The following is a 56,444-nucleotide window of genomic DNA, read 5'->3' as shown; positions in this document are numbered from 1 at the left end:
AAAACGCTGAGTAACATTTAATGTTCCTTGTGAAGCCTTGCTAAACGTGCAAAGGTGCGATTAAAAGCGGGCTCATTCTACTTTAAAACAAGGCTGATTTTTAGCATAATGGCGCATTATTTTTTGCATAGGTTTAGATTATGTCGGAACAATCTTCAACTTTTCGCGCTGCATTGCTTGCTGTACTGTCCATCGGTATGGTGCTGGCGGTGGATCTTTTTATGTTTTCCTTACAATTACAGCCACAAGCCATTCCACATTTGGCGGTGGGCGTGTTAACGGCGCAATTGCTTTCTTTGTTGGTTTTTTATAAAGGCGAAATTTGTCCGGGGCAATGCGCTCGGTTGGTTAAAGTAAATTTGGTTTTTGCGCTTTACTGGGTGGTTTGGTTGGTGATCAGTTTGTTACCGGCTTACCACTATACGCTGACGAATCTGATGAGTTTATGTGGCTTGTCCGTTGTTTATTTTATTTACAAACAACCGAAAGCGCATAATTTGCGTAACGGCTTTTTACGCATGGCAGCGTTGGTGGCGGGCTTTGGTTTGTTAAGTTATTTGATGTTGTTCGGGATATTGCCGTCGGGTGCCTTCGTCGAATATAACCCGCTTGCACCAATGCTCGCCGGCGTGGTACTGGCGAATTTAACTTTAGTCATTGCGCGTAATCGTTTGCAAGGTTTTATCGCCTTATTGCCGCCTACGATGGTTCTCTTGCTTGCTTTCAATGCGGTGCTAATTTTCATGTTCATACTGCTCGGCGGCGAAAATGAACCGAGCGCTGAAGGTGTTTTTGCGTATGCCATTTATTTTGTCTGCCATTTTGCTATTGCGGCGATTTTAGTAATTCATAGCTTGCAAAAATGGACGTTAAGCACCAACAGCTTGTTTATTTTGCTTTTTATCGCCTCTTGTTTACCGCTTTGGATGTTGTTCGTTTAATGGAAAAACAAAATCATTTTGCCGCTTGTGGATATGGTTTCAATGCGGTGCTATTTTAATAAACCAAAAAGTGCGGGAAAATCCCGCACTTTTTAGTTTCAGATTATTCTTCCGAATCTGCGTCTTCCGATACATCTTCATCTGCATCACAAACGCGTTCAAGGCTGACTACGTGTTCGTCGTCTGCGGTGCGAATCAGGCGCACACCTTGGGTGTTACGGCCTACAATGCCGACTTCGCTCACACGCGTACGAACCAAGGTTCCCGCATCGGTGATCAACATAATTTGGTCGGTTTCTTCCACTTGAGTCGCAGCAACTACTTTACCGTTACGCTCGCTGACTTTGATCGAGATCACCCCTTTAGTGTTGCGAGATTTGGTTGGGTATTCGCTTAATTGAGTACGTTTGCCGTAGCCATTTTGAGTTGCGGTTAAAATTGCGCCGTCATTTTTCGGAATAACCAAAGAAACTACTTTGTCGATATTGAGATCAAGGGTTTCTTCTGCATTATCATCGGACACCTCCTCAATTTCGATTGCGCTTTCGTCATCGGATATTTCATTGGTAAGTGCCAGTTTAATGCCGCGCACACCTGTTGCCAAACGTCCCATCGCACGCACTGCGCTTTCTGCGAAACGCACCACGCGACCTTGCGCAGAGAACAACATAATTTCGTTACTGCCGTCGGTGAGATCCACGCCGATAAGCTCGTCTTCGTCACGTAAGTTAAGGGCAATAATGCCGTTTGAACGCGGGCGGCTGAATTCGGTAAGGGCAATTTTCTTCACAATACCGCCGGCTGTTACCATCACCACGAATTTATCTTCTTCATATGCGGAAACCGGCAGAATTGCGGTAATCCGTTCATTTTCTTGTAACGGCAAAATATTTACAATCGGACGACCGCGTGCGCCACGACTAGCTTGTGGAAGTTGATACACTTTCAACCAGTATAAACGTCCGCGGCTAGAGAAGCAGAGAATCGTATCGTGGGTATTTGCCACAAGCAGTTTTTCGATGAAATCTTCTTCTTTCATCTTCGTTGCGGATTTTCCTTTACCGCCGCGACGTTGTGCCTCGTAGTCAGTTAGTGGTTGATATTTCACGTAACCTTCATGAGAAAGCGTCACTACCACGTCTTCTTGGACGATAAGATCTTCCAAATCAATATCGCCGGAAGCGCTGGTAATTTCGGTACGGCGCTCGTCACCAAATTGACTTTTCACTTCTGTTAATTCTTCGCGAATCACTTCCATTAAGCGTTCCGCGCTGCTTAAAATATGTAGGAGATCGGCAATTTTTACCAATAATTCTTGATACTCTGCAACGACTTCTTCAAAAGCAATGCCGGTTAAACGGTGTAAGCGAAGCTCTAAAATTGCGTTTACTTGAGCCAGCGACAAATAATATTGCTCGCCTTGAATACCGAGATTTTCTTCTAAATCATCCGGTTTTGCGGATATATCTAGTAAATTGATTATGTCGCTGTGCAGCGCCCAGGAGCGTGAACTAATGGCATTTGCCGCTTCTTCACGATTTTTCGAATTACGAATGATAGAAATCATTTCATCGATATTCGAACGCGCCACCGCCAAGCCTTCTAAAATATGGGTACGTTCGCGCGCTTTACGAAGTTCGAAGATCGAACGACGGGTCACCACTTCGCGACGATGCAAGACGAAGGCTTCAATGATTTCTTTTAAGTTGAACAAACGCGGCTGACCGTGATCCAACGCCACCATGTTAATGCCGAACGTAACTTGCATTTGGGTAAGCGAGTAAAGGTGATTTAATACCACTTCGCCGACTGCATCGCGTTTGATATCGATTTCAATGCGGATCCCTTCTTTGTTAGAAAGGTCGGTGATATTGCTGATGCCTTCGATTTTTTTCTCGCGAATTAATTCTGCAATTTTTTCTACTAATTTTGCTTTGTTGACTTGGTACGGCAATTCAGACACGATGATTTGCTCGCGGCCTTTATCATTTGTTTCGACCGCTGCACGTGCACGAACATAAACTTTACCTCGACCGGTACGGTAGGCTTCCTCAATGCCTTTACGACCATTAATTAGCGCGGCGGTTGGAAAGTCCGGACCCGGAATATGTTGCATGAGTTCATCAATCGTGATCTCGTTATTGTCAATATATGCCAAGCAGCCGTTTAATACTTCGTTTAAATTGTGCGGCGGGATATTAGTTGCCATCCCTACGGCAATACCGGAAGAACCGTTTGCCAAAAGCGCCGGAATACGGGTCGGCAATACGTCTGGAATCATCAATTCGCCGTCATAGTTAGGCGAGAAATTTACGGTTTCTTTATCCAAGTCCGTTAATAAGGCTTGCGTGATTTTTTGCATACGCACTTCGGTATAACGCATCGCCGCCGGCGCATCGCCATCGATCGAACCGAAGTTGCCCTGACCATCAACCAACATATAACGAAGAGAGAACGGTTGCGCCATACGCACGATGGTGTCGTACACGGCAGAATCGCCGTGCGGGTGATATTTACCGATTACATCACCCACCACACGAGCCGATTTCACATATTTTTTATTCGCTGTATTGCCTTCGCGATCCATTGAGAACAATACGCGGCGATGAACCGGTTTTAAGCCATCACGCACATCGGGCAAAGCTCGTCCAACAATGACCGACATCGCGTAGTCGAGATAGGAAGATTTGAGTTCTTCTTCAATATTGACAGAGGTAATGGATGATTGGATTGAATCCGTCATTGATATTCCTTTTTCGCTCAAAAAAATTGCGCGAATTATAGCATAGCGGCATGATTTTCCCTAATTCTTCCCGTAAAAAACGGCATTTTAGTTTCATTAAAATGCCGTTTAAAAATAGTTTTAAAATTGACTGAATTTAACTGAATTCAATGCGGTGCTATTTGGCTACCTCATTGAACCAGTAAATAAAAATTACTGTTGCCGCGCAAAATATTTAATGCAACGGCGGACGGTTTATCTTCCAACACTTTACGCAAATCTTGCGTATTTTTCACCGCTTGACGATTTACGCCGATGATAATATCACCCGCTTTCAAACCACGTTGGGCAGCCAAAGAATTCGGTTGTACCTTGCCGATTTCAACGCCTTTCACGCCTTTGCCGTTATAGTCGCTGAGTTCTGCGCCGTCTAAAGCTTGCAATTCGATTTTGCTTGCCCCCGCGATTTTGCCGTCGTCTGCTTGCAATGTAACGTTTACATCTTGCGATCTGCCGTCGCGTAGATAAGTGAGTTCGATTTCTTTGCCCGCGCCGGCAGTCGCGATTTTGGCACGCATTTCTGCAAAGCTGGAAATTTTTTGTCCGTTCATTGCAGTGATGACATCGCCCGCTTTGATGCCGGCTTTTTCCGCTGCTGAACCCGGTAACACTTCGCTGACAAAGGCGCCTTGTTGCGCGTTGACATTGAAGGCTTTAGCGAGGTCCGCATTGAGCTCGCCGCCTTTAATACCAAGCAAGCCACGGCGCACTTCGCCGAATGCTAAAATTTGTTGCACGATGTTATTTGCCTGGTTGCTTGGAATCGCAAAGGCGATGCCTGCATTGCCGCCGCTCGGGGAGATAATTGCAGTATTAATGCCGATCAATTCGCCGTTTAAATTTACTAAGGCGCCACCAGAGTTACCGCGGTTTACCGCCGCATCGGTTTGAATATAGTTTTCGTAGGCACCGCTGTCGGAACCGGTCGAACGTCCCAATGCGGAAATGATTCCCGACGTCACGGTTTGCCCTAAACCAAAGGGATTGCCGATCGCGACGGTAAAATCGCCCACGCGTAATTTATCGGAATCGGCAAATTTTAGGGCGGTTAGATGGGTCGGTTTTTCAATTTGAAGCAGCGCGATGTCCGATTGCTCGTCTTTACCCACTAATTTCGCTTTAAATTCACGTCCGTCTTGTAATGTAACGTTAATTTTATCCGCTTCGTTAATCACGTGATTATTGGTCAATACGTAGCCTTTATCCGCATCAATAATTACACCGGAACCTAAGCCGCGAAAGTTGCGTCCGCCATCACGACGGCTACCGAATTGATCGACAAATTGATCGCCGAAGAAGAATTTAAATTCTTCCGGGATATCGTCCGGTAGAGCAGAGCGTCCGGCATTTTTGACTTTTCCTTCTACGGAAATCGTCACTACCGCCGGTTGTACTTTTTCCAACATTGGCGCCAAGCTGTTTTGTTCGCTGATAAAACTCGGCAAGCTTGCTTGCGTGCTGAAAGAACTGCTTAAAACGCTTAAACCTAACGCGATACCGCTTAATACGAAATGTCTTTTTTTCATAATCTCTCCAAGTAAATATGTGTCAAAAAAGTGTCTCGTCTGACAAAGATATGAGGAAAATGTTCGGCAAAAACAAGGCGTTTGCTAAAAAAAATGCGGTCAATTTGATTTGACCGCACTTTGATCTGCCCCCAAAAAGTTGGACAGGTTAGTTAACTTAAATATTGAGCTCGGTATTGTACCGGGCTCAATCCTTTTAAATCGAGTTTAATTCGTTCTTGATTGTAATACACCAAATATTCTTCAATTTCAGCCTGTAATTCAGCGATTGAATGATAGCTCCGTGAATAAAAACACTCTGATTTTAGTATCGCAAAAAAACTTTCAATCACCGCATTATCGTAGCAATTTCCTCGGCGGCTCATACTTTGAACCGCTTTACCCTCCAACATTTTCTCCCATTCCGCCGTGCCATACAATACACCTTGGTCGCTATGAATAATCGGGCATTCTGTCGGTTTAAGCCGACTAAGCCCTTGTTCTAACATCTTTTTTACCAATGAAAACTTCGGGCGTGTCGCAAAGTTATAGGCAATAATTTCTCGGTTAGCCAAGTCCATCAACGGTGAAAAATAAAGCTTTTCTTGCGTAAAATGGAATGAATACCTAACTCGTTCATCAGCTTTAACACCGTTTTATGATTCAAATTAAAACCCATTTGGCGTAATTTAAACGTCATGGGGCGATAACCATCTCGTTTTCTGTTCTTTTTATACAGCGATAAGATAGCCTCTTTTACCTCGTGATAATTTCGCTTAATCTCTTTATAGTAAAAGCTTGAGCGAGGCATTTTAGCCATATGAAGTAAATCATTTAACGCATGGTCCGGCTTCAATCTTTCAATGATTTTTCTGTCGTTGTTTTTGACGGTCGAGCTTCTCCAACTCCTTTAGGTAAGCAATCTCCGCACGAGCCAAGGCGAGCTCTCGTTGTAACTTTTTAAACGCTTTAGGTGAAAAGTCTGTAGTTTCCGGGATTTCAATGTCTTTCTTTTTCATCTTTGGCTTCGCTATTTTCGGCGTTTGAAGGTTTGTATGAGGTGATTTTACGCCATCAATCCCTCTTTCCCGAAATGCTTTTAGCCAATAAATGACGAGAGCGTGGGAAATTTTATGAAGTTTAGCCACCTCACGGATACCATAATCCTGTTCGGTGACGAGTTTGATAATTTTCAAACGAAATTGATAAGAGTAGGACATAATCTGCACCTCAAAATAGGTGTCCAGATTTTGGGATGCAGATCAAAGTGATTGAAAGTTATTTCAAAATAAACATCGGTGTATTGCTGATAGGATCACGATGAATGATGACATCCAAATCAAAAACATCCTTCAGTAACTCTTCGGTCATCACTTCATCGGGCGTACCTTGTGCCATTACTGCACCTTTTTTCATGACGATTAAGTGATCGCAATAGCGACAGGCTTGGTTGAGATCATGCAACACCGTAATCACGGTTTTACCGTTTTGTTGCATTTGTCTCATCATGCCCATGAGTTCTGCTTGGCGGTTTAAATCCAGATAAGTAGTCGGCTCATCGAGTAGCACTAATTCAGCATCTTGCGCAAGAGTCATGGCTAAAAATACCCGTTGTTGTTGACCACCAGATAAATCAAAAACCAGCTGTTCGGCGAATTCGGTAGTTTGTGTTTGCGCCATCGCCCAAGTGACCAATTCTTCATCTTTTGGGCTGAGTTTGCCCCAAAGATTTAAGTAAGGCGAACGCCCGTAGGCGATCAATTCCCGCACTTTAATCCCTTCAGGTACCAAGTGTTGTTGCGGGAGAAAAGCCAATTCTTGGGCATATTCTTTAGGGCTTTTTTGCCAAATATCTTGACCTTTATGGGTGATTGAACCTTCTTTCGGCTTAAGCAAGCGAGCCACCGCTTTTAATGTGGTGGACTTACAGCAGCCATTTGGGCCGATTAATGCAATCACTTTATTTTTCGGGAATTTTAGCGACAGATTTTTAACCATGAGTTTATCTTGATAACCTAAAGATAAATTATTGATTTCAATGCTCATTATTTAGTTCTCATCAATAAATAGAAGAAATATGGCGCACCGATAATCGCAGTCAGAATACCCGCTGGTAGCTCAGTTGGTGGGTCAATCACCCGCGCCAAAATATCCGAAAGTTGTAATAAGAGGGCGCCAATAATCAAGGCTGCCGGTAATAGGATGCGATGTCTGCCGCCGACTAAACGACGGGCAAGATGCGGAGCAACCAAGCCTAAAAAGGCAATTGGACCACAAATTGCCACGGCTGTAGTGGAAAGAGCTACCGCTAGCACTAAAACGCTAATTTGCACTTTATTTACGGTTACGCCCAAGGTGGAGGCTTTGTTTTCACCTAAACCAAGGGTATCGAGATCGCGACAGAAAATAAATGGTAAGGGCAGCAATACCACTAACCATGGCAATACCACATTCAAATAAGACCAGCTGCGCCCCCATAGACTACCGGTGAGCCATAACATAGCTGTGTTGATCTCGACCGGATTGGTGAGCATCAGATAATGACTAATGGCTGCCCACAATGCGGAAAGTGCGACTCCAATAATTGCCATTTTGATAGGGCGGAAGTTAAAGCCGCATACGATCCATAAAATGACAAAAGAGAGTACGCCGCCTAAAAAGGCAAAAATTGGCATCCAGTAAAATGCCAAGTTTGGCAAGAACATCAATACCGAAACGGCAACCAACCCAGCCGCATTGTTAATCCCTAAAATATCGGGAGAGGCAAGCGGATTGCGCACTACGCTTTGTACTAATACACCAGAAATTGCTAAAGCTCCACCCAATAAAATCGCTAATACTGCACGGGGTAGACGATATTCCATCAAGGTAAAATAGTTTTTATCATCGGGTTGAAAGGCCGCCCAAATTTCCTCAAAGGAAAGCGTGTAAGTGCCAAGGCGAATACTTAATCCAAAGAGTAGTACCATCAAACTAAGCGTAATGACATAAAAGCCGATAGCGCGAAAAGATACATGAGAAGCTCGCATTAGTCTCTTCCTCTGGCAAATAATACAAAGACTGGGGCACCGATTAAGGCAAGTACCGCACCAGCAGGCACTTCACTAGGGAAATTAACCGCACGGGCAATGGTATCTGCAGCCAGCATTAAAATTGCGCCGAGTAACATCGCCATGGGGAGCGATTTTCGCAAGTCATAACCAATCCAATAGCGGGCAAGATGGGGCACGAGTAAGCCAATAAAGGCCACAGGGCCAGCAACACTCACACTAGAACCCACAATCAATAACGCCATGATGTTAGCGTACCAACGTAAACGGAAGAGATTGATGCCTAGTGAACGAGCGGATTCATCGCTTAAATTGAGTAAGTTCAAACGGCTGGCAAAAAATAGGCAAAAAAGTGCGGTCAAAATAAAGAACGGAAATAACGTCAATAATTCATTCCAACGGGCATGTGCAATGCCGCCAGCTAGCCAGCTCATAATACCGAAGGCATGATCTTCCGCGATAATGAGCACCAATTTCGTCAGCGCTGCACAAAGTAGTGATACGGCAATCCCCGCTAAAATCACTCGGCTACGATCTCCACTGTTGTCTTTCCATCCGTTGCTGATCAGCATCACCACAAACCAACTCAGACCGCCACCGATACTGGCCACTAAGGCAATACTATAACCAGAAAGAATCAAGGGGCTAAACGCACTGGCGGTCACCATGGCAAGACTGGCTCCCGAGTTCACGCTGAGTAGCGTAGGCGAGGCTAGTGGATTGCGCGTAATGGTTTGTAACAACGCCCCCGCCACTGCAAGATTGGCACCTAAAATCATGCCAACTAATGCTCGAGGTAGGCGTAAATCGGTTACCGTGATTTTGGCAATTTCATCGCCATCGGGGAGGAACGCTTGTAACGCTGCAAGCGGTCGAATTTCGATGGGATAATACAAAAACAGGCTTCCCCATAATAGGAAAGCCAGAATGATAAGGGGAAGTCCCCAACGGAAAGTGGACTTCATCATTATTTTTGTTTCACGAAACCTTCAATTTGTTTTGCCATAATTTTGCTCGCTTCTAAGCCGCGGCCACGCGCCCACATGTCGGAGTCAACGCTGTAAACATGATTTGCTTTTACGGCAGGAATGGCTTTCCAAAGTGGCTCGGCTTCCCATTTGCGCGCAATACTTTCATCACGGTAATGGGCGATGAACAAGTATTCCGGTTTTTCCATTACTAATTGTTCAAGGTTGATTTCCACGAAAGCCTGATCGCTATTGAGTTTGGTTGGGGCAAAACCTAATGTCGTTAAGAAACTACCCACATAGCCATTGTCATTTTGGATATTAAATTTATCTTCTCGGGAAGTACCAAATGAGGCTTTTTTGCCTTGTACACCTAGATTTTTTGCAATGTTGGCAATGTAATCATTATGTTCATTGATCTTCGCTTTCATTTCAGCGCTTTTACCCACTAAATCACCAATTTTTTGTGCTGTTTCAAGGTTTTCTTGATAGCTTTCATGACGAGAATCGAACATCACCGTTGGTGCGATTTTTTTCAATTCTTCAAACACCGCTGTGTGACGGGAAGGATCGGCAATAATTAAATCAGGTTTGAGAGATGCTATTACTTCAAGGCTTGGCTGAGAACGCGTGCCAACGGATTGCCATGCAGCAATTTTTTCGCGTACTTGCGGCAGAATACGATCGACTTTGTTATCGTCGGCCACACCCACTGGGCTTACACCGACTTGGGCTAAGGCATCCACAAAAGAATATTCCAACGCCACAACACGGCTTGGGGTTTTATCAAGGGTAAATTCGCCTTTTGCATCTTTAATCGTGACGGCACTAGCAAATGCAGATGCCATCAATAATGCGGAAGCTAAAGTGGTTTTTAATAATTTTTTCATGTTGTGTCCTCAATAATAAAAAGCGTTTGGATTATACATTCAAACAATGTTATTGAGAATAGTTATATTTTAGATGTTTGGTCGGATTTCTCTATTTCGCCCGCATTCTAGTAAGCAAACTGACGGCAACAATAATGACTAATGAACCAATCCAGAAATTTAGGCTTGGTACGTTATCCCAGAATAACCAGTCACAGATGCTGGAAAAATGACACCGGTAAAAGCAAAAGGCGTAAAATGACATTCGCTGGCGCGTATTTAAAGGCGCGAGTGAGTAATAATTGGAAAATAAGACCGAATCCGCCCACCAAAAGCAGTAATGCAAATCCATGTAATGTTGGCATTTTCCACTGTGCGATGAAAAAAAGTGGCAATAAAATTGAGCCTAATAAGTGAAAGTAAAACACGATATTTTTAGGTGAATTGTGTTTATTGAGCTCTTGTAAGCTGATAAATGCCATGGCTGCTAATACTGCCGCCCCCAAAGCGTAGCCTACATGGATAGGATTGATATTCATTGAGCCGTTGGTCAGCATAATGATGGATACACCGACAAAACCCATAAAACTGCAAGCTAATACTTTTAATGGTGTTCTGACTTTGAAGAAAAACAGCAGTAAAGGCACAAAAAGTGCGGACGTATTCATCAATAAAATCGTAATGGAAATCGGCAAATATTTAATGGCGTAGAAGGTTAGCAACATACGGGCAATGCCGGCTAGATTGCGCAAAACGAGAAACTTCCATTGGGACATATCGACTTTGAAATCCCCATCTTTAATCAAAAAGGGCAAGAGAAAAACAAAATCAATAAAAAAACGGGAAAATAAAATTTCACTGGACGGTAATTCATCAGAGGCGTATTTTACAAAGACGCCCATTAAGGCAATGCTGATGTAAGCTAACACCATACAAACAACAGCTTTTTGATAATTATTGCGGAGATGTATGTTTTGATCTACCCCCAAAAAGTTGGACAGGTTAGTTAACTTAAATATTGAGCTCGGTATTGCACCGGGCTCAATCCTTTTAAACCAAGTTTAATTCGTTTTTGGTTGTAATACACCAAATATTCTTCAATCTCAGCCTGTAATTCAGCGATTGAATTATAACTCCGAGAGTAAAAACACTCGGATTTTAATATCGCAAAAAAACTTTCAATCACCGCATTATCGTAGCAATTTCCTCGGCGACTCATACTTTGAACCGCTTTACCCTCCAACATCTTTACCCATTCCGCCGAGCCATACAATACGCCTTGGTCGCTATGAATAATCGGGCATTCTGTCGGTTTAATCCTACTAAGCCCTTGTTCTAACATCTTTTTTACCAATGAAAACTTCGGGCGTGTTGCAAAGTTATAGGCAATAATTTCTCGGTTAGCCAAGTCCATCAACGGTGAAAAATAAAGCTTTTCTTGCCCAACCTGAAATTCCGTTACATCCGTTATCCATTTTTGATTGAGTGCCGTTGCTGTAAAATCACGATTCAGTAAATTCGGAGCTATACGCGATGTTTTTCCTCGTTTTCCATGTCTTTTTTTGCGTAAAATGGAATGAATACCTAACTCATTCATTAGTCTTAACACCGTTTTATGATTCAAATGGAAACCCACTTGGCGTAATTTAAACGTCATAGGGCGATAACCATCTCGTTTTCTGTTCTTTTTATACAGCGATAAGATAGCCTCTTTTACCTCGTGATAATTTCACTTAATCTCTTTATAGTAAAAACTTGAGCGAGGCATTTTAGCCACACGAAGTAAATCATTTAACGCGTGGTCTGGCTTCAATCTTTCAATGATTTTTCTTTTTTTCTGTCGTTGTTTTTGACGGTCGAGCTTCTCCAACTCCTTTAGGTAAGCTATCTCCGCACGAGCCAAGGCGAGTTCTCGTTGTAACTTTTTAAACGCTTTAGGTGAAAAGTCTGTGGTTTCCGGGATTTTAATGTCTTTCTTTTTCATCTTTGGCTTCACTATTTTCGGGGGTTGAAGGTTTGTATGAGGCGATTTTACGCCATCAAGCCCTCTTTCCCGAAATGCTTTTAGCCAATAAATGACGAGAGCGTGGGAAATTTTATGAAGTTTAGCCACCTCACGGATACCATAATCCTGTTCGGTGACGAGCTTGATAATTTTCAAACGAAATTGATAAGAGTAGGACATAATCTGCACCTCAAATTAGGTGTCCAGGTTTTGGGGTGCAGATCATTTTTATTACATTAATGTTCTCTTGTTTTAAAGAATGCCACATCAGGATAACGTTCTTGCGCAAGGTTTAGATTTACCATTGTTGGCGCGATGTAAGTAAGATTATCGCCACCGTCTAACGCCAAGTTTTGCTCGTTTTTACGTTTAAACTCTTCAAATTTTTTCGCGTCGCCACATTCCACCCAACGTGCAGTTGCGACGTTAACGGTTTCATAAATGGCTTCGACGTTGTATTCAGATTTCAAACGCGAAACGACCACGTCAAACTGCAACACGCCAACTGCACCAACGATTAAATCGTTGTTCAACAACGGACGGAAAACCTGCACGGCGCCTTCTTCGGAAAGCTGTACCAAGCCTTTTAATAATTGCTTTTGCTTGAGTGGATCTTTCAAACGAATACGGCGGAATAATTCCGGTGCAAAGTTTGGAATGCCCGTGAATTTTAATTCTTCCCCTTGGGTAAAGGTATCGCCGATTTGAATCGTGCCGTGATTATGCAAGCCGATAATGTCGCCTGCATAGGCTTCTTCCGCATGCGCACGGTCGCCCGCCATAAAGGTTAACGCATCGGAAATCACCACCTCTTTGCCGATACGCACATGTTTGAGTTTCATGCCTTTTTCATATTTGCCGGACACGACACGTAAGAAAGCAACACGGTCGCGGTGTTTTGGATCCATATTGGCTTGAATTTTAAACACGAAACCACTGAATTTTTCTTCATCGGCAGACACTTTACGCACATCTGCCTGGCGAGCTTGTGGCGCCGGCGCCCATTCCGTTAAGCCGTCAAGGAAATGATCCACGCCGAAATTCCCCAATGCGGTGCCAAAAAAGACCGGCGTCAGTTCGCCATTTAGAAATAAATCCAAGTCAAATTCATTGCTTGCACCTTTCACCAACTCCAATTCATCACGCAATTGTTGTGCCAAATCGTCACCTACGGCGTTATCCAATTCCGGATTGTTCAAGCCTTTCACAATGCGCACGTCTTGAATGGTGTGCCCTTGCCCGGTTTGGTAAAGATAAGTTTCATCTTTATACAAGTGATACACGCCTTTAAACAATTTGCCGCAGCCGATAGGCCAAGTAATGGGTGCGCAGTGAATTTTTAATATGTTTTCTACTTCATCCAACAATTCCATCGGATCGCGAATATCACGGTCAAGTTTGTTCATAAATGTGATAATTGGCGTGTCGCGCAAACGGGCAACTTCCATCAATTTAATAGTACGATCCTCAACCCCTTTCGCGGAGTCGATCACCATCAAACAGCTGTCCACCGCCGTTAAAGTGCGGTAAGTATCTTCAGAGAAATCCTCATGTCCCGGGGTATCCAGCAGGTTGACCAAACAGTCGTTGTATGGGAATTGCATTACGGAAGTGGTAATGGAAATCCCACGTTGTTTTTCCATTTCCATCCAGTCGGATTTCGCATGCTGAGCGGAGCCTTTGCCCTTCACCGAACCGGCTTTTTGAATGGCGTTACCATAAAGCAAAACCTTTTCGGTAATGGTGGTTTTACCCGCATCGGGGTGAGAAATAATCGCAAAAGTGCGGCGTTTGTTAACTTGTTCTAAAGGGTAAGTCATTTTTTCTTTCTTTGGGCTACTAAAAATGGCGGCTATTTTCTCTGATTTTGAGATTTTGCTCAAACTAAATCGACGAAATTCAGTGAATCGCATGGTTTTTTGAAAAATAGCAAACGTTTGCTTGAAAAGTACGGTACAATACGCGCCAGTTTTTACAACGATAAAAAGGTGCAAACCATGACACAGCAAAATCTAAGTCTTAAAAAAATCTATTCCGGCAAAGTGCGGGATTTATATGAAATCGATGGTAAACGGATGTTGATGGTAGCGACGGATCGGTTGTCGGCATTCGATGTGATTTTAGATGAGCCGATTCCGCGCAAAGGCGAAATCCTGACACAAATTTCTAACTTTTGGTTTAACAAACTGGCGCACATTATGCCAAATCATTTCACCGGCGACAGCGTTTACGATGTGTTACCCAAAGCGGAAGCCGATTTAGTCAAGGATCGTGCGGTGGTTTGTAAACGTTTAACCCCGATTAAAATTGAATCGATCGTGCGCGGGTATTTAACCGGCAGCGGTTTGAAAGATTATAAACATACCGGCACCATTTGTGGTTTAGTTTTGCCAAAAGGGTTGGTGGAAGCCAGCAAATTGCCTGAGCCAATTTTCACGCCGTCCAGCAAAGAAGAAATCGGTAATCACGATATTAATATTAGCTATGCCGAGTGTGAAAACTTAATCGGCAAAGATTTGGCGGCACAGGTGAGAGAAAAAGCCATCGCCCTTTATACGGAAGCAGCAAAATATGCTTTAACCAAAGGCATTATTATTTGCGACACCAAATTTGAATTTGGTTTGGACGAAAACGGTACTTTAACTTTGATGGATGAAGTGTTAACGCCGGATTCCAGCCGTTTTTGGTCGGTGGAAACCTATAAAGAAGGTACCAATCCGCCCTCTTTTGATAAACAGTTCATTCGAGATTGGTTAGAAAACAGTGGTTGGAACAAACAACCGCCAGCGCCGAAAGTTCCGCTAGATGTAATTGAAAAGACCGTGGCGAAATATCAAGAAGCCTTGGATCTTCTAACAAAATAACAATGAAATCTCTATTTATCGCGGGAATTTTTATAAACGAAACTCAAATTCACTGCTTTATAATAAATTCTTAATTGAAGTAGAAAATTGCTAGACAAGCAGGAAAGATACAGTTATATTTTTTGAGTTTTTATTCATTAAAAATGATTAAATATTCAAACTAAGTTAAAAATTAAGGAAGAGAAAATGTCAAATACAATTTTGCAACATTTACCTAAGGGGCAAAAAGTCGGTATCGCTTTTTCAGGTGGTTTGGATACCAGCGCTGCATTGCTTTGGATGCGTCAGAAAGGTGCGGTGCCTTATGCTTACACAGCGAACTTAGGTCAGCCGGATGAAGAGGATTATAATGCGATTCCGCAAAAAGCCATGGCTTACGGTGCGGAAAATGCCCGTTTAATCGACTGTCGCGCGCAATTGGTGCGTGAAGGTATTGCGGCGATTCAATGCGGTGCTTTCCACATTTCAACTGGTGGTATTCCCTATTTTAACACCACGCCGCTTGGCCGCGCGGTAACGGGTACTATGTTGGTTGCAGCGATGAAAGAAGATAACGTTAATATTTGGGGCGATGGCTCAACCTTCAAAGGTAATGATATTGAACGTTTTTATCGCTACGGTTTATTAACTAACCCGCAATTAAAAATTTACAAACCATGGCTTGACGATCAATTTATCCAGGAATTGGGAGGCCGTTTTGAAATGTCGCAATTTTTAATCGAAAACGGCTTTGACTACAAAATGTCCGTGGAAAAGGCCTATTCCACCGATTCCAACATGCTCGGCGCAACTCACGAAGCGAAAGATTTAGAAGAATTAAGCACCAGTATGAAAATCGTAAAACCGATTATGGGCGTGGCGTTCTGGGATGAAAATGTCGAAATAAAACCTGAAACTGTCATCGTAACTTTCGAAGAAGGTGTGCCTGTTGCATTGAACGGTAAACGTTTTGACGATGTGGTTGATATGATGCTAGAAGCCAACCGCATTGGAGGCCGTCACGGATTAGGTATGTCCGACCAAATCGAGAACCGTATTATTGAAGCGAAATCTCGTGGCATTTATGAAGCGCCTGGGATGGCATTATTGCATATTGCGTATGAGCGTTTGGTAACCGGTATTCACAATGAAGACACCATCGAACAATACCGCATCAATGGTTTGCGTTTAGGCCGCTTGTTATACCAAGGTCGTTGGTTCGACCCACAAGCATTAATGTTGCGCGAAACTGCACAACGTTGGGTTGCCAAAGCGATTACCGGCAGCGTAACGCTTGAATTGCGTCGCGGTAATGACTTTACCATTCTTAATACTGAATCGCCGAACTTAACTTATGAGGCGGAACGTTTAAGTATGGAAAAAGTGGAAGATGCGCCGTTCGCTCCAATTGATCGTATTGGTCAATTAACTATGCGCAATCTTGACGTTGCCGACACGCGCGGTAAATTGGGTATCTACGCAGAAACCGGTTTGTTGCTTGCGGGTAAGGATTCCGTGTTACCGCAACTTGGTAAAAAATAGATCAGAATAAAAAAATCCGCATTCAAGCTTAATAATTTGAATGCGGATTTTTTATTTATATATGTTTTATTTACCTACTTCATCTAACATGCTTTCTTTGGCTGCGTTTAGGTATTGAATCATCGACCACACAGTTAAAATTACGGCCACATAAAGTAGAATGATGGCAAGAACTTCCATATAGATGTTATAGCGCCATAATAAACCACCTAAAGCAAGCATTTGTGAAGTCGTTTTAACTTTACCTAGCCAGGATACAGCAACTTTGTTGCGCTCACCTAATTCCGCCATCCATTCACGTAAAGCGGAAATAATAATTTCACGGGAAATCATTATAATCGCAGGAATAGTGATCCAGAAGGTATGCTGATACTCCACGATTAATACAAGAGCGGCGACTACCATTACTTTGTCGGCAACGGGGTCTAAGAATGCACCAAAACGGGTTGTTTGTTTCCATTTGCGGGCAAGATAGCCGTCAAGCCAATCCGTTACGCCGGCGATAAAGAAAATAAACGTAGTAATGAATGGGGCCGATTCGATAGGAAGATAAAAAGCGATCACAAAGAAAGGGATCAAGAACACTCGGAAAATAGTCAGAAAGATAGGAACATTAAATTTCATAAAAGTGACCGCACTGATTATACATGGCTTTATTCTAAAGGATCTTTAGCTATAAAAAAAGCCACACAATGTGGCTTTCCTGTAAAGGTTAGATAAAGATTAAAGTTTATCTGCGTTTTGTTTTAAGTATTTTGCAACGCCTTCAGGACTATCTTTCATTCCTTCTTTACCTTTTTCCCACTGTGCCGGGCAAACTTCGCCGTGTTCTTCATGGAATTGTAAAGCATCAACCATACGTAACATTTCATCAATATTGCGACCTAACGGAAGGTCATTCACAACTTGGTGACGAACCACTCCATTTTTGTCGATCAAGAATGAAGCGCGCAATGCAACGCCTGCTTCAGGGTGTTCGATACCGTATGCTTGAGCAATTTCATGTTTAACGTCAGCTGCTAATGCGTATTTAACTTGGCCAATACCGCCGTTTTCAGTTGGGGTATTACGCCAAGCGTTGTGAGTAAATTGAGAGTCAATAGATACACCGACGACTTCTACGCCACGTTTTTTGAATTCTTCATAACGGTGATCGAATGCGATTAATTCTGATGGACATACGAAAGTGAAGTCTAACGGATAAAAGAAGATTACCGCTGCTTTACCTTCAATGTGTTTTTTAAAATTGAAATTGTCAACGATTTCACCATTGCCTAAAACTGCAGATGAAGTAAAATCCGGGGCTTGACGAGTTACTAATACCATAATCATAATTCCTTATATTAATAAGTTAATAAAAATTTTGCTAACGCAAAATACGCGCGGGATTGTAGAGAAATTAATCGTATTTTTATAGCAGTTTTTATCTATTACATTAATTAATATTATCTAATTAAAGGTGAAATATATGTCAACACAACATTCATTAGCCACAACCTTGGTTCATGCCGGACGGAATAAACGTTTTTCCCAAGGTGCGGTGAATCCGGTGATTCAACGCGCTTCTTCACTCGTTTTCGACAGTATGGCCGATAAAAAATATTGCACACAAAATCGTTATAAAGGTGAATTATTTTATGGGCGTCGCGGTACGCTTACGCATTTTGCTTTACAGGATTTAATGTGTGAAATGGAAGGCGGAGCCGGTTGTTACCTTTATCCTTGCGGTGCGGCGGCGGTGACCAATGCGATTTTATCTTTTGTGAAAAGCGGTGATCACGTTTTAATGAGCGGCGCGGCTTACGAACCGACACAAGATTTCTGCAATATCATATTGAAGAAAATGCAGATTGACACGACTTATTACGACCCGCTTATCGGGTCCGACATCGCAAAATTAGTTCAACCGAATAGCAAAGTGCTTTTTCTTGAAGCGCCAAGTTCTATTACTATGGAAGTACCGGATATTCCGACAATTGTAAAAGCGGTACGCGCGGTCAATCCTGAAATCGTGATTATGATTGATAATACTTGGGGGGCAGGTGTGTTATTCAAAGCGCTTGAACATGATATAGATATTTCCATTCAGGCCGGTACGAAATATCTCGTGGGACATTCCGATGTCATGATCGGCACCGCATTGGCGAATGCCCGCACTTGGGATCAGCTACGCGAACATTCTTATTTAATGGGGCAAATGGTGGATGCAGATTCCGCTTATACCACCGCGCGTGGCATTCGCACATTAAACGTTCGTTTAAAACAACACCACGAAAGCGGCTTAAAAATTGCGCAATGGTTAAGCGCACAGCCGGAAGTGAAAGTGGTTTATCACCCAGCCTTACCAAGTTGTCCGGGGCATGAATTTTTTCTACGTGATTTTAATGGTGCGAGCGGTTTGTTCTCTTTTGAATTAAACCAACGTTTAACTAATGAGCAAACAGCGCAATTTATGGATCACTTTAAACTCTTTACGATGGCCTATTCTTGGGGGGGATTTGAATCCTTGATTTTATGCAACCAACCGGAAGAAGTCGCTAAAATCCGCCCGAATATCGAACGAAAACTAACGGGTTCATTGATTCGTGTGCATATCGGTTTTGAAGATCCGGAAGAATTAATTGCCGATTTAAAAGCCGGTTTTGAACGAATCGCCTAACTTCTTTTCCCATTTCTTCAGGGCTTGCGCAGCAAGCCCTTATTTACTCAACCTATGAGTTGATTTATCATGCCTTTCCTTTTTTCACATAAGAAGAAATCATAATGAAACATATCCATATTTTAGGTATTTGCGGTACTTTTATGGGTGGCATAGCGATGCTTGCCAAACAAATGGGATACTCGGTGACGGGCTCGGATACTAACGTTTATCCACCGATGAGTACGTTTTTACAAGAGCAGGGCATTGATATTATTCCGAATTATGATACGGCACAGCTACAACCGACGCCGGACATAGTGATTATTGGCAATGCGTTAAAACGCGGTAATCCTTGTGTAGAATATATTTTAGAAAATAACTTGCCTTACACTTCTGGTCCCCAATGGTTGCACGACCATTTATTGCGTGATCGTTGGGTATTGGCGGTATCCGGCACGCACGGCAAAACTACCACAACGGGAATGCTGACTTGGATTTTGGAAAAAAACGGCTTAAATCCCGGTTTTTTAATCGGCGGCATTGCCGGCAATTTCGGTGTTTCAGCGCGTTTGGGAGAAAGCCCGTTTTTTGTCATTGAAGCGGATGAATATGATACGGCTTTTTTTGACAAACGTTCCAAATTCGTTCATTACAACCCGAAAACCTTAATTATCAATAACATCAGTTTTGATCACGCGGATATTTTTGATGATTTAAAAGCGATTCAACGCCAATTCCATCACATGATTCGCATCATTCCGGCGAGCGGTCGCATTCTTTCTTCCTCTGATGAACAAAGCGTGAAAGACACGTTAGCGATGGGCTGTTGGTCGGAGCAACAATTCCTCGGTAAAAACGGGGAATGGTACGCCGAACGCATAACAACAGACGCTTCGCATTTTGCCGTGTTTCGACACGGTGAAAAAATCGCCGAAGTAAAATGGAACATTGTCGGCGCGCATAATATGCATAATGCCTTAATGGCGATTGCGGCAGCGCATCATGCCGGTGTTTCTGTCGAAAGCGCTTGTCAGGCACTAGGCACTTTTATTAATGCGAAACGTCGTTTGGAAATCAAAGGCGAAGTAAACGGCATCACGGTTTACGATGATTTTGCCCACCATCCGGAAGCTATCCTCGCTACACTCACTGCATTGCGCGATAAAGTGGGCGGTGGCGTGCGTATTCTTGCTGTCCTAGAACCGCGTTCTAATACGATGAAAATGGGGGTGCAAAAAGATGAAATCGCGCCGGCGTTAGGCCGAGCGGATATGGTTTTTATGTTGCAGCCGGAGAATATTCCTTGGGAAGTGGCGGAAATTGCCACGCAGTGCGTGCAACCGGCGTACTGGAGCGCCAATTTGGATAAATTGGCGGATATGATTGCGGCGGAAGCGCAACCAACCGATCATATTCTCGTTATGTCAAATGGTAGCTTCGGCGATATTCATCAAAAGATTTTGGATAGGCTCAGCTAATTTTCTTCAACCGATGTAATTGGAAACATGAACGTTTTTCGAAATTATACGCCTGAATCAAAATTATGTTCATTGAGCGGTTTCGGAGGCGGTTCTCGAATTTATTGGCGTTAAGTTACGGCCTTTTCGATGAGATCTCAAAACAGTACCGCATTGGAGCTGCTTCCAATGCGGTGCTATTTTGATACTCTAACGCGTCTTCTACAAGCGTTGAAATGACATAACAACCGTTTTACTCATTGAGTTAGGTTGGCGTTTTAATCAATTTTTACTTTTCAAAATAAGGAGAATTTATGGCAGATCCGCATATTCAATCGCCTATGGATTTTTGGGACAATCTGACCGTTATTATTTATCGCATCGGCTTCGTTGTTGCCGCGTTGAGTTTTTTGGCGCTTTCTTGGTATCCGCAGCAGGCCTTGTTAGGAATTCTGATTGCCGCAACCTGTTGTGCGTCTTCATTGCATATTTATCTCAAACATTTTCGTTTAACCTTTCAATTTGCCACTTGGATTGGTTTACTTTGCTATATTTTAGGCGCGCCTGAATTGGCATTCGGTGGTGCATTACTCACCTTAGGTGGGCTTTGTTTTAAAGAATATTTTTGCTTTCGCGTGCCACTATTAAACCTTCAGCCGGTTTTTGTTTTGTTATTGTGGTTTAGTTGGGTGTTTGAAGGAGCAATATTAACGCGCGTTCTATCAATAATTGTCGGTGCGTTGTTGCTTTTATTGGCAATTCAAAAATGGCGCATGCCGTTGCATTTCGATATCGGCGATAAAACGAAATATCAAATTTAGGAACCCGTCGGTAGCCATAATCAGGATGCTTGGCTTTGATGCTATTCACATATACCGTCAAAAATGGGAAATAAGTAGAGTTTGTGTGAGAACGCCAGAAACAGATAACCCCAGTATCTAACTGGGGTCATTGTACTTTTGGAACGATCAGAAACAATCTGAAATCTTTATTTTTATTCCCACTCAATCGTTGCCGGTGGTTTTCCACTTACGTCGTACACCACGCGGGAAATGCCGTTTACTTCATTGATGATTCGGTTGGAGATTTTGCCGAGTAAGTCGTACGGCAGGTGTGCCCAATGTGCGGTCATAAAGTCGATGGTTTCGACGGCACGAAGTGATACTACCCAGTCGTATTTGCGTCCGTCGCCCATTACGCCTACGGATTTCACCGGTAGGAACACGGTGAAGGCTTGGCTGACTTTGTAATACCAATCCGCTTTGTGGAGTTCTTCAATGAAGATCGCATCGGCACGGCGCAATAAATCGCAGTATTCTTTTTTCACTTCGCCTAGCACACGCACACCTAAGCCTGGGCCCGGGAATGGGTGGCGGTTGAGCATTTCAGCCGGTAAGCCTAATGCCAAGCCGATTTTACGCACTTCGTCTTTGAATAATTCGCGGAGCGGTTCTACTAAACCGAGTTTCATATAATCCGGTAAGCCACCGACGTTGTGGTGGGATTTAATCACATGGGCTTTGCCGGTTTTGCTGGCGGCAGATTCAATCACGTCCGGATAGATCGTGCCTTGCGCCAACCATTTCACGTTTGGCAATTTTCTCGATTCATCATCGAACACGTCCACGAACACTTTACCGATGATTTTGCGTTTTGCTTCCGGTTCGTCTACTCCGGCAAGTTCGCTTAAGAAACGATCTTCTGCGTTTACGCGGGTGATGTTCAAGCCGAATTTATTGCCGAACATTTCCATCACTTGGTCGCCTTCGTTTAAGCGGAGCAAGCCGTTGTCCACGAATACGCAGTGTAAGTTTTTGCCGATGGCTTTGTGTAATAACAGTGCGACAACGGATGAATCTACGCCGCCGGATAAGCCTAAAATCACTTCATCATTGCCTACTTGCGCTTTAATACGCGCGACGGCGTCTTCGATAATGTTTTCTGCTGTCCATTTGGTTTCGCAGCCACAAATGTTCACCACGAAGTTGGTTAATAATTCCAAACCGCTTTTCGTGTGGGTGACTTCCGGATGGAACTGCACGCCGTAGAAACGACGGCTTTCGTCCGACATTGCCGCGATAGGGCAGGTTGGGGTTGTGCCTGTTACAACAAAGTTATTCGGCAAGCGGGTCACTTTATCGCCGTGGCTCATCCAAACGTCTAATTTCGGCTGGGAGGCAGTCAAATTATCGTTAAGATTGGCAAAAAGCGCGGTCGAATTTTCAAGAGAAACCGACGCATAGCCGAACTCGCGGTGGTCCGAAGTCTCGGTTAAACCGCCAAGCTGCATCGCCATAGTTTGCATTCCGTAGCAAACGCCTAACACCGGCACGCCTGCGTTAAACACATATTCCGGCGCACGCGGACTGTTGGCTTCCGTGGTGCTTTCAGGACCGCCAGAAAGAATAATCCCCGTTGGGTTAAATTCACGGATTTGTTCTTCCGTTACATCCCACGCCCAAAGTTCGCAGTACACGCCAATTTCACGCACGCGGCGTGCAATGAGTTGTGTATATTGTGAACCAAAGTCGAGGATTAGGATTTTGTGGTGGTGAATATTTGTCATTTTTTACCTTATAGAAAGTAAGATTAATGTGAATGTAATTGTTTAATAATCGCTAAAATTTCCAGCATATTTTTACCGCAATATTCCGCGTGGGATTGGTCGATATGCATACGTTTTTCTTCATAAGCAATCACGGGAATACCGGCTGCTTGAGCGGCTTGAATGCCGAAAAAAGAATCTTCAATGGCAACCGCACTTTGGGCTTCTACGCCGAGTTTTTCCAAGGTGTAGCGATAAATTGTCGGATCCGGTTTGCTGTGTTCAAATTGTTCGCCGCTCACGATAAAATCAAAGTGCTGAATAATATCACATTCCGTCAGAATGTTTTGAATATGTTCCAAGCGAGAAGAGGACGCTACCGCCAGTTCAATGCGGTGCTGTTTGGCGAACTCAATGATTTTCAGAATATCCGCACGGAAAATGGAACGATAATCCACGGTGCTGAAAAGCTGTTTGAAGAAGTCAAAATAGCGTTGTTTGATTTCTTCCAACGGCAGGGATGAACCACTTAATTTTTTCACGATTTCAGGAATTTCGCTCAAGCTTTTGCCGACCACTTCTGCTCGCTCTAAGGGCGTTAAAGTGCGGTTATGTTCTTTAATGGATTTGATGAATTGGGCTTGTAAGTCGTATTCTAAAAATTCTGTATCGACAATCACGCCGTCCATATCGAAGATGATGGCTTTGAGCATTGGGTTTCCTGTTTGTAAGCGGTTGGATTTTGCAAAAGTTTTGCGAAAATTGACCGCTTTTTGATTGTGAGTTAAGGTTTCATTCCAACAGTGATGTCTGTTTCACCATTTTTATCAGCGATCATTTGTACGTTAAATTTTCGAGTTTGATCACATCCTGTAGCAGTCCAAGTTTCATAACTTGCTTTAGGTGTTACTCCATCTGGTTGAAATACTACCTTATCAATTTCGGTATGAATGGAAGATACTCGACATGATGTATCGTAAAAGAATAGTTTGCCTAAAGATTGTTCTACATCTGACTTTAATGTGTTATCGGCGATAGTATTGCCTGAATAAGTCGTTCCCAGAATAGAGCAGGCAGTTAATAAACCTAGAAAGGTAACGATAAGTAATTTCTTCATGTTTTTTTCCTTTAGAGTGAACTTCAAAACTTTTACAAAATCAACCGCACTTTAAATAACAAAAGGTGGGCTAAAGCCCACCCCACGGTTAGCCCATACGATAGTTCGGGGCTTCTTTGGTAATCGTCACGTCGTGAACGTGAGATTCTTTGATGCCTGCGCCGCTGATACGCACAAATTCGGCTTTGGTGCGTAAGGATTCGATAGTCGGGCAACCGGTTAAGCCCATGCACGAACGTAATCCGCCCATTTGTTGGTGGATAATTTCTTTTAAGTAGCCTTTGTATGGAATGCGGCCTTCGATACCTTCTGGTACAAGTTTGTCTGCCGCGTTATCCGATTGGAAGTAACGATCTGAAGAGCCTTTAGCCATGGCACCTAATGAACCCATTCCGCGGTAGGATTTGAAGGCACGGCCTTGGTAAAGTTCGATTTCGCCCGGGGCTTCTTCTGTGCCTGCAAACATTGAACCGACCATTACACAGCTTGCGCCTGCAGCAATCGCTTTGGCGATGTCGCCGGAGAAACGGATACCGCCGTCGGCAATTACCGGAATGCCGCGATCTTTTAATGCCGCAGCCGCGTCTGCGATAGCGGTGATTTGTGGCACGCCCACGCCGGTGACGATACGGGTGGTACAGATTGAACCCGGTCCGATACCCACTTTTACGGCACTTGCGCCGGCGTCAGCAAGGGCGATGGCGCCTTCAGCGGTTGCTACGTTACCTGCCACGATGGGAAGGTTAGGGTATTTTGCGCGGGTTTCACGCACGCGTTGTAACACGCCTTCTGAATGACCGTGAGAAGAGTCGATTAACAACACATCAACACCGGCTTTCACTAATGCATCAATACGTTCTTCGTTACCCGGGCCAGCACCTACTGCAGCACCTACGCGTAAACGACCAAATTCATCTTTACACGCATTTGGTTTTTGTTCTGCTTTTTGGAAGTCTTTTACGGTAATCATCCCTTTGAGCTTGAAGCTGTCGTCCACCACAAGCACTTTTTCCACGCGGTGTTCGTGCATTAAGGCAAGAATTTCATCACGCGCTGCACCTTCTTTCACGGTGACCAAGCGGTCTTTTTTGGTCATTACTTGCGAAACGGTTTTGCTTAAATCTTTCACGAAGCGGGTATCACGACCGGTGATAATCCCGATTAAGTTGTTTTCAGCATCGACTACAGGGTAGCCTGCAAAGCCGTTTTTCTTCACTAATTCGCTAAGTTCGGCAAGGGTTAAATCAGGGGAAACGGTGACAGGCTCAGACACGATACCGCTCTCAAATTTTTTCACTTTACGCACGCGATCCGCTTGGCGTTCGATGCTCATATTTTTATGAATAAAACCGATACCGCCTTCTTGCGCTAAAGAGATGGCTAATTTGGTTTCCGTTACGGTATCCATTGCCGCAGAAAGCATGGGGATATTTAAGCGAATTTCTTTGGTGAGTTGAGTGGAAAGGTCGGCAGCGTTTGGAAGCACGGTAGAGTGCGCAGGGACGAGTAAAACATCGTCAAAAGTTAGGGCTTCTTGTTTGATACGTAAAGACATTGCAATATTCTCGCTAAGTTGAAGTTAAAAAATATTGCGGCGGGATTATACAGATTTCGCGTCATTTTGGAAATGAATTTTTCGTTTTGTGCTATGATTCGCAAACGTTTACGCGGAGGAAAAATATGAATGCGGTGCTCTTGAGCCACCTCGCCGACGGCGAGGAAAAAGTGCGGTCGAATTTGATCGAGTTTTCACAAAATTTAGCCGAGGATTTACAACAATTTCGTGACGCCGGGCTGAATATTATCGAAACGGCACAAGGCTATTGTTTAGTGCCGCAACTTCCCTTATTAAATTCTTTACAAATTTCGACCGCACTTTCGCCTTATCAGGTGCATTACCAGCCCGTCATGAGTTCTACAAATGAATGGATTTTGCAGAATATTCCGAATTTAAATAAAGGCGATCTTTGCCTTGCTGAGTATCAAACGGCAGGCAGAGGGCGACGTGGACGTCAATGGCTTTCCCCTTTTGCCGGGCAGATGATTTTTAGTTTTTATTGGACGTTCGACCCGAGAAAATCTATTGAGGGGTTGAGTTTAGTGATTGGTTTGGCGATTGCCGAAGTGTTGAACGTGCAAGTGAAATGGCCGAATGATATTTTGTTCGACGGACGAAAACTCGGCGGGATTTTGGTGGAAATTGCCAATCATAAAAATGGCCTGTTGAATTTGGTGATTGGCGTAGGGATTAATGTGTCATTGCCGACGCAAACGGAAATTAGTCAGCCTTATGCGCAGTTGAGTGAAATGGATCCCGATATTGATCGTCAAACCTTGTTTCCAACATTGATTCAACATTTATATGCGCGTTTAGAGCGCTTTGAAAAAGAAGGCATTAATGCTGAATTTCAAAAAGCGTGGCAAAATCATAATGCGTTTTTCAACAGTGAAGTGAATGTGATTACGGAACAACGCTTGATTTCCGGTATTGAGCAAGGTATTGATAAGCGTGGTTATTTGCGGGTTCAATGCGGTGCTGAATTGAAGATGTTTAACGGTGGCGAGGTTTCGTTGCGTAGAAAAACTGAATAGCAAACGTTTAACACGAGCTGCGAAGTGTAAGCTTAAGTGTATGCAAACGCTTATTCAAATTTATCAGTAATAGAATAGATTTTAGGCATTTGAATTATTTTTAAGCAGTCGATACTTTTTTGTTGATTTTCGTTTGACAGCATTTCGTAAATCGGTAAAATACGCGCCGTTGTTTAGCAATAAGCAAATGCGGGAATAGCTCAGTTGGTAGAGCACGACCTTGCCAAGGTCGGGGTCGCGAGTTCGAGCCTCGTTTCCCGCTCCAATTTGCCCGAGTGGTGGAATCGGTAGACACAAGGGATTTAAAATCCCTCGCCTTTCGAGGCGTGCCAGTTCAAGTCTGGCTTCGGGCACCATTTTAAAGATTATCTATCCTTTAAAATTCCTCATTTAATATCAAGCCTTTAGGGTCGTTAGCTCAGTCGGTAGAGCAGCGGACTTTTAATCCGTTGGTCGAAGGTTCGAATCCTTCACGACCCACCACTCTTTATTGTCATCATCTAGATTTTCAACACAAATTTAACCTATCTTAAAAAAGCTCAAGGCTTATTCATTCTTTGTCGATTTGGATACTTTCGTTCGTCTTCGTCTGGCGAAAGCCGATTTAAATTAACCAAGTTGAAACTTATGCTATAATCCGCGCCGATTTTTTTCCTACCGAGAATCTACATGAAATACCTATTTGCCACCACTTCTCGTGGTTTTGAAGAACTCCTAAAAGTTGAACTCACTGAGCTTGGTGCGCAAGATGCAAAAGTCGTACAAGGCGGAGTGCATTATCAAGCGGATGATGAAACGCTTTATCGTACGTTACTTTGGTCGCGCTTAGCGTCGCGCATTTTAATTCCGTTAATTGAAACCAAAGTTTACAGCGATCTTGATCTTTATGCCGCCGTATCGGGCTTTAATTGGTTGACTCAGTTTGATGAGCGCGTGACATTTTTCGTGGATTTTAACGGTACGAATCAGGAAATTCGCCACACTCAATTCGGCGCGATGCGTGTGAAAGACGGCATCGTGGATTATTTTGAACGTCGTGGGCGTGCTCGTCCAAATGTGGACAAAGCGCAGCCGGATATTCGCATTCATGCCTATTTAAATCGGGATGAGGTGGTGATTTCGCTCGATTTAAGCGGTGATGCGTTGCACATACGCGGTTATCGTGAAGATACCGGCAAAGCGCCGTTGCGTGAAACGTTGGCAGCGGCGATAGTGTTGCGTTCCGGCTGGCAAAAAGGCACGCCGTTAGTGGATCCGATGTGCGGTTCCGGTACGTTGCTAATTGAAGCGGCCCAAATGGAAGCACAAATTGCGCCGCAGTTGTATCGTCTACATTGGGGCTTTGATTTTTGGCAGGGGCATAATCAGACGGCGTGGGAAAGAGTGAAAGAAGCGGCTTTAGCGTTGGCGGAAGCGGAAAAACAACGTGAAAATCCACCGCACTTTTACGGTTTCGATTTGGATCATCAGGTGTTGCGAAAAGCCAAACAAAACGCTAAAAATGCCGGCGTAGCGCATTTAATGCAATGGCAACAGGGCGATGTGGCAGCGATTAAAAATCCAAGCCCGAACTTGGCGGGTACGGTGATTTGTAATCCGCCATACGGCGAACGTTTAGGCACCGCACCGGCATTGATTGCCTTATATTCTGTATTCGGGCAACGTTTGAAACAACAGTTTGCCGGTTGGAACCTGTCTATTTTCAGTGGCGAGCCGAACCTGTTGGATTGCCTGCGTTTGCGTTCCCATCGTCAATTTAAAGCGAAAAACGGTCCATTGGATTGTGTGCAGAAGAATTACCAAATTGCCAAACGGGTGGAAAGTGCGGCTGAATCTGAGCGCTCTTCTTTACCTGAGGTAGCGGTGGATTTTGCTAATCGTCTGCAAAAGAATATCAAGAAAATTGAGAAATGGGCGAAGCAACAAGGGCTAGACGCTTATCGCTTATATGACGCGGATTTGCCGGAATATAATTTGGCGGTAGATCGTTACGGCGATCATATTGTCGTGCAGGAATATGCTGCGCCGAAAAATATTGATGAAAATAAAGCCCGTCAGCGCTTGTTGGATGCGGTAAATGCTACGTTGAACGTTACCGGCATTGCAACCAATAAGTTGATTTTAAAAGTGCGTCAAAAACAAAAAGGCACTAATCAATATGAAAAACTGGCGAACAAAGGCGAATATTTTTATGTGAACGAATACGGCGCGAAATTGTGGGTGAACCTGACGGATTATTTGGATACAGGCTTGTTTTTGGATCACCGTCTAACCCGCAAAATGTTGGGTGAAATGGCGCAAGGTAAGGATTTCCTGAATCTGTTTGCGTACACCGGCTCGGCGACGGTGCACGCGGCGTTAGGCGGTGCGAAATCTACCACCACTGTAGATATGTCGAATACGTATCTCAATTGGGCAGAACAAAATTTATTGCTTAACGATATTGAAGGCAAACAGCATAAACTCATTCAAGCGGATTGTTTGCAATGGCTAGAAAAATGCGATTGCCGGTTCGATTTAATTTTTGTGGATCCGCCGACGTTCTCCAATTCCAAACGTATGGAAGCTAGCTGGGACGTGCAACGGGATCACATTAAGTTGATGACGAATTTAAAACGTATTTTGCGTCCGAACGGCACTATCGTGTTTTCTAACAATAAACGTGGCTTTAAAATGGATTTTGCGACACTGGAAGAGCTTGGGTTCAATGCGGTGCTCATTTCGCATAAGACGTTACCGTTGGATTTTGAACGCAACAAACAAATTCATAATTGCTGGTTAATTACGAAAAAATAACGCGAAGGGATTTCGGAGAGAAATCCCTTTTTTCAAGGCATCGATAAAAAGGCAAGCAATTCGTTTTGAATTATCGCGTAATAGTGCTTGCTTATTAAACAAAAATCCGTATTATAGCCGTCTATACGTCAATACATCTAAATTCAATGAGGAAAACTATGTCTAGTTACTTATTTACTTCCGAGTCCGTGTCAGAAGGACATCCTGATAAAATCGCCGATCAAATTTCCGATGCGGTGCTCGATGAGATCCTAAAACAAGACCCAAAAGCCCGCGTGGCATGCGAAACTTATGTGAAAACCGGTATGGCGCTGGTGGGCGGCGAGATTACCACTTCCGCTTGGGTAGATATTGAAAATCTAACTCGTAAAGTGATTTGTGAGATCGGTTATGAGCATTCTGATATGGGCTTTGACGGTCATTCTTGTGCGGTGTTAAATGCCATTGGTAAACAATCGGCAGACATTAATCAAGGCGTGGATCGTGAGAATCCGTTGGATCAAGGAGCAGGTGACCAAGGTATTATGTTCGGTTATGCAACGAATGAAACCGACGTGTTGATGCCGGCAGCAATTACCTATGCGCATCGTTTAATGGAAAGACAAGCGCAAGTACGTAAAAACGGCACCTTGCCATGGTTGCGTCCGGATGCGAAAAGCCAAGTTACCTTGAAATATGAAAACGATAAAATCGTCGGCGTGGATGCGGTGGTACTTTCCACTCAACATTCGGCAGAAATCGCGCAAAAAGATTTGCACGAAGCGGTGATGGAGGAAATCATCAAGCCGGTATTGCCGAGCGAATTGCTTTCGAAAGACACTAAATTCTTTATTAATCCGACCGGTCGTTTCGTTATCGGAGGCCCGATGGGCGACTGTGGTTTAACCGGTCGTAAAATTATCGTAGATACTTACGGTGGCGCGGCGCGTCATGGTGGTGGTGCATTTTCCGGTAAAGATCCATCAAAAGTGGACCGTTCTGCCGCTTATGCTGCACGTTATGTGGCGAAAAATATCGTTGCAGCCGGCTTAGCGGAACGTTGTGAAATTCAGCTTTCTTATGCCATCGGTGTGGCTGAGCCGACATCCATCATGGTAGAAACGTTCGGTACGGGTAAAGTAGCGAATGAACTATTAGTCGCGTTAGTGCGTGAATTCTTCGATTTGCGTCCTTACGGTTTAATCAAAATGTTGAATTTAATTCAACCGATTTATCGAGCAACAGCGGCTTACGGTCACTTTGGTCGTGAACAATTCCCGTGGGAAAAAGTCGATCGTGCGGAAGAATTACGCGCCGCAGCCGGGTTAAAATAACCTCTTATATATGAATCAAAAACCGCTAATCTAGCGGTTTTTGTTTTTTCTAATTTTTATGCTTTCACCACAAACACAATTTCGACATTTAAAAATGCAGGTTCAGCGTAAGTTGGCGGAATCTTTACGTCTTGCGGAAAGTTATTTCAAACGTGAATTTCCGATGCCGACGGTTGGTTATGATTTACGCGGAATGAAAGCAGGCGTCGCATATTTACAAAAAAACGAAATTAAATTTAATCGCACTTTACTGGTGGAAAATAGCGAAGAATTTATCCGTCAAGTGGTGCCACATGAATTGGGGCATTTAATTACCTATCAAGTTTTTGGTCGCGTAAAACCGCACGGACAAGAATGGCAGAGGGTAATGAATCAAGTTTTTCAATTGTCGGCGGATACTTGTCATCAATTTGACGTGCGAAACGTGCAAGGTCAAACCTTCGAGTATCATTGTGCTTGCCAAACGCATTTATTAAGCGCTCGTCGCCATAATCGAATTTTAAAAGAAGGCGTAGAATATTTATGTCGAAAATGTAAGGGAAAATTGGTTTTTGTCGGTGAAAATTAATTGTAGTTATGCTACATTTTAGACGGTTTAATTAATTCGACTAAAGAACAAAGGAGTCTCACATGAAAAAGTCTTTTTTAGCCATAATTATCGGTGCTTTTGCGATAGCTTCCAACGCTAACGCGGGCGTTTATGCGGAAGGTGATGTTGGCCTTTCAAGAACTTCGGCGAATGGCAATCACAAAACCAAAGTAGAGCCGCGAGTTGCCGTAGGTTATCAATTGGGGAACGTGCGCGTTGCCGGTGATTACACTCATCACGGTAAAGTCGAAGGTGCGAAAATTCAAGGTTTAGGGGCATCTGTGCTTTATGATTTTGACCTAAATTCCCGCGTTAAACCTTATGTTGGTGCACGTGTCGCTGCAAACCGATTCAAATATGACGATCGCGCGGAGCAACGTTATAAAAGTTCTTCCGACACCAAATTAGGCTATGGCGTAGTTGCCGGTGCAAAATATAATTTAGATGAAAAATGGTACGCAAACGGCGGTGTGGAATATAACCGTTTGGGTAATTTTGACGATACCAAAGTAAATAACTACGGGGCAAAGGTCGGTGTTGGTTATAAATTCTAATTTCTTTTCCGAGGTGCGGTTTAACTGCTAAATGATTTAGCTCTCCACGACGCGGAAATTATCGACGCGGAAATTATGATCGTAAAATAGCACCGCATTGGACTGATTCCAATGCGGTGCTATTTTTAGCATTCAATTCATGTTTAGATTCGGCAACTTTTTTGTGTATTTGCAATATTGCATCGTTTCCATATTTTTCTCTTGAAAATTTTCGTTTCATTCTTATATCTGTGACGTTCGATTTTAATTTACCATAAAAGGAAAAAATGATGTCACAAAATCAAGAAACCCGTGGCTTCCAATCGGAAGTCAAACAACTTTTACAATTAATGATCCATTCTTTGTATTCCAACAAAGAAATTTTCTTGCGTGAGCTGATTTCCAATGCCTCTGATGCGGCGGATAAACTCCGTTTCAAAGCCCTTTCCAATCCCGATTTATATGCCGGCGACGGCGAATTGCGCGTGCGTATCAGCGCAGATGCGGAAAAAGGCACCTTGACTATCAGCGATAACGGCATCGGGATGACTCGTGAACAAGTCATCGATCATTTGGGTACGATTGCCAAATCCGGAACAAAAGAATTTTTGACTGCACTTGGGCAAGATCAAGCCAAAGACAGCCAACTTATCGGTCAATTCGGTGTGGGGTTCTATTCGGCGTTTATCGTTGCCGATAAAGTCACCGTGAAAACCCGCGCTGCAGGCGAGCCGGCTGATAAAGGCGTGCTTTGGGAATCTGCCGGCGAAGGCGAGTATTCCGTGGCGGATATTGAGAAAAAATCCCGTGGCACCGATGTGATCTTGCATTTGCGCGAAGAGGAAAAAGAATTCTTAAACGATTGGCGTTTGCGTGAAATTATCGGTAAATATTCCGATCATATCGGTTTACCGGTAGAAATGCTGACCAAAGAATATGACGATGAAGGCAAAGAAACCGGCGAAAAATGGGAAAAAATCAATAAATCCGATGCCTTGTGGACACGTTCTAAAAACGACATTTCCGATGAGGAATACAAAGAATTTTATAAACACATCAGCCACGATTTTGCCGATCCACTTTTATGGGCGCATAACAAAGTAGAAGGTAATCAGGAATATACCAGCCTGCTTTATGTGCCGTCTAAAGCCCCTTGGGATCTATTCAATCGCGAGCATAAACACGGCTTAAAACTCTATGTGCAGCGCGTGTTTATTATGGATGATGCGGAACAATTTATGCCGAATTATCTACGTTTTATGCGTGGTTTAATCGACAGCAATGATTTGCCGTTAAATGTATCCCGTGAAATTTTGCAGGATAATAAAGTGACTGCCGCACTCCGCAAAGCCTTAACCAAACGTTCTTTACAAATGTTGGAAAAACTGGCGAAAGAGGATGCGGAAAAATACCAACAATTCTGGAAAGAGTTCGGTTTAGTCTTGAAAGAAGGGCCGGCAGAAGATTTTGCCAATAAAGAAGCCATTGCGAAATTATTGCGTTTTGCTTCAACCCGCAATGACGGAGCCGAACAAACCGTGTCATTAGAAGACTATGTTGCCCGCATGAAAGAAGGTCAAAAAGCCATCTATTACATTACGGCAGACAGCTATGTGGCGGCAAAAAACAGCCCGCACTTGGAATTGTTCAACAAAAAAGGCATTGAAGTGTTGCTACTTTCTGACCGCATTGACGAATGGATGTTGAGCTACTTAACGGAATTTGACGGCAAACCGTTGCAAAGTATCACCAAAGCGAACTTGGATTTAGGCGATTTGGCGGATAAAGAATCCGACGCGCAAAAAGAACAAGATGAAGCCTTTGGTAGCGTGATTGAGCGCGTGAAAACCTTGCTTGGCGATCGTGTAAAAGACGTGCGCGTGACCCATAATTTAACGGATACGCCTGCCGTGGTGTCCACCGACAACGACCAAATGACCACGCAAATGGCCAAACTTTTTGCTGCAGCAGGTCAACCAGTGCCGGAAGTGAAATACACGTTTGAATTAAATCCGGAACATCACTTGGTGAAAAAAGTCGCCGACATTGCCGATGAAGCGGAATTTGCCGATTGGATAGAATTGTTGTTGGAACAAGCCATGCTTGCAGAACGCGGTTCGTTAGAAAATCCGGCGGCGTTTATTAAGCGTATCAATAAGCTATTGGGTTAATCTATTTGTGATTGATTAATGTAATGGTTAAAATCCCTAATCTAATTTGATTGGGGATTTTTTTATTTTTGGGAGATAAAAATAATGATAAATATTGAAGAAAGAGCATTAGGTGGCTTCCTAGGATTAGCTTGTGGAGATGCCCTAGGTTCAGTCGTGGAATTTTGCCCTAGAGGAAGTTTTAGACCGTTAACAGATATGCGAAGTGGGGGAAAATTTCGTTTGCCCAAAGGACATTGGACTGACGATACGTCCATGGCGATTTGCTTAGCTGAAAGTTTAGTTGCTAAGCCTGAGTTTGATCCCCTTGACCAAATGAATCGCTATTATGAATGGGCGAACACAGGAAAAAACTCAAGCCTTCCACATACCTTTGGTATTGGTAAGCAGGTAGCGTTTATGCTGGGGGAATTTAGAAAAACAGGTAATCCTTATACTCCTAGAACCGATGCAAAATATTCAGGTAATGGTTCTTTAATGCGCTTAATGCCCGTCATTTTGCGTTATCATCAAAATCATGAAAATGTTTTAAAGTATGCAGAGTTAAGTTCAAAAACTACGCATGCTACATCTGAAGCAATTCAGTCTTGCCAATATTTTTCAACATTGATTTTGCGTATTTTTCAAGGTCTGACCAAAGACCAATTATTTCAAGATAAAGATGCGTTAACTTTTGATAAGTTAACACATATCTGTCTTGGCGAATTTAAAAATAAAAAATCTGATGACGTCGGTAGTATCGGTTATGTTGTTGATAGTCTAGAAGTAGCGCTTTGGGCGTTTTGGCATACGGATAATTTTAAAGATGCAGTATTAATGGCGGCAAATTTGGGTGATGATGCGGATACTAATGCCTCAATCTGTGGACAAATTGCAGGCGCTTACTATGGTGTCAAAGATATTCCTGACACTTGGCTAGAGTGTCTGTATAGAAAAAACGATATTGAAAAATTAACATTAGAACTACTGAAGATGAGAGATGAAAATATGATCACTGTTTACGGCATTAAAAACTGTGACACCATGAAAAAAGCCTTGAAGTGGCTTGCGGATCACAATATTGAACACAAATTGCATGATTACCGCGTGGATGGCTTAGAAGCGAGTTTTTTAGAAAAAGCGGAAGCGCAATTCGGTTGGGAAAATTTGGTGAATAAACGCAGCACAACTTGGCGCAATCTCAATGAAGACGTGAAAAAAACGTTGTCAAAAGCCACCGCACTTTCTGTGCTTGCCGAGAATCCTACACTGATTAAACGCCCGATTATTTTGCAAGAGGGGAAGGCATTGATTGGTTTTGACGAAAAAGAATATCAAGCTGTTTTTGCCTAAAGTGTGGTGATTTTTTTAGGAGTTTTTATGCAAGAAAAAGTGGTTTCTCTGGCGCAAGATTTAATCCGCCGTCCCTCTATTAGCCCGAATGACGAAGGTTGCCAGCAACTGATTGTAGAACGTTTAGAAAAATTAGGCTTTCAAATTGAGTGGATGCCGTTTAACGACACCTTAAACTTGTGGGCAAAGCATGGTTCGGGGGAACCGGTGATTGCTTTTGCCGGGCATACGGATGTGGTGCCGACGGGCGACGAAAGCCAATGGACGTATCCGCCCTTCGAGGCAAAAATTGTGGACGATGTGCTTTACGGGCGTGGCGCAGCGGATATGAAAGGTTCGCTGGCAGCAATGATTGTGGCAGCGGAAGAGTATGTGAAAACCCATCCGAATCATGCCGGCACAATCGCTTTGTTGATTACCTCCGATGAAGAAGCGGCTGCGAAAGATGGCACGGTGCGCGTGGTAGACACCTTGATGGCGCGCGGTGAGAAAATCACGTATTGCATGGTGGGCGAGCCGTCCAGCTCAAAAACCTTGGGCGATGTGGTCAAAAATGGTCGTCGCGGTTCAATTACGGGTAACCTCTATATTCAAGGCGTTCAAGGCCATGTGGCATATCCCCATTTAGCGGAAAATCCGATTCACAAAGTCGCCCCATTCTTGCAGGAACTCACCACTTACCAATGGGACAACGGTAACGAATTTTTCCCGCCAACCAGCCTGCAAATCGCCAATATTCATGCTGGTACGGGCAGTAATAACGTGATTCCGGGTGAGCTTTACGTGCAGTTTAATTTGCGTTATTGCACGGAAGTGACGGATGAGATGATCAAACAAAAAGTCGCCGAAATGTTGGAAAAACACGGTTTGAAATATCGTATTGAATGGAATCTTTCCGGCAAACCGTTTTTAACCAAACCGGGTAAATTATTGGATTCCGTCACGTCTGCCATTGAACAAATTACGGGCGTGACGCCACAAGCAGAAACAGGCGGCGGTACGTCAGATGGGCGTTTCATTGCGCTGATGGGCGCGGAAGTGGTGGAATTTGGGCCGCTTAATACGACCATTCATAAAGTCAATGAGTGCGTGAACGTAGATGATCTTGCCAAGTGCGGTCAGATTTATCGTCAAATGCTCGTGAATTTATTGGATAGCTAAAATGAAATTGACCCCAGAAATGCTTACCGGCAAATCCCGCGCGCATTTGATCCATTTACCGACGCCACATTCGCCAAACCATTTTTTACAGGCGGAAGCGGCGAAAGCCTTTCAAGGCTTACAGCAAAGTGCGGTCAACAATGGCTTTAATTTACAACCGGCCAGCAGCTTTCGTGATTTTGCGCGCCAACAACTTATTTGGAACGGTAAATTCAGCGGTGAGCGTAAAGTGCACGATGATTTCGGCACCGCATTGGAGTTAGGTCAGTTGGACGATTGGCAAAAATGCCTGGCGATTTTGCGTTGGTCTGCCTTGCCGGGGGCGAGCCGTCATCATTGGGGCACGGAAATTGATATTTTCGATCCCGATTTATTGCCGCAAGGGCAGACGTTGCAACTTGAGCCTTGGGAGTATGAAAAAGGCGGTTATTTTTTTGAATTGAGTGAATTTCTTACGGAAAATCTACCGCACTTTGATTTCGCGCTGCCGTTTACGCAGATGCCGAAAAATAAAAAAATCGGGCGTGAGCCTTGGCATATTAGCTATTTGCCGTTGGCGGAACAGGCGATTAAACAATTTTCGTCAGAGATTTTAATTTTGTCTTGGCAAAATGAAGAGATTGGCGGGAAAACAGCACTGCTAGAAAATCTTGAGCAGATTTTTGCCGAATATATCGTTTAGTAAAAAAACATCCGACAATATCTAAGGCTTCAATGCGGTGCTAATTCGCACCTTCGTTGCAGATTTTCAATTATTGGCTTTCCCAATGAGGTGGTGGAAACCGCATTAGGCTTTGTGGAAGAAGCTTAGTCGAAGTATAAGCGTGATGCCAAAATAGCACCGCATTGGAACTGGCTCCAATGCGGTGCTGATTTCACTCTTCGCTGTGAGTCTTCAGTATCGCTTTTGCGGCGAAGGCACGAATAAATTAATTTGTTGATTTATAAAGGATTTAGCCTATTTTTTATTTTAGGCTTGTGTCTTACTTTTTTGCCGTTCAAGAGATTTATGCTGAATCTGTACGTTTTTCCCTTTGGCTTGAAAATATTCGCCGATTTGTTGGGCGATATACACGGAGCGGTGTTTGCCTCCGGTGCAACCAATCGCGATGGTTAAATAGCTGCGGTTGTTTTTTTCCAACATCGGCAACCATGTTTCAATGTAGTTTCGGGTGAGATAAATAAATTCGTTCACTTCCGTATGGCTGTTCAAAAAATCTGCGACCGGTGCATCTAAGCCGGTCATCGGACGAAGTGCCGGATCCCAGTGCGGGTTCGGTAAAAAACGCACATCAAACACATAGTCTGCATCAAGCGGAATACCATATTTGAAACCGAAAGATTCTACGATAATTTTGAGCTCTTTATCCTTGTTGCCGCGTAAAAATTCGCGCAAGCGCTCTGCCAAAGTGTGGGTAGAAATATGCGTGGTATCAATAATCAAATTTGCGTGTTGAACCAGCAGTTCGAGTTGTTGATATTCGGCATCAATTGCGGCTTCAAGAGAAAGATCTTTACTGGAAAGCGGATGCAAACGGCGCGAATCGCTGTAGCGACGGATCAGTGTACTACGGTCGGAATCTAAGAAAATAATTTTAGTGGCGTACTGTTGCTGAATATCATTTAGGATTTGATTCAACGAATGAGTCGAATCGGGCAAATTGCGAATATCCAGACTGATAGCCACCGCACTTTGAGTTTTAGCGAGAATATCGGCAAGTTGCGGCAGTAAGTCTAGAGGAAGATTATCCACACAGTAATAGCCCATATCCTCTAATGCGCGTAATGCCACAGATTTTCCGGCGCCGGAGCGGCCGCTGATAATGATAATTTCCATAAAAACCTCTCAAGATATGCGATTAAGCGGTTTGTTTCTCGTCGGAAACTGTCGATTTTTCAGTTTGATCGGCAATTTCAAAAATTTGCCAAATTTCGTCCGTATTTTGAGCCGAACGTAATTGTTTCAGAAAGTTTTTGTCGGCGAGCTTTTCCGTTAAATCGGAAAGCACCGGAATATAATTTTGGCATTGTTCTTCCGGCACCAGTATGGCGAAGATCAAATCTACCGGTTTACCGTCCGGCGCATCATAATCAATCGGTTGTGCCAATTGCATAAAAACAGCGATGGGGGCATTGGTGGTGCCGCTCGGCATTTTCGCTTTCGGCATGGCAACACCGTTGCCAAGGCCCGAATTGCCGAGTTTTTCACGGTTAAATAAGCATTCAAAACAAGCTTGTTCGCCTTTGTCACCACAATGCATTTGTTCCGTTACGAAATTTGCAATGGATTCGAAAAGTCGTTTTTTGCTGGAAAAGCAAACGCCCTGACGGATATTTTCAGGGCGAAAGAGTTCGGTTAATTTCATCTTTATAATTTAAATTGTTCACCGAGATATACGCGTTTCACGTGCTCGTCATTCATCACTTCTTGCGGTGTACCGGTGGCAATAATTTTGCCTTCGCCTACAATATAAGCGCGTTCGCACACGTCTAGGGTTTCGCGCACATTGTGGTCGGTGATTAATACGCCCAAACCGCGATTGCGTAAATCAGTGATGATTTTCTTAATGTCGGTGACAGAAATCGGATCAACACCGGCGAAGGGCTCGTCTAACAAAATGAATTTTGGGTTTGCCGCCAGTGCGCGCGCGATTTCCACACGACGCCGTTCCCCGCCGGAAAGCGCTTGCCCAAGGCTGTCACGAATGTGACCGATATTAAATTCTTCGATTAACTCATCCGCTCTTTCTCGACGTTGCTCAGGCGTGAGATCTTTACGGATTTCTAATACTGCCATTAAGTTATCGTAAACGCTTAAGCGACGAAAAATAGAGGCTTCTTGAGGTAGATAACCGATTCCACGTTGCGCGCGACTATGCATCGGAAGGAAACTAATATCTTCACCGTCAATGACGATTTTGCCTTCGTCTTGACGAACCAATCCCACAACCATATAGAAAGTAGTGGTTTTGCCTGCACCATTCGGTCCGAGTAAGCCGACGATTTCATTGGAATGTACGGTCAGGCTGACATCGGAAACCACTTTGCGGCTTTTATAACTTTTTGCGAGAAATTCCGCATGTAAAACAGACATCGATTATTTCGTCCCTTTTTGTTGTAATTGGGCTGGAATCAGCAGTGTTTGTACGCGAGATTTACCGCCGTTAGCCTTTAACTGCTGTTTTTTCACATCATAAGTAATACGTTCGCCGTTAATTTTGCTATCAAGCTGTTTTAACTCCGCATTGCCGGTTAGTGTTAAGAACTCGCTACCAAGATCGTAGTGCACTTTGTTCGCTTTACCATCCACCGGTTTGCCATCGTCCATGACTTGGTGGAAGGTCACCGGATTGCCGAATGCTTCCACGGTTTCTTTGTTGCCGGAATTTGTTGCCGGACGGGTGATTACCACTTTATTGGCGTTAATTAAAATTGAACCTTGAGTAATCACCACATTATCGGTGAATGTTACTACGCTGCTTTCCATGTCTAGGGATTGATTATCCGACACGATATTAATTGGTTGATTGGAATCTTCTCTTAAGGCGAAAGCAGAAAGGGAAGTCATCATCAAAGTGGAAATGAGAAGAAGTTTACGGTTTGCTAATTTCATAATATGTTTTTACTTGTTCCTTTAAGGTTGCCGCTTGCTGGCGTAAATTTCCGACCATTTTTAAACCGGTGGAATTAAAATTTTGTCCATTGATTTTAACGGCTTCGTTCGATGTAATATCTTGTGTTTTTAAATTTACCGTCGCCGATTCGGTTTCAATACGTTGCAGACGGGAAGCCGGCGTCAAACTTTCCACCACCACATCGCCTGTTAGATAAAGCATCTCGTCTCTGGTGAGCACCGCATTCAGTGCGCTTAATTTCCAACTTTGCGTTTCCGGTAATTTAGCCGACTCATTTTTTGGCACGGAATTATCGGCGGGAAAATTGAACAGATAAACCAACGGCGCAGTAAAGTTAGTTTTACCGTTTTGGCCGAAATGTTCCACTTTCTCGGAAAAGGCTAAATATTGTTTTTTACCTTCCGGTGAAAAAACGGTAGTTTCCATCTTATTACCGATATAATCCGGGCTGTCCGGCGTTTTAACCAAGCTTTGCAAATCGCTGTCGTCTTGATTAAGCGAATAATACCAACCTAGTAAACACAGCGAGGCGAGACCAAGAACGCTATTCCAACGAATATTCATAAAAAATGTTTAAATCCTGTTCAAAAGAGTGACAAACCATACTTTTTACGGTTAAACCCAAAGATGCCCGGTCGGTAGGGTTAATCTGTCAGCATCAACGTTTTTAATATTTGATAAATTTCACGATAAGCTTTGGAAGGCTTGTTTTGCGCTTGTTCCTTTTGCGCGGCACGTATTAAATTACGTAGTTGTTGGCGATCTGCTTTCGGATAATCGTTCAATAAGTTGGTGAGTGCTGCATCGCCTTTTTCCACCAATTCGTCGCGTACTTTTTCCAATTTATGCAGCATCGCTTGTTGTTGATTATGTTTGTTTTCAATTTTGGCAAGGGCTTCACGAATTGGCTCCACATCCATACCGCGTAATAATTTACCGATATACTGCAACTGGCGGCGGCGCGCTTCTTTTTGCAAGCGTTGAGCCAGTTCCACTGCATCCAGTAAAGAATCGTCAAGCGGCATTTTAGTCAGATTGGCTTTGGTTAAGTTCACCAGTTTTTCACCGAGTTGTTTGAGCTCCTCCGCATCACGTTTGATTTCGCTTTTACTGACCCAAATGATTTCTTCTTGCTCTTCATCTTCCCAATCAAAAACGTCTTTCTTTTTGCCTTTTGCCATGTCATTCCTTTTTTGAAATTTGGCGCGCATTTTAGCATAAACTTTGGAAATAAGATAAAATGCGGCAAATTTTTACCGGGGTAAACTTATGAAAACAGTTGAAAATCAGACCGCACTTTTGAAGGCGCAACAACAAGATTTACGCGATGCGGTGAGTTTTGCTCTTGAGACTGCGCAAAAAGCAGGCGCAACGGCAGAAGTGAGCGTCACTAAAGTGAGCGGTTTGTCCGTTTCTACCCGTTTGCAGGAAATCGAAAATGTCGAATTTACCAATGATGGCGCGCTAGGTATTTCCGTTTATTTAGGACAACAAAAAGGCAATGCATCAACTTCTGATTTAAGCAAACGCGCAATTAAAAATGCAATTGAAGCTGCATTGGCGATTGCCAAATATACTTCTCCTGACGACTGTGCAGGCTTAGCCGAAAAAGAATTGATGGCATTTGAGGCGCCGGATTTAGCACTGTATCACGCTGCCGAAGTGAACGTGGAACATGCTGCGGAACTGGCGAGACTCGCTGAGAGCACCGCATTGGAAGCTGATGAACGCATTGTGAACAGTAATGGCGCGAGTTTCAATTCGCACTGCGGCGTGCGTGTGTACGGCAATACGCACGGGATGCTGCAAAGTTATTTGTCCAGCCGTTATTCATTGTCTTGTTCTGTCATCGGCGGCGTGCAAGATGCCTTAGAGAACGATTATGAATATACGGTCTCGCGCGAATTCGACAAATTGTGTTCGCCGATTTGGGTGGGTAAAAATTGTGCGGAAAAAGTACTGGCACGCTTAAATCCGCAAAAACTCAGCACGCGTGAAGTGCCGGTGATTTTCTTAAATGATGTGGCGACCGGCCTTATGTCTCACTTTGCCGCAGCAATTAGCGGTGGCAGTTTGTACCGTAATTCGAGTTTTCTGTTAGATAAATTGGGCGAACGATTATTACCGAGTTGGTTTAACCTTAGTGAACGTCCGCATTTATTACGTCGCTTGGCATCGACGCCATTTGATAGTGAAGGCGTGCGCACACAAAATATGGAAATCGTACAAGATGGCGTGCTGCAAACCTATTTATTAACCCATTACAGCGGTAAAAAACTTGGTATGCAAAGTAACGGGCACGCCGGCGGTATTCATAACTGGTTGGTACAACCTAATTTAACTGGCGGATTAAGTGCTCTTTTGCGCGAAATGGGCAGTGGTTTGTTAGTCACTGATGTGATGGGGCAGGGGGTGAATATCGTAACCGGCGATTATTCCCGGGGTGCTTCCGGTTTTTGGGTAGAAAATGGTGAAATTCAATATCCCGTAGCAGAAATCACCATCGCCGGACGATTGCAAGATATGTTGAAAAATATGCTTGCTGTTGGCGACGATATTGAGCATCGCTCCAACATTCAAACCGGTTCGATTTTATTGGATAAAATGAAGATTTCGGGAAATTAATTTAAAATTGAGAATAATTCTTATTGACAATAAGTTCTTTTCTGTTAGTATGGTCGCATCTGTTCAGTAGCGATTGCAGATTGCTCCGACAGGTAGAGTAGAAAGTAAATTCGTTAGGGTTAAAAAGGCTGAAAGTTTAAACTTCAGCTTTTTTTTTGTAAAATGTCCACCGATTGCTCTCATTACCTAAAAAGGAAATAAAATGAAAAAACATCATGTTGATGTGTTGATTTCGGAAGAGGACGTAAAGTCACGTATTGTTGCATTAGGCGAAGAAATTACGGCTTTTTATCAAGCAAAACAAATTAATAAACTCATCGTGGTAGGATTACTACGCGGTTCGTTCATGTTTATGGCGGATCTGGTGCGCGAACTGAAATTGCCCATTGAAATTGAATTTATGACTACATCGAGCTACGGTAGCGGAATGACGACTAATCATGATGTAAGAATTAGCAAAGATTTGGAAGGTGATATTCGTGGCGAACACGTACTTATTGTGGAAGATATTATCGACACCGGCTATACGTTGGAAAAAGTACGTGAAATTTTGAATTTACGCGAACCGGCAAGTTTGGCTATTTGTACTTTACTGGATAAGCCGTCGCGGCGTGAAGTGCAGGTGCCGGTGGAATGGGTCGGTTTTGAGATTCCCGATGAATTTGTGGTGGGCTACGGTATTGATTATGCACAACGTCATCGTCATCTTGGCTATATCGGCAAAGTTATTTTAGAAGAATAATGCGAAAACGGATAATAAAAAATGCGCTTAAAAATTAAGCGCATTTTTGTTATTCAAATATCCTCATTCAGCCGCTTTTTTTCTTAAATAAGCATAAAGTTCGTCTTTAATCCGTAATTTCTCTTTTTTCAAGATCTCAATTTCTGTATGAGTTGCAAGTTGAATGTTTTCTTCTTTGCTTTTAATTTCATGATCCAATTCGTTATGTTTTTCAAATAAACGATCAAAATAGGCATCGGTATTTTTAAGTTTAGTGATTAAATCTCTAAATTCGGGAAACATGGCAAGCTCCTGTGCTAGTTAAAACTGGCTTCACTTTACTCCTTTTACAAAAAATTAACAGAATGAAATCTTAAAAGTTTGAACCGGATCACAAAATAAAGTGGTTTGATGGGGACAAGCAAAAATGATTAATGCATGCCGTATATTTTATAAAATCCTTGTTATTAAAAGGCTTTTAACTGGTTTATTTTACCAATTCACGATAGAATAACCGCATTTTTATTTCAACGAAATGTAAGGAAAAATATCATGATCGATCCGAATTTACTTCGCAATAATTTAGCGGAAACGGCAGAAAAATTAAAAATCAAACGTAATTTCATTTTGGATACCGAAAAACTCATCGCTTTAGAAGAGCAACGTAAAGCGCTTCAAGTACAAACCGAAACTTTGCAGGCGGAGCGCAATACGCGTTCGAAAGCGATTGGGGCTGCCAAAGGGCGCGGCGAAGATATCGCGCCATTACTCGCTGAAGTGGACGATATGGGGAATCGATTAAATGAGGCGAAAACGCAATTGGATGCGGTGCTGTTAGAGATCAACAAAATTGCATTAAGTATTCCGAATCTGCCGGCAGAGGAAGTGCCACTCGGTAAAGATGACACGGAAAACTTTGAAATTTTACGTTGGGGCGTGCCGCGTACCTTTAATTTTGAAATTAAAGATCACGTCACCTTGGGCGAACTGGCGGAAGGCTTGGATTTCGCTGCTGGCGCCAAATTAGCCGGTGCGCGTTTTGCCGTGATGAAAGGGCAAATCGCCAAAATGCATCGTGCATTGGCGCAATTTATGTTGGATTTACATACTGAACAACACGGCTATTTAGAAACTTACGTACCTTATTTGGTGAATCACGCGACCCTTTACGGCACAGGGCAATTACCGAAATTCGGCGAAGATTTGTTTCATACCAACGCGCTTGAAGGCGAACAACCTTACGCACTGATTCCAACCGCCGAAGTGCCTGTTACCAATTTAGTGCGCGATGTGATTATCGATGAAGCGGAATTGCCAATCAAAATGACTGCTCACACGCCATGTTTCCGTTCTGAAGCGGGTTCTTACGGACGCGATACGCGTGGTTTAATTCGTATGCATCAATTTGACAAAGTAGAAATGGTACAAATCGTTGATCCGGATAAATCTATGGAAGCTTTGGAAGAGCTTACCGGCCATGCAGAAAAAGTGTTGCAATTGTTAAATCTTCCATATCGTAAAGTGCTACTTTGCACCGGTGACATGGGGTTCGGTTCTTGTAAAACCTATGATTTAGAAGTATGGGTGCCGGCACAAAATACATATCGTGAAATTTCTTCTTGCTCTAATATGTGGGACTTCCAAGCGCGTCGTATGCAAGCGCGTTGCAAAGCCAAAGGTGATAAGAAAACCCGTTTGGTACACACTTTAAATGGCTCGGGTTTGGCAGTCGGTCGTACGTTAGTCGCTGTACTTGAAAATTATCAAAATGAAGACGGCTCAATTACCGTACCTGAAGTTCTGCGTCCGTATATGGGAGGCTTGGAAGTGATTAGCAAATAATTGCCAGTAAAATAAAAATGCGGTGAATTCTGATCTGCACTCCAAAAGTTGGATTCAACAACCAACAATTGAGGTGCAGATTTTTTATGGGTAAATATCACACAACAGAATTTAAATTATAGGCTCTCCAACCTATTTTGAATGGAAAAATGAGTATCAGAGAAGCCACGGGTTTTTACAATATTCCTTCTAACGCATATGTGGCAATGGAGCATTTTTGGGGCAACTAAAAATGGCATGTTTATGGCAAGGAATTTAAAACAAAAGAGAAAATAGTAGAAGAAGTGAAGGATTATTTGGATTACTATAACCACTGACGAATTCAACTGAAATTAAAAATTATCGAAAACAGTCCTTTAAGTAATCGTCTAACTTTTTGGGGGATAGATTAATTTTTGAGGCGTTTTTCAATCCAGAAAAACATTTTGAAAACGGACCGCATTTATTCATTAAAAAAGGCTGATTTTGACAGTGTGTCGAAATCAGCCTTTGGTTTATGGAGAGGGGATTATTTAGGCATCTTTAATTGAGGATCTTGTCCGTATGATGGATGTCTTGGGCCGTAAAGCAAGCAACCATTACAAGAACGACCTAACATATTTCCGGTTGCCCATCCTGCCACTTTATATCCTTTATCAGACACGTTATTGACAATCTGTTTAACGACTGCGGTCACCAGCATAGCAAGCGCATTACCGTTGTTATTGCTTTCAGCATCGTCCGCATAACCTTTACCTTCCCATAATGTTTTACCATTGCGTAAGTCAACGAGTTTGCCACTCACTTTCACTCTGGTCACACTGTCGAATACTTGGTAATTCACACCGTAGTCGTCCACATTAATGTAGAGCACGGCATCCGCACCAAAAATATCGCGTAATTTTTGTGGGTTGACGTTATGAATTTCTTGCGCTTGTGTTAACCCGTTATTTTTAAAGGTTTGATAGACAAGAGCCGGTGGAAAAACATAGTAACCATTTTCAGCCAATGGCGAGATAGCCTGCGCCAATACAGCTGGGGAGCTTTTTACATCATTGGTCGTATCGGTTGGAAGCAATACTAAAATAGAGCGAGGTTTACTCTCTAAATAGTTGGTATAGTCATACGGCGTTGACTTCATTCCAGAACACGCAGAAAGCAAAAATGCGCAAGCCATTGCTAAATAGAGTGAAATTTTTCTCATTTTTTCTCTCCTTTTTTCGCTTTTTTATTTGCGCGATTTTCTTGGGCTGGCTCTATTTTTTTTCCTTTATTTAACAGGAAATTGATGTATTGCGTCGATTCAGGAAACAGGCTCATTTCTTTTTGATAAGATTCAGCCATTTTTCCCGGATTGCCTAATTGCCCATAAAGAAGTCCAATTTGTGCGTATAAACCGGGTGGTACTTTGTTACCGCCATCCGGTTGAGCCAGTTCTTCTAATTTTTGCAATTGTTCTTGCGGATCACCTTCTTGTGTTAGGTATTGATAAACAGAAGAAGGGTAAACATCACCATTCCAAGTGTAGAGCGAGTGTTGTTTGTTCCCTGATGAACAAGCCGTCAAGACAGCGACGGCAGACAAACAAGCGAGAAGTGTTAATTTCTTCATCCTCTAACCCTTAATTAGCCGGTTTCCATTGACCGGCTTCAACACCTGAAACAAGGTTGTTTACCGCTTCACGAATAGCTAAATCTAACACTTTACCATTGAGTGTAGAGTCGTATCCTGATGTACCGCCAAAGCCTAATACTTCACGGTTGGAAAGATTGTATTCGCCGGCACCTTGAACGGAATAAACCACTTCGGATGTTTGGGTGTTAACAATATTTAAGGTGACTTTCGCATAAGCCACTTGCTGTTTTCCGCGACCTAAAATACCAAATAATTGTTGGTCGCCAACGGTTTTACGGCCAAATTCAGTTACATCACCGGTAACAACATAATTTGCGCCTTTTAAGGTTTGTTTTTTACCTTTGATTTTCGCTTCTGCTGCAGTTTCAGACATATTGGTGCGATCTAAAACACTAAAACGGCCTGATTGTTGTAAATGAGAAACTAAAATCGTTTTTGCTTGATTTCCTAATTGATCGACGCCATCGGAGAATACGCCATTTTGATAGCTTGAACGGTTATCAAATTTACCGACGGAAATCGGCGCTTTTACGCCATGATACGCTGTGTTGTAGCTGGTAACTTTTTGTACTTCTACCGTACGGGAGCCTTCAGTTGCACAGCCTGCTAATGCTAAAATACTTGCTGATAATAAAACCGGATAGAATTTTTTCATCATAGAATCCTTAATATATTTATGAATAAAAAGTGACCTGAATATCAAGATCGCTGCATTTTAAAGAATTTATTGTTCCTTCGCTATCGAATTTTCTGCGGAATTTATGTAAGTTAACCATCTTTTAGCGGTGTTTTTATCAGACTTATGATCTGCACTCCAAAAGTTGGACTCAACAACCAACAATTGAGGTGTAGATTTTTTATGGGTAAATATCACACAACAGAATTTAAATTACAGGCTCTCCAACCGATTTTGAATGGAAAAATGAGTATCAGAGAAGCCACGGGTTTTTACAATATTCCTTCTAACGCATATGTGGCAATAGAGCGTTTTTTGGTAACTAAAAACGGCATGTTTATGGCAAGGAATTTAAAACAAAAGAGAAAATAGTAGAAGCAGTGAAGGATTATTTGGATTACTATAACCACCGACGAATTCAACTGAAATTAAAAGGACTGAGTCTGATACAATATCGTTGTCAGTCCTTGAATTAATCGTCCGGATTTTTGGGGTCAGATCAAATTTGACCGCACTTTTGCATTTCTTACAGTTAATAAAAAACGGAGCACATTATTCTTACTTATATCAAAAATTTGTTCGGCAAAAAGAAAAAAGCCCAATCTCAACAAGCTCAAAAACAACCTAGCCAAACAAAAACACCTTCTAGACGAGCTGAGCAAACATCAAAAGCACCATATGTCGATAAAAAATCGACCAAACCAACTGCTCGTTTTGACAAGCACGTTATTAACGCCTCACATTTCAATATTCACCCGCAACGTTTTAGTCGCAATGCGCTGACCGTAGTGGATAAATTACAACGCCAAGGTTTTGAAGCCTATATTGTCGGCGGCTGTATCCGTGACATATTGCTCGGCAAACATCCGAAAGATTTCGACGTAGCGACCAACGCGCGTCCCGAACAAATTCAACAAATTTTCCAACGTAAATGTCGGTTGATAGGACGCCGTTTCCGCTTAGCGCATATTATGTTCGGCCGCGATATTATCGAAGTCGCGACCTTCCGCGCCAGTCACAGTGATGCACTAGGCGAACATCAAGCCAAACGAAATGATGACGGTATGTTGCTGCGCGATAACGTGTACGGCAACATCGAACAAGATGCCGAACGGCGCGATTTTACCGTCAATGCCCTCTATTATGACCCGCAAAATAATACGCTGCGCGACTATTTCAACGGTATTGAAGATCTGAAAGCTGGCAAATTGCGCTTAATTGGTGATCCGGTAACCCGTTATCAAGAAGATCCGGTGCGAATGTTGCGTTCCATACGCTTTATGGCGAAACTCGATATGTTCCTTGAAAAACCAAGCGAACAACCGATTCGTGAACTGGCTTATTTACTGAAAAATATTCCGCCGGCGCGTTTATTTGATGAAAGTTTAAAACTATTACAAGCCGGTCAAGGTCTTAAAACCTATCGTTTATTGCGTCAATACGGATTGTTCGAACAACTCTTTCCGGCTCTTGTGCCTTATTTCACGGAAAAAGGAGACAGCTTCGCGGAACGTCTGATCAGCACCGCATTGACTTCTACTGACGAGCGCATTGCCGATAAATTACGCATTAACCCGGCATTTTTATTCGCCGCATTTTTCTGGTATCCACTACGCGAAAAAGTAGAAGTATTAAAAAATGAAGGTGGTTTAAACAATCACGATGCGCACGCACTAGCCGGTACAGAAACTTTAAATTTATTCTGTCGCACCCTTGCCGCACCGCGTCGCCACACCGCAACAATTCGTGAGATTTGGTTCTTACAATTGCAGTTGCAAAAACGCACCGGCGCCGCGCCAATGCGCACGATGGAAAATCCAAAATTCCGCGCGGCATTCGATTTACTTATGATGCGCGCCGATATTGAAGGCGGCGACACGGTGGAGCTGGCGAAATGGTGGCACGAATTTCAGCTCAGCAACGGCGAGCAACGTACTCAACTGGTCAAAGAACAACAACGTTTGCACCCACAGCCAAAGAAAAAATACTTTCGCCCGCGTAAACGCCCTAAACAGAAACCGACGGAATAACCAATGGCCATAGCTTATATCGCTCTCGGCAGCAATTTGCATACGCCGCTTGAACAACTTAAACGCGCGCTCAACGCGCTGGCGCAATTGCCGCAAACCCAATTGATGGCGGTCAGTTCGTTCTATCGAAGTAAGCCGCTCGGCCCACAAGATCAACCTGATTACCTCAATGCGGTAGTTGAAATCAGCACCGCATTGAGCCCGCTTGCCTTGCTGGACGAACTGCAACGAATTGAAAATGAACAAGGCCGCGTACGCTTACGGCGGTGGGGCGAACGCACGTTGGATTTGGATATTTTGCTTTACGGCGACGAAATCATTCAAACCGAGCGCCTCACCGTGCCGCATTACGATATGCATAATCGGGAATTTGTGATCGTACCGCTGGCGGAAATTGCACCGAATCTGATTTTGCCTAACGGGCAAAAACTCACCGAATTGGCCGATCGTTTCACTGTTCATCAAATGGAAAAATGCTAACTAAAAAAACGACCGCATTGAAGCCCCGTTCCGCGGGGCTTCAATGTTAAGGTTTCAATGCCAAGGCTTTAATGGAATGTTGTTTGCGCTCGCCACCTAAACCGTTTTCCCAAACTTAATCCAACTCCACCTCAACCCACAGTGGCGCATGATCAGACGAGTGCACTTTTTCAGTTTTAGCTGAAATCACCTTCAATCCTCGCACAAATACATAATCTAACGGATGAGCTAAAAATCGCACCCGTTGGTCGGGAGAAAACCTTACTTCTTGCAATCCCGCCGCCATTGCAAATTCATCGATAATCTGTTTTCGCTGCGCATTCCAGGCATTAAAATCACCCGCCAAAATAACGGCACCTTGATGTTTTCGAATCAGCGTAAAAACTTGTTCCAACTGTCTTTGATAGTTCGTCAGGTGCCATTCAAAATTAATTAAATGCACATTAATCACTAATAATTCGCTGCCGTTTTTAAGTGGAAACGTCATCGCACCGACCGCTTTCGGAACACGGATCCACGGCTCGCGTTGGACAAAACCGCAGTAAGTTTGTGGTACAAAACGCGCAAAAGTTTTCACGCCGAAAAGCTGATCTTGATAAGCAAAACCCGACACCAAAAGTGTGGCGGGAAATCCCGCAATCACTTGCTCATGCGCAGCCTCTTGTAATAAAACGAGATCCTGCTCTTGCGAAAAGCGGACTAAATCCGGTTGCCAACCTGCATCAGCGCCTTTATGAATATTCCAAGTCAGCATTCGGAAACGTTTCTGATCTAAAAATGGCACCGCATTGGAGCCGCTAAAACATTCCGTACCGTTCGCTTTAAATGCATTTTGCAGCGGCATTTCCGTTTGAATTCGAGCGGGTACAAAAATCTGTAACTGGCTGAACGCATAAACGCCATAGGCAATGCCTGCCGTTAGCAAAATCGCCAAAATTTTATTGCGCTTTTTCATCATTTTATTGTTCTTAAATCTAATTTCTAAAATCTACTCTTCGTTCGGCGATAAAAAAGGCGGCCGAAAAACCCTTGTCTTCCGGCCGCACAGTTATGTTATTTTGCCGCTACTTCTTCTCATCGCCCATTTGATATAAGCGATTTTTATATAAATAACTGCCTAACAAAGCATACGCCAATGCTTCTTTTTTCATCGCGACCGGCACGTCTTTTTCAGTAAGATTTTCGCTCGCTTTGTCATAATGATAGCCTTTGGCACCACCGCCTGCGGTTTGAATAACAACATCATAGTTACCTTTCATTAACGCTTGTGTTTGGTCAAACTGCATTAACGCGCGATCCGGATTGACATTTTGAGTCAAATCAAATCCCATCATCGGATAATTGCCGCTCACGCCCGCCAAAGAAAGTAAGGTGGTCGGCATATCAATTTGGCTGACCAAGCGATTGTCGCGGCGCGGTTCGATACCACCGCCTAAAATTAAGGCCGGAATATGAAAATGCTTAATCGGCATTAAAGAGGCACCCGCTACGCGTGAATCATGGTCGGCAATCACCAAGAAAATGGTATCGTTCCAGTAATTAGATTTTTTCGCCAATTCAAAGAAATGCCCCACGGCGTAATCGGCATATTTTGCACTGTTGTTGCGGGTTGCTTTCGGTTGTTCGTACAGTTCGATTTTGCCGTCCGGAAATTCAAACGGATCGTGGTTGCTGGAACTGAATACCAAACTGAAAAACGGTTTGCCTTCATCATGTAATTTGCTGAAAGTTTCGTTGGCTTTGTCAAATAAATCCTCATCACTCACTCCCCAAGTGGCGGTGAATTTCGGATTTTGGTAGTCCTGTTGATCAATAATGGTTTGAAAACCGTTGCCGTAGAAGAAACTCGCCATATTGTCAAAATGCTTTTCGCCGCCGTAAATAAAAGACGTGTCGTAGCCTTGTTTAGATAATAATTCCGCGATGGTAAAAAAGTTGCGTTGCGCGTTATTAAGCTTCACCACGGCACGTGCCGGCGTCGGCGTAAAACCTGCGGTTACGGCTTCAATACCGCGTACAGAGCGCGTTCCGGTCGCATAAAGGTTCTCAAATAACCAGCCTTCTTCAGCCAATTTATCAATATTCGGTGAAAGTGGTTTGCCGCCTAAAGTGCCGATAAATTGCGCACCGAGACTTTCTTGCAACAAAATTACGATATTTTTTGGCTTGCCTTGATAGGTCGCGTGATTTTTCGTTAAGGTCGGGAATTTATCGGAAATGTAATCGCTTTGCGGACGGCCACGACTTTCCTTCAGGATACGCAACATTTCGTCGTGATCCATTTTGCCGTACATTTCGGAGGATTTTTCTTCGTCTTTAAATTGTTGTGCGGCGTAAAGTACCGAATAACCGGAATTCAACACCAACGAATTGACCAATGCATCAGAGGAAAAAGCCACCATCGCCGGGTTAATGCCGCGATGTTGGAAACTGGAACGCGCACCGATAAACGCCACGGCGATTACCAATAAAGCAATAAACGGACGAACTTTCCAGCTCATCGTACGTAAATTTTTCACAGCCCAAGCGGATAATTTCCAATAAATTAGCGCCGCGATAACAGTACTGAGTAGGCTAAACAGCACCGCATTGAAGTGCCCTTCCATCAGCATATTGAACACTTCTTTCGGATAAATTAAGTATTCGATGAACAGACGATTTGGACGAAAATCGTAAGTTTCAATAAAAGCCGGCGTAGCAATTTCCATAAAAAGAATAAATACGCTGCCGGCGGTTAACCACACCCGAAGGATTTTTGTCCAAAGGCGACTAGGGTGAAACAGCACGCTAAACAATGCCGGTACGCCGAATAAATAGCAAAGCGCCACAATATCGATACGCAGGCCTTGCAGAAAAAGTTCCGCCCAGCCGTTGACGGCAGATACACGATCCGCTTGCCAAAGGGATAATCCGAGGCGGGATAAGGTAAAAATCAGTAAGTTGATCAACACGAAAATGAAGATCGGGAATAATGGGGAACGATTGCTTTTCATAGAGTTTGTTTCTTGTTAAAAATGGCGTCCTTTCGGTCGCCGACGACTTCCGCACGCATTAACGAAGACGGAATAAACGTTGCCGCGCAGTGGCTTTAATACCTTCCGGCACATCTGCGGACACTAAAATTTCACGGTAAATCAACGAGGCGAGACGTTTATTGGCGGTCGTGCCAATCCCCTCGTCGTAGTAAATCGCCAAACGAAGCTTCCCTTCCGGATTATTTAAATCGGCGGCTTTTTTCACCCATTCGAAAGATTTGGCTTTGTCTTGTTGATTAAAATAAATTTCCGCCAACATCAACATCGCGTCTAAATCTTTCGCTTTGGCGCTGGTTTCGAATAATTTGATTGCTTGCGAGACGTTTTTTTTCACGTAACCACCGTTGTAATACATCACCGCTAAATTATTAATCGCACGAATGCTGCCGTGTTCGGCCGCCTCACTAAACCACCAATAGGCTTTTTCCTGATCTTTCGGCACACCGCGACCAAGATTGTAAAGCATACCAAGATTGCCTTGCGCCAACACGTTACCTTCTAAAGCGAGAGGTTGAATAATGTCAAACACGGATTTCCAATCTTGCTTGTTAGCAAAATCCTGCGCCAAACTCATGCGCTGTTGCTCCGTTAATTCCAATGCGGTGCTGTTTGAGCTGTTCAATGATGGCGTCTGCGCTGCAAGGGAAAGGCCGGAAACACTTAAAAGTACGCTACAAATAAAAGAAATTTTTTTCATATTTATAAGGTTTCGAGTAAAAGAAAAATAAAGAATACGGCACTAACAGCAAATTCTGTGAGACCGACTTGCTTAACGGAAAGTTTCTTGCGCGGTAAATAAACGGCGCGTAACCAAGCGACAAAAAATGCCGCGGCCAGATAATATTGTGCGGTTGCTGCAAAATATGCGACGAGAAACGAATGAAAAACGATGGAGGCACGCAAATATTTCGGATTTTTACGTTCGCGCATCACAGATTTTACATAAAGCGTGGTACCAATAAAAAAGAGTGCAGGATAAACCGCAACCCACCAAATTTTGGTATCCAAAGCGCGCTCGGAAAAGTAATAAGCGCCCATGCCGGCGAGGGCAAAAATAACGATCCCCGCTAAATCATTTAATAAATTGCGTTCGTCTTTTTGTTTGGTGTAATAAATATTTACCGCGACAAACGGCAACATGGCAAACATAAAATACAAAATGCGCCAATTATAAAATAATGCGGGTAAAGCGAATATCAGTGTGGCAACGGCGTAGATTAACGTCCATTTACGATATTCCGCCAAATTTTTGCCTTTGAACAAACTTAAGAAAGGATAGGTCATCAAATAAAGGGAAAACCACGCCAGAAGCAGAAAGAAATGCGCCCAAATAGGGGTTGTCAAAAGCATACCGTAAAGAAAGGGTAACAATGCCATTACGATGGCGCCGTGTTGATTGGAAATAAGTAACTTCATATTAGCATTTGTTGAGAATAATTATCGCGCATTCTACTCTAGTAAAGTAAGATTTACAAAGACTTAACCGGCTCTTAAAATGCGCCAAATTAACACTTGAAGGAGAAAATGATGTCAATTCGACGTATTCAAGCAAGCGCCCGTTTTTGTGAAGTATCCGTTCATAACGGCGTCGCCTATTTTGCCGGACAAGTGCCGGAAACGACGGTTGCGCAAAATGCTTACGCGCAAACTAAAGAAGTACTTGAACTGATTGATAACTTGTTAGCGGAAATTGGCTCGCATAAAAGTCGCATTTTAAATGCGCAAATTTTTTTGGCGAATATGCAGGATTATGCCGAACTGAATCAGGCTTGGGACGAATGGGTCGATCGCGCAAATCCGCCGAGTCGCGCCACAGTGGAAGCAAAACTTGCCGATCCGCGCTGGAAAGTGGAAATTGTGATTAGCGCTGCGGTTTAAATGTGAAATTTGTGATCCGTGGCAAAGAAAGAAATATTGAGTTGGCGTAAAATTCACCCGTACAAACAACCATAAGGAGTAAATTATGCAACTTTGGACAACCGAAATGTGGCAAGCAGCAAGTATCGGTTTAATCATCGGTATGCTTATCGGCTATTTAATCGCGCGCTTCACTAAAGGCTCGATTAAACATCAAATGCAAACCGAAACAGAGCTCAAAAACGTGAAAGCGCAACTTGAAGCGCAAAATGTACAACTTGAAAAACACTTCGCCGAAAGCGCCGAATTGTTCAAAACGCTCATCGGCGATTATCAAAAACTCTATCGCCACTACGCTCATTCTTCTGACACCCTGCTCGGCAAAAATCCAAAAGGCTTGTTTACCCAACAATTAGTTACAGCTGCCGATAAACCGCAAGAAGAACCGCCTCGCGATTATTCCGAAGGCTCTTCAGGCTTATTTAAACCGAACGAAGAAAAAGCATAACTTTTCACATAAAATTTAATCAGAGTGCGGTCGGGAAAAATGATTTCAATTCTGACCGTATTTTTTTATTGTTTCACTATTGTTTACGCCAAGTCGTTCCGTTCGGGCCATCCTCCAACACGATTCCCATTGCGCTAAGTGCATTCCGTGCGGCGTCTGCGGTTGCCCAATCTTTTGCAGCGCGGGCTTCATTACGCTGTTTAATTAAAGCTTCAATTTGGATGATTTCGACGTCGTTAGAACCAGCTTGTAAAAAGGTTTCCGGATCGCTTTCGAGCAAGCCTAAAATATTGCCAAGTTGACATAAACGTGCCGCCAAACCGTTAGCTTTTGTCGCATCTTCAGTTTTCAGTTTGTTCAACTCACGTACCATTTCAAATAACACAGAAAGCGCATTTGGCGTGTTGAAATCGTCATCCATCGCTTCGCGGAAGCTCGCCACAAAATTTTCCCCGCCAAAAGGCAGCGCATTTTTATCGGTACCGCGCAATGCGGTGTATAAGCGTTCTAACGCTTGTTGCGCAAGATTTAAATTTTCTTCGCTGTAGTTGAGTTGGCTACGATAATGGGCGGTAAGCAAGAAATAACGCACGGTTTCTGCGTGATAATGACTTAACACATCACGAATAGTGAAAAAATTGTCAAGGGATTTTGACATTTTTTCCTTAT

Annotated in this window: 54 protein-coding genes, 3 tRNA genes and 6 pseudogenes (2 of these 63 running past the window's edge); 28 read left to right on the top strand and 35 right to left on the bottom strand. The window is 43.3% G+C overall.

The features are described 5' to 3' along the window. Window positions 1-17, bottom strand: partial view of a trimeric intracellular cation channel family protein gene (locus AB3F25_RS05620; RefSeq protein ID WP_373602900.1) — the 5' portion only. 646 nt of this gene lie to the left of the window's left edge; only the first 17 of its 663 coding nucleotides appear in the window; the start codon lies at window positions 15-17; its stop codon lies off the left edge, out of view. A 123-nt stretch (window positions 18-140) separates the two neighbouring features. Between AB3F25_RS05620 and AB3F25_RS05615 the strand changes: the two genes are divergently transcribed. Beyond that, complete coding sequence (locus AB3F25_RS05615) at window positions 141-941, top strand: hypothetical protein (protein WP_373602899.1); 801 nt, start codon at window positions 141-143, stop codon at window positions 939-941. A gap of 103 nt (window positions 942-1,044) precedes the next feature. Here AB3F25_RS05615 and gyrA read toward each other — a convergent pair whose 3' ends face one another. From gyrA to prfC, 13 genes and pseudogenes are all read right to left on the bottom strand, one after another. Further along, window positions 1,045-3,684 (bottom strand): DNA topoisomerase (ATP-hydrolyzing) subunit A, encoded by a 2,640-nt coding sequence (gene gyrA / locus AB3F25_RS05610; RefSeq protein ID WP_373602898.1) that lies wholly within the window; start codon window positions 3,682-3,684, stop codon window positions 1,045-1,047. A 170-nt stretch (window positions 3,685-3,854) separates the two neighbouring features. Continuing rightward, the gene (locus tag AB3F25_RS05605; protein WP_373602897.1) at window positions 3,855-5,249 is read right to left on the bottom strand and encodes a DegQ family serine endoprotease; all 1,395 of its coding nucleotides are present in this window, start codon (window positions 5,247-5,249) and stop codon (window positions 3,855-3,857) included. A gap of 152 nt (window positions 5,250-5,401) precedes the next feature. Continuing rightward, window positions 5,402-5,836: pseudogene (locus tag AB3F25_RS05600) on the bottom strand (IS3 family transposase); the annotation flags it as partial. Continuing rightward, entirely contained in the window at window positions 5,809-6,039 is a 231-nt protein-coding gene (locus AB3F25_RS05595; RefSeq protein ID WP_373604340.1) for an IS3 family transposase, read from the bottom strand. The pseudogene AB3F25_RS05600 and the gene AB3F25_RS05595, both read right to left, overlap by 28 nt. Window positions 6,040-6,088: 49 nt before the next feature. Continuing rightward, window positions 6,089-6,448, bottom strand: coding sequence for a transposase (locus tag AB3F25_RS05590; protein WP_373602896.1), 360 nt, complete (start codon window positions 6,446-6,448; stop codon window positions 6,089-6,091). 58 nt (window positions 6,449-6,506) lie between these two features. Further along, complete coding sequence (fecE, locus tag AB3F25_RS05585; protein ID WP_373602895.1) at window positions 6,507-7,274, bottom strand: Fe(3+) dicitrate ABC transporter ATP-binding protein FecE; 768 nt, start codon at window positions 7,272-7,274, stop codon at window positions 6,507-6,509. Then, the gene (fecD, locus tag AB3F25_RS05580) at window positions 7,274-8,257 is read right to left on the bottom strand and encodes a Fe(3+) dicitrate ABC transporter permease subunit FecD (protein ID WP_373602894.1); all 984 of its coding nucleotides are present in this window, start codon (window positions 8,255-8,257) and stop codon (window positions 7,274-7,276) included. The genes fecE and fecD overlap by 1 nt, the downstream gene beginning before the upstream one ends. Next, the gene (gene fecC / locus AB3F25_RS05575) at window positions 8,257-9,246 is read right to left on the bottom strand and encodes an iron-dicitrate ABC transporter permease FecC (protein ID WP_373602893.1); all 990 of its coding nucleotides are present in this window, start codon (window positions 9,244-9,246) and stop codon (window positions 8,257-8,259) included. The genes fecD and fecC overlap by 1 nt, the downstream gene beginning before the upstream one ends. After that, a complete protein-coding gene (locus tag AB3F25_RS05570; RefSeq protein ID WP_070867699.1) occupies window positions 9,246-10,136 on the bottom strand; it encodes a Fe(3+) dicitrate ABC transporter substrate-binding protein in 891 nt (296 codons plus the stop codon). The genes fecC and AB3F25_RS05570 overlap by 1 nt, the downstream gene beginning before the upstream one ends. Window positions 10,137-10,227: 91 nt before the next feature. Further along, window positions 10,228-11,047: pseudogene (locus AB3F25_RS05565) on the bottom strand (DMT family transporter). Window positions 11,048-11,121: 74 nt separating this feature from the next. Continuing rightward, window positions 11,122-11,826, bottom strand: a pseudogene (locus tag AB3F25_RS05560) (IS3 family transposase); the annotation flags it as partial. 111 nt (window positions 11,827-11,937) lie between these two features. Beyond that, a pseudogene (locus tag AB3F25_RS05555) lies at window positions 11,938-12,300 on the bottom strand (transposase); the annotation flags it as partial. Window positions 12,301-12,356: 56 nt separating this feature from the next. Then, window positions 12,357-13,940: a peptide chain release factor 3 gene (gene prfC, locus AB3F25_RS05550; protein WP_373602892.1), complete on the bottom strand. Its 1,584-nt coding sequence runs from the start codon at window positions 13,938-13,940 to the stop codon at window positions 12,357-12,359. A 177-nt stretch (window positions 13,941-14,117) separates the two neighbouring features. Between prfC and AB3F25_RS05545 the strand changes: the two genes are divergently transcribed. Continuing rightward, entirely contained in the window at window positions 14,118-14,984 is an 867-nt protein-coding gene (locus AB3F25_RS05545) for a phosphoribosylaminoimidazolesuccinocarboxamide synthase (protein ID WP_373602891.1), read from the top strand. 186 nt (window positions 14,985-15,170) lie between these two features. Beyond that, entirely contained in the window at window positions 15,171-16,505 is a 1,335-nt protein-coding gene (gene argG / locus AB3F25_RS05540; protein WP_373602890.1) for an argininosuccinate synthase, read from the top strand. A 66-nt stretch (window positions 16,506-16,571) separates the two neighbouring features. On the opposite strand, the gene pgsA is transcribed toward argG, so the two are convergent. Beyond that, window positions 16,572-17,129 carry a CDP-diacylglycerol--glycerol-3-phosphate 3-phosphatidyltransferase gene (gene pgsA / locus AB3F25_RS05535; protein ID WP_373602889.1) on the bottom strand — a complete coding sequence of 186 codons (558 nt, stop codon included), beginning with the start codon at window positions 17,127-17,129 and terminating at the stop codon, window positions 16,572-16,574. A gap of 99 nt (window positions 17,130-17,228) precedes the next feature. Beyond that, window positions 17,229-17,831, bottom strand: a complete 603-nt coding sequence (locus tag AB3F25_RS05530) for a peroxiredoxin C (RefSeq protein ID WP_373602888.1) — start codon at window positions 17,829-17,831, stop codon at window positions 17,229-17,231. A 142-nt stretch (window positions 17,832-17,973) separates the two neighbouring features. Here AB3F25_RS05530 and metC point away from each other — a divergent pair, with 142 nt between their 5' ends. The 3 genes from metC (at window position 17,974) to AB3F25_RS05515 (ending at window position 21,424) form a co-directional block, all read left to right on the top strand. Then, the gene (gene metC, locus AB3F25_RS05525) at window positions 17,974-19,164 is read left to right on the top strand and encodes a cystathionine beta-lyase (RefSeq protein ID WP_373602887.1); all 1,191 of its coding nucleotides are present in this window, start codon (window positions 17,974-17,976) and stop codon (window positions 19,162-19,164) included. 104 nt (window positions 19,165-19,268) lie between these two features. Next, window positions 19,269-20,624 (top strand): UDP-N-acetylmuramate:L-alanyl-gamma-D-glutamyl-meso-diaminopimelate ligase, encoded by a 1,356-nt coding sequence (gene mpl / locus AB3F25_RS05520; protein ID WP_373602886.1) that lies wholly within the window; start codon window positions 19,269-19,271, stop codon window positions 20,622-20,624. A gap of 293 nt (window positions 20,625-20,917) precedes the next feature. Beyond that, on the top strand, window positions 20,918-21,424 hold the full coding sequence (locus AB3F25_RS05515) for a DUF2301 domain-containing membrane protein (RefSeq protein ID WP_373602885.1): 507 nt from the start codon (window positions 20,918-20,920) through the stop codon (window positions 21,422-21,424). Between the two features lie 173 nt (window positions 21,425-21,597). Here AB3F25_RS05515 and guaA read toward each other — a convergent pair whose 3' ends face one another. The 4 genes from guaA to guaB all read right to left on the bottom strand — a co-directional run bounded on the left by guaA (window position 21,598) and on the right by guaB (window position 25,820). Beyond that, the gene (gene guaA / locus AB3F25_RS05510; RefSeq protein WP_373602884.1) at window positions 21,598-23,169 is read right to left on the bottom strand and encodes a glutamine-hydrolyzing GMP synthase; all 1,572 of its coding nucleotides are present in this window, start codon (window positions 23,167-23,169) and stop codon (window positions 21,598-21,600) included. A 23-nt stretch (window positions 23,170-23,192) separates the two neighbouring features. Continuing rightward, window positions 23,193-23,861: an HAD family hydrolase gene (locus AB3F25_RS05505; RefSeq protein WP_373602883.1), complete on the bottom strand. Its 669-nt coding sequence runs from the start codon at window positions 23,859-23,861 to the stop codon at window positions 23,193-23,195. A gap of 71 nt (window positions 23,862-23,932) precedes the next feature. After that, the gene (locus AB3F25_RS05500; RefSeq protein ID WP_373602882.1) at window positions 23,933-24,265 is read right to left on the bottom strand and encodes a hypothetical protein; all 333 of its coding nucleotides are present in this window, start codon (window positions 24,263-24,265) and stop codon (window positions 23,933-23,935) included. Window positions 24,266-24,353: 88 nt separating this feature from the next. Next, window positions 24,354-25,820, bottom strand: coding sequence for an IMP dehydrogenase (guaB, locus tag AB3F25_RS05495; protein ID WP_373602881.1), 1,467 nt, complete (start codon window positions 25,818-25,820; stop codon window positions 24,354-24,356). Between the two features lie 125 nt (window positions 25,821-25,945). Between guaB and birA the strand changes: the two genes are divergently transcribed. From birA to AB3F25_RS05430, 13 genes and pseudogenes are all read left to right on the top strand, one after another. Continuing rightward, complete coding sequence (gene birA / locus AB3F25_RS05490) at window positions 25,946-26,857, top strand: bifunctional biotin--[acetyl-CoA-carboxylase] ligase/biotin operon repressor BirA (protein ID WP_373602880.1); 912 nt, start codon at window positions 25,946-25,948, stop codon at window positions 26,855-26,857. A gap of 189 nt (window positions 26,858-27,046) precedes the next feature. Further along, window positions 27,047-27,122: transfer RNA gene (locus tag AB3F25_RS05485), tRNA-Gly, on the top strand. Window positions 27,123-27,126: 4 nt separating this feature from the next. Next, a tRNA-Leu gene (locus AB3F25_RS05480) sits at window positions 27,127-27,213 on the top strand. 51 nt (window positions 27,214-27,264) lie between these two features. Then, window positions 27,265-27,340, top strand: a tRNA-Lys gene (locus AB3F25_RS05475). A gap of 186 nt (window positions 27,341-27,526) precedes the next feature. Beyond that, entirely contained in the window at window positions 27,527-29,653 is a 2,127-nt protein-coding gene (rlmKL, locus tag AB3F25_RS05470) for a bifunctional 23S rRNA (guanine(2069)-N(7))-methyltransferase RlmK/23S rRNA (guanine(2445)-N(2))-methyltransferase RlmL (protein WP_373602879.1), read from the top strand. A 158-nt stretch (window positions 29,654-29,811) separates the two neighbouring features. Further along, complete coding sequence (metK, locus tag AB3F25_RS05465; RefSeq protein WP_373602878.1) at window positions 29,812-30,966, top strand: methionine adenosyltransferase; 1,155 nt, start codon at window positions 29,812-29,814, stop codon at window positions 30,964-30,966. Window positions 30,967-31,024: 58 nt separating this feature from the next. Continuing rightward, complete coding sequence (locus AB3F25_RS05460; protein ID WP_373602877.1) at window positions 31,025-31,534, top strand: SprT family zinc-dependent metalloprotease; 510 nt, start codon at window positions 31,025-31,027, stop codon at window positions 31,532-31,534. A 62-nt stretch (window positions 31,535-31,596) separates the two neighbouring features. Continuing rightward, window positions 31,597-32,109, top strand: coding sequence for an opacity family porin (locus tag AB3F25_RS05455; RefSeq protein WP_373602876.1), 513 nt, complete (start codon window positions 31,597-31,599; stop codon window positions 32,107-32,109). A 269-nt stretch (window positions 32,110-32,378) separates the two neighbouring features. Next, window positions 32,379-34,259 carry a molecular chaperone HtpG gene (gene htpG, locus AB3F25_RS05450; protein WP_373604339.1) on the top strand — a complete coding sequence of 627 codons (1,881 nt, stop codon included), beginning with the start codon at window positions 32,379-32,381 and terminating at the stop codon, window positions 34,257-34,259. A gap of 84 nt (window positions 34,260-34,343) precedes the next feature. After that, window positions 34,344-35,156 (top strand): annotated as a pseudogene (locus AB3F25_RS05445) (ADP-ribosylglycohydrolase family protein); the annotation flags it as partial. Between the two features lie 90 nt (window positions 35,157-35,246). Then, window positions 35,247-35,591: an ArsC family reductase gene (locus AB3F25_RS05440; protein WP_373604338.1), complete on the top strand. Its 345-nt coding sequence runs from the start codon at window positions 35,247-35,249 to the stop codon at window positions 35,589-35,591. A 27-nt stretch (window positions 35,592-35,618) separates the two neighbouring features. Further along, a complete protein-coding gene (gene dapE / locus AB3F25_RS05435; protein WP_373602875.1) occupies window positions 35,619-36,752 on the top strand; it encodes a succinyl-diaminopimelate desuccinylase in 1,134 nt (377 codons plus the stop codon). Between the two features lies 1 nt (window position 36,753). Continuing rightward, the gene (locus AB3F25_RS05430) at window positions 36,754-37,434 is read left to right on the top strand and encodes a M15 family metallopeptidase (protein ID WP_373602874.1); all 681 of its coding nucleotides are present in this window, start codon (window positions 36,754-36,756) and stop codon (window positions 37,432-37,434) included. A 288-nt stretch (window positions 37,435-37,722) separates the two neighbouring features. Here the strand turns inward: AB3F25_RS05430 and rapZ are convergent, their stop codons facing one another. The 6 genes from rapZ to yjgA all read right to left on the bottom strand — a co-directional run bounded on the left by rapZ (window position 37,723) and on the right by yjgA (window position 41,568). Continuing rightward, the gene (rapZ, locus tag AB3F25_RS05425) at window positions 37,723-38,589 is read right to left on the bottom strand and encodes an RNase adapter RapZ (RefSeq protein ID WP_373602873.1); all 867 of its coding nucleotides are present in this window, start codon (window positions 38,587-38,589) and stop codon (window positions 37,723-37,725) included. Between the two features lie 22 nt (window positions 38,590-38,611). Beyond that, on the bottom strand, window positions 38,612-39,118 hold the full coding sequence (ptsN, locus tag AB3F25_RS05420) for a PTS IIA-like nitrogen regulatory protein PtsN (protein WP_373602872.1): 507 nt from the start codon (window positions 39,116-39,118) through the stop codon (window positions 38,612-38,614). 2 nt (window positions 39,119-39,120) lie between these two features. Further along, window positions 39,121-39,846 carry an LPS export ABC transporter ATP-binding protein gene (gene lptB, locus AB3F25_RS05415; RefSeq protein ID WP_373602871.1) on the bottom strand — a complete coding sequence of 242 codons (726 nt, stop codon included), beginning with the start codon at window positions 39,844-39,846 and terminating at the stop codon, window positions 39,121-39,123. A 3-nt stretch (window positions 39,847-39,849) separates the two neighbouring features. Next, window positions 39,850-40,365: a lipopolysaccharide transport periplasmic protein LptA gene (lptA, locus tag AB3F25_RS05410; RefSeq protein WP_373602870.1), complete on the bottom strand. Its 516-nt coding sequence runs from the start codon at window positions 40,363-40,365 to the stop codon at window positions 39,850-39,852. Then, window positions 40,346-40,951, bottom strand: a complete 606-nt coding sequence (gene lptC / locus AB3F25_RS05405; protein ID WP_373602869.1) for an LPS export ABC transporter periplasmic protein LptC — start codon at window positions 40,949-40,951, stop codon at window positions 40,346-40,348. Before lptC ends, lptA begins: the two co-directional genes overlap by 20 nt. An 80-nt stretch (window positions 40,952-41,031) precedes the next feature. Further along, complete coding sequence (gene yjgA / locus AB3F25_RS05400) at window positions 41,032-41,568, bottom strand: ribosome biogenesis factor YjgA (RefSeq protein WP_373602868.1); 537 nt, start codon at window positions 41,566-41,568, stop codon at window positions 41,032-41,034. An 88-nt stretch (window positions 41,569-41,656) separates the two neighbouring features. Here yjgA and pmbA point away from each other — a divergent pair, with 88 nt between their 5' ends. Further along, entirely contained in the window at window positions 41,657-43,012 is a 1,356-nt protein-coding gene (pmbA, locus tag AB3F25_RS05395; protein WP_373602867.1) for a metalloprotease PmbA, read from the top strand. Window positions 43,013-43,214: 202 nt separating this feature from the next. Next, entirely contained in the window at window positions 43,215-43,754 is a 540-nt protein-coding gene (gene hpt / locus AB3F25_RS05390; RefSeq protein ID WP_373602866.1) for a hypoxanthine phosphoribosyltransferase, read from the top strand. 63 nt (window positions 43,755-43,817) lie between these two features. Here hpt and AB3F25_RS05385 read toward each other — a convergent pair whose 3' ends face one another. Continuing rightward, window positions 43,818-44,036 carry a YdcH family protein gene (locus AB3F25_RS05385; RefSeq protein ID WP_373602865.1) on the bottom strand — a complete coding sequence of 73 codons (219 nt, stop codon included), beginning with the start codon at window positions 44,034-44,036 and terminating at the stop codon, window positions 43,818-43,820. 249 nt (window positions 44,037-44,285) lie between these two features. Between AB3F25_RS05385 and serS the strand changes: the two genes are divergently transcribed. Beyond that, window positions 44,286-45,575 carry a serine--tRNA ligase gene (gene serS / locus AB3F25_RS05380; protein ID WP_373602864.1) on the top strand — a complete coding sequence of 430 codons (1,290 nt, stop codon included), beginning with the start codon at window positions 44,286-44,288 and terminating at the stop codon, window positions 45,573-45,575. Between the two features lie 508 nt (window positions 45,576-46,083). Here the strand turns inward: serS and AB3F25_RS05375 are convergent. The 3 genes from AB3F25_RS05375 to AB3F25_RS05365 are packed head-to-tail and all read right to left on the bottom strand — an operon-like array spanning window position 46,084 to window position 47,844. Continuing rightward, window positions 46,084-46,758: a DUF799 domain-containing protein gene (locus tag AB3F25_RS05375; RefSeq protein WP_373602863.1), complete on the bottom strand. Its 675-nt coding sequence runs from the start codon at window positions 46,756-46,758 to the stop codon at window positions 46,084-46,086. After that, entirely contained in the window at window positions 46,755-47,165 is a 411-nt protein-coding gene (locus tag AB3F25_RS05370; RefSeq protein ID WP_373602862.1) for a DUF4810 domain-containing protein, read from the bottom strand. Before AB3F25_RS05370 ends, AB3F25_RS05375 begins: the two co-directional genes overlap by 4 nt. A gap of 10 nt (window positions 47,166-47,175) precedes the next feature. Continuing rightward, window positions 47,176-47,844, bottom strand: a complete 669-nt coding sequence (locus tag AB3F25_RS05365; RefSeq protein ID WP_048750344.1) for a CsgG/HfaB family protein — start codon at window positions 47,842-47,844, stop codon at window positions 47,176-47,178. Between the two features lie 204 nt (window positions 47,845-48,048). On the opposite strand from AB3F25_RS05365, the gene AB3F25_RS05360 reads away from it, so the two are divergent. The 4 genes and pseudogenes from AB3F25_RS05360 to folK all read left to right on the top strand — a co-directional run bounded on the left by AB3F25_RS05360 (window position 48,049) and on the right by folK (window position 50,375). Then, window positions 48,049-48,237, top strand: a complete 189-nt coding sequence (locus AB3F25_RS05360) for a helix-turn-helix domain-containing protein (RefSeq protein ID WP_373602861.1) — start codon at window positions 48,049-48,051, stop codon at window positions 48,235-48,237. A gap of 8 nt (window positions 48,238-48,245) precedes the next feature. Further along, a pseudogene (locus AB3F25_RS05355) lies at window positions 48,246-48,341 on the top strand (IS3 family transposase); the annotation flags it as partial. A gap of 252 nt (window positions 48,342-48,593) precedes the next feature. Beyond that, complete coding sequence (gene pcnB / locus AB3F25_RS05350) at window positions 48,594-49,895, top strand: polynucleotide adenylyltransferase PcnB (protein WP_373604337.1); 1,302 nt, start codon at window positions 48,594-48,596, stop codon at window positions 49,893-49,895. A 3-nt stretch (window positions 49,896-49,898) separates the two neighbouring features. Next, entirely contained in the window at window positions 49,899-50,375 is a 477-nt protein-coding gene (folK, locus tag AB3F25_RS05345) for a 2-amino-4-hydroxy-6-hydroxymethyldihydropteridine diphosphokinase (protein ID WP_373602860.1), read from the top strand. 115 nt (window positions 50,376-50,490) lie between these two features. Here the strand turns inward: folK and AB3F25_RS05340 are convergent, their stop codons facing one another. From AB3F25_RS05340 to AB3F25_RS05325, 4 genes are all read right to left on the bottom strand, one after another. Beyond that, window positions 50,491-51,333, bottom strand: a complete 843-nt coding sequence (locus tag AB3F25_RS05340; protein ID WP_373602859.1) for an endonuclease/exonuclease/phosphatase family protein — start codon at window positions 51,331-51,333, stop codon at window positions 50,491-50,493. Between the two features lie 106 nt (window positions 51,334-51,439). Continuing rightward, window positions 51,440-53,368, bottom strand: coding sequence for an LTA synthase family protein (locus tag AB3F25_RS05335; RefSeq protein WP_373602858.1), 1,929 nt, complete (start codon window positions 53,366-53,368; stop codon window positions 51,440-51,442). A 58-nt stretch (window positions 53,369-53,426) separates the two neighbouring features. Then, the gene (locus AB3F25_RS05330) at window positions 53,427-54,107 is read right to left on the bottom strand and encodes a tetratricopeptide repeat protein (RefSeq protein WP_373602857.1); all 681 of its coding nucleotides are present in this window, start codon (window positions 54,105-54,107) and stop codon (window positions 53,427-53,429) included. A 2-nt stretch (window positions 54,108-54,109) separates the two neighbouring features. Continuing rightward, a complete protein-coding gene (locus tag AB3F25_RS05325) occupies window positions 54,110-54,826 on the bottom strand; it encodes a YwiC-like family protein (protein ID WP_373602856.1) in 717 nt (238 codons plus the stop codon). Window positions 54,827-54,937: 111 nt separating this feature from the next. On the opposite strand from AB3F25_RS05325, the gene AB3F25_RS05320 reads away from it, so the two are divergent. Continuing rightward, window positions 54,938-55,288, top strand: coding sequence for a RidA family protein (locus AB3F25_RS05320; RefSeq protein ID WP_373604336.1), 351 nt, complete (start codon window positions 54,938-54,940; stop codon window positions 55,286-55,288). A gap of 85 nt (window positions 55,289-55,373) precedes the next feature. Next, window positions 55,374-55,775, top strand: a complete 402-nt coding sequence (locus AB3F25_RS05315) for a YhcB family protein (protein WP_373602855.1) — start codon at window positions 55,374-55,376, stop codon at window positions 55,773-55,775. A 76-nt stretch (window positions 55,776-55,851) separates the two neighbouring features. Here the strand turns inward: AB3F25_RS05315 and cysS are convergent, their stop codons facing one another. After that, window positions 55,852-56,444 carry the 3' end of a cysteine--tRNA ligase gene (gene cysS / locus AB3F25_RS05310; RefSeq protein ID WP_373602854.1) on the bottom strand. It continues 787 nt past the right edge of the window, so only the last 593 of its 1,380 coding nucleotides appear in the window; its start codon lies off the right edge, out of view — the gene reads right to left on this strand; its stop codon occupies window positions 55,852-55,854.

This window comes from Aggregatibacter sp. HMT-949 (genome assembly GCF_041734645.1).
Classification (GTDB): Bacteria; Pseudomonadota; Gammaproteobacteria; order Enterobacterales; family Pasteurellaceae; genus Rodentibacter.
Note: the sequence above shows the minus strand (reverse complement) of the source record. Positions and strands in the feature narration are given on the sequence as shown.

What these genes read in the sequence shown, in the direction of transcription:
- AB3F25_RS05615 (WP_373602899.1), top strand. Translation starts at nt 141, where the DNA reads ATGTCGGAACAATCTTCAACTTTTCGCGCTGCATTGCTTGCTGTACTG.
- gyrA (WP_373602898.1), bottom strand. Translation starts at nt 3,684, where the DNA reads ATGACGGATTCAATCCAATCATCCATTACCTCTGTCAATATTGAAGAA.
- AB3F25_RS05605 (WP_373602897.1), bottom strand. Translation starts at nt 5,249, where the DNA reads ATGAAAAAAAGACATTTCGTATTAAGCGGTATCGCGTTAGGTTTAAGC.
- AB3F25_RS05595 (WP_373604340.1), bottom strand. Translation starts at nt 6,039, where the DNA reads ATGCCTCGCTCAAGCTTTTACTATAAAGAGATTAAGCGAAATTATCAC.
- AB3F25_RS05590 (WP_373602896.1), bottom strand. Translation starts at nt 6,448, where the DNA reads ATGTCCTACTCTTATCAATTTCGTTTGAAAATTATCAAACTCGTCACC.
- fecE (WP_373602895.1), bottom strand. Translation starts at nt 7,274, where the DNA reads ATGAGCATTGAAATCAATAATTTATCTTTAGGTTATCAAGATAAACTC.
- fecD (WP_373602894.1), bottom strand. Translation starts at nt 8,257, where the DNA reads ATGCGAGCTTCTCATGTATCTTTTCGCGCTATCGGCTTTTATGTCATT.
- fecC (WP_373602893.1), bottom strand. Translation starts at nt 9,246, where the DNA reads ATGATGAAGTCCACTTTCCGTTGGGGACTTCCCCTTATCATTCTGGCT.
- AB3F25_RS05570 (WP_070867699.1), bottom strand. Translation starts at nt 10,136, where the DNA reads ATGAAAAAATTATTAAAAACCACTTTAGCTTCCGCATTATTGATGGCA.
- prfC (WP_373602892.1), bottom strand. Translation starts at nt 13,940, where the DNA reads ATGACTTACCCTTTAGAACAAGTTAACAAACGCCGCACTTTTGCGATT.
- AB3F25_RS05545 (WP_373602891.1), top strand. Translation starts at nt 14,118, where the DNA reads ATGACACAGCAAAATCTAAGTCTTAAAAAAATCTATTCCGGCAAAGTG.
- argG (WP_373602890.1), top strand. Translation starts at nt 15,171, where the DNA reads ATGTCAAATACAATTTTGCAACATTTACCTAAGGGGCAAAAAGTCGGT.
- pgsA (WP_373602889.1), bottom strand. Translation starts at nt 17,129, where the DNA reads ATGAAATTTAATGTTCCTATCTTTCTGACTATTTTCCGAGTGTTCTTG.
- AB3F25_RS05530 (WP_373602888.1), bottom strand. Translation starts at nt 17,831, where the DNA reads ATGGTATTAGTAACTCGTCAAGCCCCGGATTTTACTTCATCTGCAGTT.
- metC (WP_373602887.1), top strand. Translation starts at nt 17,974, where the DNA reads ATGTCAACACAACATTCATTAGCCACAACCTTGGTTCATGCCGGACGG.
- mpl (WP_373602886.1), top strand. Translation starts at nt 19,269, where the DNA reads ATGAAACATATCCATATTTTAGGTATTTGCGGTACTTTTATGGGTGGC.
- AB3F25_RS05515 (WP_373602885.1), top strand. Translation starts at nt 20,918, where the DNA reads ATGGCAGATCCGCATATTCAATCGCCTATGGATTTTTGGGACAATCTG.
- guaA (WP_373602884.1), bottom strand. Translation starts at nt 23,169, where the DNA reads ATGACAAATATTCACCACCACAAAATCCTAATCCTCGACTTTGGTTCA.
- AB3F25_RS05505 (WP_373602883.1), bottom strand. Translation starts at nt 23,861, where the DNA reads ATGCTCAAAGCCATCATCTTCGATATGGACGGCGTGATTGTCGATACA.
- AB3F25_RS05500 (WP_373602882.1), bottom strand. Translation starts at nt 24,265, where the DNA reads ATGAAGAAATTACTTATCGTTACCTTTCTAGGTTTATTAACTGCCTGC.
- guaB (WP_373602881.1), bottom strand. Translation starts at nt 25,820, where the DNA reads ATGTCTTTACGTATCAAACAAGAAGCCCTAACTTTTGACGATGTTTTA.
- birA (WP_373602880.1), top strand. Translation starts at nt 25,946, where the DNA reads ATGAATGCGGTGCTCTTGAGCCACCTCGCCGACGGCGAGGAAAAAGTG.
- rlmKL (WP_373602879.1), top strand. Translation starts at nt 27,527, where the DNA reads ATGAAATACCTATTTGCCACCACTTCTCGTGGTTTTGAAGAACTCCTA.
- metK (WP_373602878.1), top strand. Translation starts at nt 29,812, where the DNA reads ATGTCTAGTTACTTATTTACTTCCGAGTCCGTGTCAGAAGGACATCCT.
- AB3F25_RS05460 (WP_373602877.1), top strand. Translation starts at nt 31,025, where the DNA reads ATGCTTTCACCACAAACACAATTTCGACATTTAAAAATGCAGGTTCAG.
- AB3F25_RS05455 (WP_373602876.1), top strand. Translation starts at nt 31,597, where the DNA reads ATGAAAAAGTCTTTTTTAGCCATAATTATCGGTGCTTTTGCGATAGCT.
- htpG (WP_373604339.1), top strand. Translation starts at nt 32,379, where the DNA reads ATGTCACAAAATCAAGAAACCCGTGGCTTCCAATCGGAAGTCAAACAA.
- AB3F25_RS05440 (WP_373604338.1), top strand. Translation starts at nt 35,247, where the DNA reads ATGATCACTGTTTACGGCATTAAAAACTGTGACACCATGAAAAAAGCC.
- dapE (WP_373602875.1), top strand. Translation starts at nt 35,619, where the DNA reads ATGCAAGAAAAAGTGGTTTCTCTGGCGCAAGATTTAATCCGCCGTCCC.
- AB3F25_RS05430 (WP_373602874.1), top strand. Translation starts at nt 36,754, where the DNA reads ATGAAATTGACCCCAGAAATGCTTACCGGCAAATCCCGCGCGCATTTG.
- rapZ (WP_373602873.1), bottom strand. Translation starts at nt 38,589, where the DNA reads ATGGAAATTATCATTATCAGCGGCCGCTCCGGCGCCGGAAAATCTGTG.
- ptsN (WP_373602872.1), bottom strand. Translation starts at nt 39,118, where the DNA reads ATGAAATTAACCGAACTCTTTCGCCCTGAAAATATCCGTCAGGGCGTT.
- lptB (WP_373602871.1), bottom strand. Translation starts at nt 39,846, where the DNA reads ATGTCTGTTTTACATGCGGAATTTCTCGCAAAAAGTTATAAAAGCCGC.
- lptA (WP_373602870.1), bottom strand. Translation starts at nt 40,365, where the DNA reads ATGAAATTAGCAAACCGTAAACTTCTTCTCATTTCCACTTTGATGATG.
- lptC (WP_373602869.1), bottom strand. Translation starts at nt 40,951, where the DNA reads ATGAATATTCGTTGGAATAGCGTTCTTGGTCTCGCCTCGCTGTGTTTA.
- yjgA (WP_373602868.1), bottom strand. Translation starts at nt 41,568, where the DNA reads ATGGCAAAAGGCAAAAAGAAAGACGTTTTTGATTGGGAAGATGAAGAG.
- pmbA (WP_373602867.1), top strand. Translation starts at nt 41,657, where the DNA reads ATGAAAACAGTTGAAAATCAGACCGCACTTTTGAAGGCGCAACAACAA.
- hpt (WP_373602866.1), top strand. Translation starts at nt 43,215, where the DNA reads ATGAAAAAACATCATGTTGATGTGTTGATTTCGGAAGAGGACGTAAAG.
- AB3F25_RS05385 (WP_373602865.1), bottom strand. Translation starts at nt 44,036, where the DNA reads ATGTTTCCCGAATTTAGAGATTTAATCACTAAACTTAAAAATACCGAT.
- serS (WP_373602864.1), top strand. Translation starts at nt 44,286, where the DNA reads ATGATCGATCCGAATTTACTTCGCAATAATTTAGCGGAAACGGCAGAA.
- AB3F25_RS05375 (WP_373602863.1), bottom strand. Translation starts at nt 46,758, where the DNA reads ATGAGAAAAATTTCACTCTATTTAGCAATGGCTTGCGCATTTTTGCTT.
- AB3F25_RS05370 (WP_373602862.1), bottom strand. Translation starts at nt 47,165, where the DNA reads ATGAAGAAATTAACACTTCTCGCTTGTTTGTCTGCCGTCGCTGTCTTG.
- AB3F25_RS05365 (WP_048750344.1), bottom strand. Translation starts at nt 47,844, where the DNA reads ATGAAAAAATTCTATCCGGTTTTATTATCAGCAAGTATTTTAGCATTA.
- AB3F25_RS05360 (WP_373602861.1), top strand. Translation starts at nt 48,049, where the DNA reads ATGGGTAAATATCACACAACAGAATTTAAATTACAGGCTCTCCAACCG.
- folK (WP_373602860.1), top strand. Translation starts at nt 49,899, where the DNA reads ATGGCCATAGCTTATATCGCTCTCGGCAGCAATTTGCATACGCCGCTT.
- AB3F25_RS05340 (WP_373602859.1), bottom strand. Translation starts at nt 51,333, where the DNA reads ATGATGAAAAAGCGCAATAAAATTTTGGCGATTTTGCTAACGGCAGGC.
- AB3F25_RS05335 (WP_373602858.1), bottom strand. Translation starts at nt 53,368, where the DNA reads ATGAAAAGCAATCGTTCCCCATTATTCCCGATCTTCATTTTCGTGTTG.
- AB3F25_RS05330 (WP_373602857.1), bottom strand. Translation starts at nt 54,107, where the DNA reads ATGAAAAAAATTTCTTTTATTTGTAGCGTACTTTTAAGTGTTTCCGGC.
- AB3F25_RS05325 (WP_373602856.1), bottom strand. Translation starts at nt 54,826, where the DNA reads ATGAAGTTACTTATTTCCAATCAACACGGCGCCATCGTAATGGCATTG.
- AB3F25_RS05320 (WP_373604336.1), top strand. Translation starts at nt 54,938, where the DNA reads ATGTCAATTCGACGTATTCAAGCAAGCGCCCGTTTTTGTGAAGTATCC.
- AB3F25_RS05315 (WP_373602855.1), top strand. Translation starts at nt 55,374, where the DNA reads ATGCAACTTTGGACAACCGAAATGTGGCAAGCAGCAAGTATCGGTTTA.